The organism is Xenorhabdus thailandensis, from assembly GCF_037996785.1.
Taxonomy (GTDB): Bacteria; Pseudomonadota; Gammaproteobacteria; order Enterobacterales; family Enterobacteriaceae; genus Xenorhabdus; species Xenorhabdus griffiniae.
The window spans coordinates 173,015-230,685 of sequence record NZ_JBBMXF010000013.1 but is presented as its reverse complement, the minus strand read 5'-3'; the positions used below and the strand labels follow the sequence as shown (position 1 = coordinate 230,685).

Below are 57,671 nucleotides of genomic sequence, written 5' to 3'. Positions count from 1 at the left end.
AATCGATGATTGAAAGGAATGAGGGTAATTCGTTTTTGTTGTGGGTAAGGTAAAAAAAATGGCTCCCAATCCAGGGGAGCCATTTAACTCAAATCACAGTATCCAATTATTCGAATGGTTGTGGCTTAGACATAGCAGAAGTTGCAATACTTGTTGCAGAATGTCCACCCGCACCACCTTTACCTTTGAATGGATAAGCAGGGCGTTGCCATTCAGTGATAATCACAGGCTGGGTCATCATGTCCGGTGCTGGCGCCTTCATCATTGGGGAGTAAGCGTGATGATTTTTTTCCACGATAATCGAAGACTCAACAACTGTTTTCTTTTCCGCTTTAACTTCCTCTGCCTTAAGGCACATTTCCGTTGCGACAGTTGGCTGTTCTTCATGATGTTCCTGTTTAACAATCGACGTCATAATGATGGGTTCTACCGTATGGCGCATTTTTTCAGCATCATGTGAAACTAGGATATGTGGTTCTTCATTCCCTAAAATTTCTGACCACTGTTTTTCACCATGATTGATGACAGCTTCCACGTTTGCTGGTTCCGAAACGTTAGGTTTTTCTAATTCCGGTTCTAGTGGTGTGGCAATGGAAACGCTATCAACAACAAGTTTCACCTTGTCATCATGAGTGAGGCTGTCTTGTTGTTCTGCTATTTCGACGTGAGGTACTGTTGTCGTTGGTGCTGATTCTGTGATTGATGGCACCAGAATAACTTTTTCCTGTTGTACAGGTAGTGTTTTTTCTTCAACCGTTTCATTAATCACATCAACAGAAGCAAGGATTTCAGGTTCAGTCATAGTCACAGGTGTAACAGGATAACGAACCCATACTTTGCCTGATGCCAGTTCTGGCGATACGACAGCCATGTTCAATGGTACTGGTGATTGAGACAGATTACGTTCATCACGGTAGCGGCGACGACGCTGACCACTGACACGCAAGTGGCGTGGGGAGCGGCGGGAACGACGCGGCATGATGTTGTCTTGCTGCTCATTATTGGGTTGTGAAACGGCGGCTTGTGGTGCAGAGTTTTGTGAATCTGCATTTTGCGGCATTTCAGGTTGGTTAGCGGCTTCAACATGGGTATCAATAACGGCCGGTATAGACGCTTTTGCCTCTTTATGAGCGTTTTCTGATACAGATTCAGGCATCACAGCGGGTAAGGCCACGATGTTAGTGTCTGGTTTCAGTTCGTCAGTGATCCGTATTTTTTGCTCAAGCTGGCGGCGCTGACGGCGAGGCATGACTGGCTGACGCTCTTCAACTTCTTCTTCGACAATGTCAGGTCGATTGATGGTCTGCTGAGCCTGTTGCTGCCGTTTTTCTTCCTGACGACGACGTTGACGTTCGGCACGTTGTTCACGGCGTTGTTGCTGCTGTGCTTCACGCGCTTCGTTATCCAGCACAGTGCTATCCTGAACATTGTTTTTCTGCTGGGTATTACGCCCTTTACGCTGTTCATCACGTTCACGGTTATTACGTACTTCACTTTCGCGACGTTGATTCTGACGGCGTGGGTTGCGACGTTCTGATGAGCGGCGATTATCATTGCCAGCCGGTTTTTTGCCCTTTTCTTGGGTTTGTTTCTCTTCTTCACCACTGAACATTTTTTTCAGGGCACTTAAGAATCGGCTGAACAAACCTGGTTTTTCTGTTTGTTGCGGGTTATTAGCGACTACTTTTTTCTCTTTTGTTTTTACTTTTGCTGTTGCCGGTGTAGCGGCTTCTGCTGCTGGCAGATCAAAAGTTGAAATGGCCGGTTGCTCTGGACGTTTGCGTTCATGCTGGGCATCGTCTTGAACATTTGTCATTTCCGCTTCATGCAGCTGTGGCAGCAAATAACTTAAAGTTGAAATTTCTTCGCCTTTACGTACACGTAGGACAGAAAAATGTGGCGTTTGCATTTGATCATTTGGAACAATGACAACACCCACACCACCTTGACGATGCTCAATATCGCTGACTGCCCGCCGTTTTTCATTCAGTAAGTAAGAAGCGATCTGTACAGGGACAATGGCATGAACCTGATGTGTGTTTTCTTTCAGTGCTTCTTCTTCGATTAAACGTAGAATTGACAGGGACAGTGATTCATTATCACGAATAGTTCCGGTGCCGCTACAACGCGGGCAGACATGGTGGCTGGATTCACCCAGAGAGGGGCTTAAACGCTGGCGCGACATCTCCAGTAAGCCAAAGCGGGAAATTCGGCCAATTTGAATACGAGCGCGATCTTGTCGCACAGCGTCACGCAGCCGGTTTTCAACTTCACGCTGATGACGCACTGGTGTCATATCAATGAAATCGATAACAATAAGACCACCGAGGTCACGCAGACGCAATTGGCGTGCAATTTCGTCAGCTGCTTCCAGGTTGGTATTAAATGCCGTTTCTTCAATATCACCACCACGAGTTGAACGAGATGAGTTGATATCGATAGCCGTTAAAGCTTCCGTCGTATCAATGACCACAGAGCCGCCGGAAGGTAACCGAACTTCACGCTGGAAGGCCGATTCGATTTGCGATTCTATTTGATAATGGCTAAACAGCGGGACTTCACCACTGTACAGTTTGATTTTACTGGCAAAATCAGGGCGTCCCAGCGCAGTGATATGCTGGCGTGCCAAATCAAGGATTTTAGGGTTGTCAATCAAGATTTCCCCAATATCTGGACGCAGATAATCACGGAATGCGCGCACGATAACATTGCTTTCCTGGTGGATCAGGAAGGGGGCGGGATGACTGTCGGCGGCTTTTTTGATGGCTTCCCAATGTCTCAGGCGGAAGTTCAAGTCACCCTGCAAAGCTTCAGCCGATTTACCTACACCGGCGGTGCGAACGATAAGCCCCATACCCTCTGGAACTTCAAGAGAAGAAAGCGCTTCTTTTAATTCGATGCGATCATCACCCTCAATGCGGCGAGAAATTCCACCTGCCCTTGGATTATTCGGCATCAGGACTAAATAACTGCCAGCCAAACTAATAAAGGTTGTTAAAGCTGCCCCTTTGTTACCTCGTTCTTCTTTATCAACCTGGACGATAACTTCCTGGCCTTCTTTAAGGATATCCTTAATGTTAGGGCGGCCATGGGAGTGATAATTACTTGGAAAATATTCGCGAGCAATTTCTTTTATGGGTAGGAAACCATGACGTTCTGCTCCGTAATCAACAAAAGCAGCTTCCAGGCTAGGTTCAATTCGGGTAATTTTCCCTTTATATATATTTGCCTTTTTCTGCTCGTGTCCAGGGCTTTCAATATCCAAATCATAAAGACGTTGCCCATCAACAAGGGCAACACGCAACTCTTCCTGCTGGGTTGCGTTGATTAACATTCTTTTCATTCTAACTTACTCATTATTTTTTACATGAATATAGAGCTGCGAGTAAAAAAAGAGGCGAGCTACTAGTTACCGATGGCCTCGTGTCTTTTACAAAACCGCCAGCCTCACGGCTATCGTTTGTATAGAGGCGCCTATTTGTCGGCGAGTCTGAATTTCATTTGAACACAGTACTCTTTATTGGGATGCTGTAATAAATAGGTACAGATTTTGCCCAATCCAGTAAGCTGCCACCCGCAGCCCATAAATTATTTGATCGAACATTACGTCTTATGCCATTGCTGCGTTTTTGCTCAATCAAACAGATAACAAACAATTTTAATCTTGCCATTCATAGTTTAGTAAACCGTGGCCAGAAAGCATTATTCCATTGCTATTGGGGTGATAGCAAGGTGACTTTATCGCTTTACGGTTTTTTTATTAGGAAATAGTGATAAGTTGTTAATATTTGGTCTTTACCCTAAATCATTTGGAACAATGAAGTAGGGAAAATGGTTGTTATTTAGACATAGTTAAAAATGAGTGGCGCTCTGTTGGTTGGATTATTAGAATCTTGCCCATGAAAACAGATAATCAAATTGTACAGTTTGTCACGGTTGATGACGAATATGCCGGTCAGCGAGTTGATAACTTTTTGCTGGCCCGTTTAAAGGGTGTACCTAAGAGCCTGATCTATCGGATCTTGCGTAAAGGTGAAGTGCGAGTCAACAAAGGAAGAATCAAGCCTGAATATAAATTGATAGCAGGTGATGTCATCAGGATCCCGCCGATTAGAGTCGCAGAAAAACAAGAAACGCCTGTATCTGTCAAGCTGGATAAGGTTGCTGCTCTGGCGGGATGTATTTTGTATGAAGATGACCATATTTTAGTCATCAACAAACCATCAGGAACTGCAGTGCATGGGGGCAGTGGCCTGAGTTTTGGCGTGATAGAAGGATTACGGGCTTTGCGGCCTGAAGCCCGTTTTCTTGAACTGGTGCATCGGCTTGACCGCGATACATCCGGTATTTTGTTGATTGCGAAAAAACGTTCTGCATTGCGGGCACTGCACGAGCAATTACGCTTGAAACAGATGCAAAAAGACTATTTGGCGCTAGTGCGTGGGCAATGGCAATCCCATTGTAAAGTCGTAGAAGCGCCTTTGTTAAAAAACATCCTGCAAAGTGGGGAAAGGGTGGTGAAAGTCAGTCGAGAAGGCAAACCATCTGAAACACGTTTTAAAGTTGAAGAACGGTATGCGTTTGCGACATTGGTGCGAGCAAGCCCTGTGACAGGGCGAACTCATCAGATCCGAGTGCACACTTTACACGCTGGCCATCCCATTGCGTTTGATGATCGTTATGGTGACAGAACATTTGATGCTCAGCTGGCAGAAACAGGACTTAATCGCTTGTTCTTACATGCTAGCTCATTAAAGTTTACCCATCCATCCACGGGGGAAACGCTGCGTTTCGAAGCTCCAATGGATGATGGGTTGCGGAAATGTTTAAGAATATTGCGGCATAATAATCATTGAGAAAATACCGTCAGTGGGTTTATCCCCTGGCGGATCAGCATTTCTGTCAACGTTATTAATGGTAAGCCGATAAGTGTGTTTGGATCTTTGCCGTCAAGTTTTTCGAATAATGTAATTCCTAAACCTTCGCTTTTAAAACTACCAGCACAATTGAAGGGTTTTTCTTTGTTTAGATAATAAATAATTTCTGTTTCTGTCAGATTTCTGAAATAAACATAGAATAACTCACAACGAGTATCAACCACTTCTGTTTTACTATTGAATAAGGTAATGCCAGTATAAAAAGTGACACATTTTCCACTGGCTTTTTTCAATTGTAAGAAAGCATTCTCAAAATTATGGGGTTTGCCGGTAATTTCGTCATCCAAAACACAAACTTGATCTGAAGCTATAATGAAGTGGCTAGAATACTCCCGCTGTAAAGTGCGAGCTTTTGCCTGTGACAACCGCATTACCAATTGTTTTGGACTTTCGTTTTCCAGCGGGCTTTCATCAATATTGGGAGAAGCACAGGTAAAAGGTAATCCCAGCTTTTCTAGCAATAGGCGGCGATATTCGGAAGTTGACGATAAAACAATCGGAAGCATCTTTTTTTCCATAAAATACGTAGAGAAATATTTGCAGGCATTTTAAACTATACGCCGCTTAATAAGCGAATATTTGACGGAAAGGCGCAGATGTGTGGCCTTTTTCTTTGACTATGTCTCATTACAAAGATAATATGCGCGCCTTATGCAAAAGGTAAAATTACCCCTGACCATCGATGCACTTCGAGCAGCCCAGAAAAGATTGGATTACTACGGTAGTTATTCTGCTGGGCAAGTTTCTCGTCTTGCAGAAACAGTGGTCAGTGTGGATGGTGATGTAGATAGCTCATTATCATTTGAAATTGATAATCAGCGTCTGGCAGTCGTAAAAGGGCATTCTGAAGTGGATGTTACGCTTGCCTGTCAGCGCTGTGGCAGTAATTTCAGTCATCATGTTCACACAACGTATTGTTTTAGCCCGGTCGTCAATGATGAGCAGGCTGAGGCATTACCGGAAGAGTATGAGCCAATAAACGTTAACGAATTTGGCGAAATAGATTTGCTGGCAATGATTGAAGATGAAATAATTCTATCTCTGCCGGTAGTTCCGGTACATGATTCTGAACACTGTGAAGTGTCCGACGCGGACATGGTGTTTGGTACGCTGCCTCCTGAAGCAGAAAAACCAAACCCGTTTGCCGTATTAGCCAGTTTAAAGAAAAGTACTTAAGGAGTAAGGTCAATGGCCGTACAACAGAATAAACCAACTCGTTCTAAGCGTGGTATGCGTCGTTCTCATGACGCACTGACTGCAACACTTGTCTCTGTAGACAAAACTTCTGGTGAAACTCACCTGCGTCATCACGTGACTGCTGATGGCTACTACCGTGGTCGCAAGGTAATCAACAAGTAATTTCAGCTAACCATTAGCAAGTTGATATCTTGGCTAATCTAACCTTAGCGTTAGATGCTATGGGTGGGGACTTTGGTCCTCGCGTTACGGTGCCTGCTGCATTGCAGGCACTGGCATCTAATCCACAACTGAAGCTATTGTTGGTCGGCAATCCCGAAACCATCTCTCCTTTGCTTGCAAATCAAAATGCTGAGCTGCTGAGTCGTTTGCAAATTATTCCTGCGGAACATGCCGTTTCCAATGATGCAAGGCCATCTCAGGCCATCCGTTCCAGTCACGGTACTTCCATGCGTATAGCCTTGGACTTAGTTAAGTCGGGCGAAGCACAGGCTTGTGTCAGTGCGGGAAATACAGGGGCTTTGATGGGATTGGCTAAATTGATGCTGAAATCCATTGAAGGAATTGAACGGCCTGCATTGATGACGGTGATACCTAATCTAAAACAACAGAAGACAGTCGTATTAGATTTAGGCGCTAATATTAATTGTAATAGCGGCATGTTAGTTCAGTTTGCAATTATGGGCGCTGTCATGGCGGAGTATGTTGCTGGTGTGGATAATCCACGTGTTGCGTTACTCAACATCGGGGAAGAGGAATCCAAAGGGCTGGATAATATCCGCGAAGCCGCTATAACCTTGCGTAATATCCCAACGATTAATTATATCGGGTATGTGGAAGGAAATGAGTTACTGACGGGAAAAACAGATGTGCTCGTATGTGACGGCTTCGCAGGTAATGTTACGCTGAAGACGATGGAAGGTGCGATCAGAGTGATCTTATCTCTGGTAAAGTCACCGGATGGTCAGCAAAAAAAATCATCTTGGTTGATGAAACTATTCAAGATGAAGATAGTTAAAAAATGGTTACTAAGACAGGTAACTAAACGGTTCGGCCATCTAAACCCTGACCAGTATAACGGAGCAACGTTATTAGGCTTGCGTGGCATCGTCATAAAAAGTCACGGTGCTGCTAATGAACATGCTTTCAAGGCGGCTATTGATCAAGCTATTCAAGCTACAGAGAAGCAGGTTCCAGACAGAATCGCTGCCCGGCTGGATGCAGTATTACCCAAGAGTGAATAAACATAAATGTATACAAAGATCTTAGGTACGGGCAGTTATTTGCCTGCGCAGGTGCGTACTAACGCAGATTTAGAAAAAATGGTAGAGACGTCTGACGAGTGGATTGTTACTCGGACGGGCATTCGTGAACGCCGTATCGCGGCTGAAGATGAAAATGTTGCCATTTTGGGTTTCAAAGCTGCTGAAAAGGCCATTGAAATGGCGGGCATCGATAAAGCACAAATTGACTTAATCGTTGTTGCCACAACAAGCTCAACGCACGCCTTTCCAAGCGCAGCTTGCCAAATTCAGCAATTGCTGGGCCTTCCAGGTGTTGCGGCTTTTGACGTTGCAGCGGCATGTGCCGGCTTTACTTACGCGTTGAGTGTTGTCGATAAATTTATTAAAACGGGTGCGGCTAAATATGCACTGGTGATCGGTTCTGATATTATTTCAAGAGTTGTCGATCCTAAAGATCGCAGCACAGTGATTCTTTTCGGCGATGCAGCAGGAGCGATGGTCGTCGGGGCTTCAGAGGAACCAGGCATCTTGTCTACTCATCTTCATGCTGATGGCCGTTATGGTGATTTACTGTCATTGCCTCATCAAAGCCGGGTAAAATGTGATACGCCAGAATATGTCACTATGGCTGGTAATGAAGTCTTTAAAGTTGCCGTGCGTGAATTAGCTAATATTGTTGATGAAACTTTAGAAGCTAACAATCTGCCTCACTCGCAGCTTGATTGGTTGGTTCCTCATCAAGCGAATTTGCGTATCATTGCGGCAACAGCCAAGAAATTAGATATGACAATGGATAAGGTGGTTGTGACTTTGGATCGTCATGGCAACACCTCGGCTGCATCTGTTCCGACTGCATTCGATGAGGCTGTCCGTGATGGAAGGATCCAACGTGGCCAACTTATTTTACTTGAAGCATTTGGCGGTGGCTTTACCTGGGGCTCAGCGCTGGTACGTTTTTAATTTAACAGGAAAATAAACATGTCTGATTTTGCAATGGTGTTTCCCGGTCAAGGTTCTCAATCTCTGGGTATGTTGGCTGATTTAGCCGCAGAATTTCCATTGGTTGAGCAAACGTTCGCAGAGGCTTCTGCGGTTTTGGGATATGATTTATGGGCGTTGGTTCAGCAAGGCCCTATAGAAGAACTGAATAAAACCTGGAAAACGCAACCTGCATTGTTGGCAGCTTCAGTAGCGATTTGGCGTGTATGGCAGGAGAAAGGTGGTAAAGCTCCTTCCATAATGGCAGGGCATAGCCTTGGCGAATATTCTGCGCTGGTCTGTGCTGGCGTGATTGATTTCCAGCAAGCTATTAAACTTGTTGAATTGCGTGGGAAGTTGATGCAGGAAGCCGTACCAGAAGGGCAGGGAGCCATGTATGCCATTATTGGTTTAGATAATGAGTCCATTACAAAGGCATGTGAAGAGTCAGCGCAAGGTCAGATTGTTACGCCGGTTAATTTTAATTCACCTGGGCAGGTGGTTATCGCTGGTGAAAAAGAGGCTGTAGAGCGTGCGGGAGCGGCGTGTAAAGCGGCGGGCGCAAAACGAGCGTTGCCATTATCCGTTAGTGTGCCTTCGCACTGTGCACTGATGAAACCCGCAGCCGAACAACTGGCAGTTGCATTGAAAGACGTTGAATTTAACCAGCCACAATTCCCTGTCGTGAATAACGTCGATGTAAAAGTAGAAAAATCTGCTGATGCTCTTCGAGACGCGTTGGTCCGTCAGTTGTATAATCCTGTACGCTGGACAGAATCAGTAGAATATATTGCAGAACTTGGGGTCGAACAATTGCTGGAAATTGGGCCAGGTAAAGTCCTCACTGGGTTAACGAAACGTATTGTTGATACTTTAAGTGCTGTAGCAGTAAATGATGTATCATCACTCACAGTTGCTCTGAACAAATAACTGGGGAAAACATGAGCTTTGATGGAAAAATTGCACTGGTCACTGGCGCGAGCCGTGGTATAGGTCGCGCGATTGCAGAATTATTGGTTGAACGTGGTGCACGTGTTATTGGCACCGCAACCAGTGAGAAGGGAGCTGAAGCAATCAGTGCCTTCCTGGGTGATAAGGGCAAAGGTTTTGTACTAAATGTCACAGATTCAGAATCCATTGAAAATGCACTATCGAATATTCGTGCTGAATTTGGTGAAATAGACATTTTAGTTAATAATGCGGGCATCACTCGTGATAACTTGTTGATGCGCATGAAAGATGATGAGTGGCAAGATATTATTGACACGAATCTTTCTTCGATTTTTCGTCTGTCAAAAGCAGTAATGCGTTCTATGATGAAAAAACGTTATGGACGTATTATTTCCATTGGCTCTGTTGTTGGAACAATGGGAAATGCTGGGCAGGCGAATTACGCGGCAGCGAAAGCAGGAGTTATTGGTTTTAGTAAATCATTGGCTCGTGAAGTCGCTTCCCGTGGCATCACTGTTAACGTTGTTGCACCTGGTTTTATCGAAACGGATATGACCAGAGCGTTGACAGACGAACAACGTGCAGGCATTGCTGCTGGAATACCTGCTAATCGTCTTGGTGATGCAAAGGAAATTGCCAGTGCTGTAGCGTTTCTTGCTTCTGACGAGGCCGCTTACATCACGGGTGAAACATTGCATGTCAATGGTGGCATGTACATGATCTAAAAATGAGCGAACTCACTGTTTTTGATGTATTTTTTATACAAAAAAAGCAGATTGTGGTTCGACCAGCCGGGATTTGGTTGCATCTTTTCCTGTATTTTATAAACTACGAAAACCATCGCAAAAGCGAGTTTTGATAGGAAATTTAATAGTATGAGCACTATCGACGAACGCGTTAAGAAAATCATCGTTGAACAACTGGGTGTTAAAGAGGAAGAAGTTGTGAACACAGCTTCATTTGTTGATGACTTGGGCGCTGATTCTCTTGACACAGTTGAACTGGTAATGGCTCTGGAAGAAGAGTTCGATATCGAGATCCCAGACGAAGAAGCTGAGAAAATCACTACAGTTCAAGCTGCTATTGACTACGTTGAAAACGCAGGTAAATAAGCACACATGCCTAGGCGGTCGTTCGACCGCCTATGTTTTTCGTCCCAAATTTTTTCCCTCCCTGGAGGATAACCGTGTCTAAGCGTCGAGTAGTCGTGACCGGACTAGGCATGTTATCTCCTGTCGGCAATACAGTAGCGTCTTCTTGGAGTGCTGTTTGTGCCGGACAGAGTGGTATCGGCCTTATCGAACATTTTGATACCTCTAACCATGCAACGAAGTTTGCAGGTTTAGTGAAGAATTTTAATCATGAAGATTTCAATATTTCGCGCAAAGAAGCACGGAAGATGGATCTCTTCATCCAGTATGGTATTGCTGCGGGCAAACAAGCTATTGAAGATGCAGGAATCGAAGTAACAGAAGCCAATGCTAGCCGCTTTGGTGCTGCTATTGGTTCTGGTATTGGTGGATTGGGTCTGATCGAAGAAAATCATAGTACACTGTTATCGGCAGGGCCTCGTAAGGTCAGCCCATTCTTTGTACCTTCGACCATCATCAATATGGTGGCGGGCCATTTGAGCATCCTTTATGGTCTTCGTGGTCCGAGCATTTCTATTGCAACTGCCTGTACATCTGGCGTACATAACATCGGTCATGCAGCTCGCATTATTGCCTATAATGATGCTGACATTATGCTGGCGGGCGGTGCAGAAAAAGCGAGTACTGAGTTTGGGGTTGCTGGGTTCGGGGCTGCACGTGCATTGTCAACGCGTAATGACGATCCTCAAGGTGCAAGTCGTCCTTGGGATAAAGATCGTGATGGCTTTGTTCTGGGTGATGGCGCAGGTGTTGTCGTACTGGAAGAGTATGAGCACGCGAAAAAACGCGGTGCGAAAATCTATGCTGAAGTTGTTGGCTTTGGCATGAGCAGTGATGCTTACCATATGACGTCACCTCCTGAAGATGGCGCAGGCGCTGCTTTAGCGATGCAAAATGCCCTGAAAGATGCGGGAATTTCACCAGAGCAAGTGGGTTATATCAATGCTCATGGTACTTCAACGTCAGTTGGTGATATCGCAGAAGCACGCGCAGTGGAGTCTGTTTTTGGTGAAGGTACGAAAGTATTGGTGAGTTCAACCAAATCAATGACAGGCCATTTGTTGGGAGCAGCGGGCGCGATTGAATCTATTTTCACTATTCTTTCTCTGCGTGATCAGATTATTCCTCCAACCATTAACTTGGAGAATCAGGATGAGAATTGTCGTCTGGATTTAGTTCCGGGTAAAGCGCGCAACGTTGAAGGGATGGAATACGCATTGTGTAACTCTTTTGGTTTCGGTGGCACCAATGGGTCATTGATTTTCCGCAAGATCTAAAACCACTTTGTGTTTATAAAAAGCCCCAACACATGTTGGGGCTTTTTTATCAAAAATAAGAAGTTAACATGACGTATTGGATTAATGGTAATCAGTGCGATCATATACCTGTTAATGATCGTGCGGTGCAGTTTGGTGACGGCTGTTTTACCACAATAAGGGTTGAGCAAGGGATACCGGCTTTGCTACCTTTGCACATAAAACGGTTGCAGAAAGGTGTTGAAAAACTCTTTATGCCAGCACCGGATTGGTTCCAACTTGAGAACCATATTAACCAGGTAGTGAAAGGGTGTGATTCTGGTGTGTTGAAAATCATTCTTTCCAGGGGAATGGGAGGCCGTGGCTATGGCTTTGATGACACAATTGAGCCTACACAGATTTTATCTTTGGGTTCATATCCTGAACGATATATTACTCAGCGTCAAAAAGGTGTGTCATTGACTCTTAGCCCCATTTCGATGGGAATTAATCCCTACCTGGCGGGCATTAAGCATTTAAATCGTTTGGAGCAGGTTTTGATCAAACGATTCATTGAACAATCTGGAGCAGACGAAGCGCTGGTACTTGATAGTGATGGCTTATTAGTTGAATGCGGTGCGGCTAATATCTTCTGGCGAAAAGGAAAAAATGTTTATACACCTGATCTCAGCCAGAGTGGAGTGGAAGGGGTCATGCGACGGAAGATCATCGAATTGTTGGCGAAAAGTGATTATAGCTTATCATGTGTTATGCGCTATCCTGAAGCTTTGGCGTATGCAGACGAAGTGATTATCTGTAATTCCTTAATGCCCGTGTTGCCAGTAAGTCAAATTCAAGCGCATAAAAATCAACCGGCGTGGAAATATCAATCAAGAGAGTTGCATGAATATTTATTACCTGAATGTTTAAAACCTTAGCGGATCAGTATTTAGAAGTACAAATAAAGTGATTACCGAATGAAACTAAAAAAGCGCATTTTCATTCTGCCTGGCTTGCTTATTGCAATCGCTGTGATCGTATTTTTTTCTTTTATGAAGAAAATAGGGAACTTTGCTGCTCAAGATATTAATCTTAACCAGGAGCTTATATTTACTGTACCGGCGGGAACGGGTCGTGCTGGACTGCAAGCCTTATTGGCTCAGCATAAATTGATTGAAGATAGTCAATTACTGCCATGGCTATTCCGCTTTAAACCAGAGTTAGCAAAGTTTAAGGCTGGAACTTACCGTTTGCAAAAAGGTATGTCTTTGCAGTCTGTCTTGCAACTGTTTGCCAGTGGCAAAGAAACTCAGTTTACTATTCGTTTTGTTGAAGGTAGTCGCTTTTCTGATTGGGCAAAAATATTGCAGAATGCGCCATACTTAAAACATGACATAGAAAATAAGACACCGAAAGGGCTGCTTGATGCTTTAGGTATGAAAGAAGATGAGTCACTGGAAGGTTGGTTTTATCCTGATACCTATTTGTATACAGCAGGCACGAGTGACCTGGAGTTGCTTAAACGAGCCTATAACAAAATGAAAACAGTCGTTGGGCAGGAATGGGAAAACAGGGAAAAAAACCTACCATATAACAGTGCTTATGAAATGTTGATCATGGCCTCTATCATTGAAAAAGAGACCGCAATTGAATCTGAGCGAACCAAAGTTGCCTCTGTATTTGTGAATCGTCTGCGGTTAAAGATGAAACTGCAAACTGATCCAACCGTCATTTATGGATTGGGAGATAAATATACGGGTACGATTTTTCGCAGCAATCTCAACACATTTACACCATACAATACGTATATGATTGATGGGTTGCCACCCACTCCTATCGCCATGCCAGGTTTGGCTTCAATTAAGGCGGCAGCACATCCTGCCGTCACAGAATATTTGTATTTTGTGGCGAATGGCGATGGAGGGCACACATTCACCACCAATCTGGTAGCACATAATAAGGCAGTAAGCCTTTATCGCCAAAGGTTAAAGCAGGATAAATGAGTAGCAAATTTATTGTAATTGAAGGGCTTGAGGGTGCTGGAAAAACAACAGCAATTCAGACAGTGGTTGAAACCTTGAAGCAGCAGGGTATTTTTGATTTGGTGCTTACCCGTGAACCTGGTGGGACACCGTTAGCAGAAAAACTCCGTGAGCTGATCAAACAAGGGGTTGAAGGAGAATCACTGACAGATAAAGCAGAACTATTAATGTTATATGCTGCCAGAGTTCAACTGGTGGAAAATATTATCAAGCCAGCATTGGCAAAGGGAACCTGGGTCATTGGTGATCGTCATGATCTCTCTTCCCAGGCTTATCAGGGAGGAGGCCGAGGTATCGATCAGCAGTTGATGGCATCACTACGCAATGCTGCATTGGGGGATTTTTCGCCAGATTTAACGCTTTACCTTGATGTACCACCAGAAATGGGCTTACAACGTGCTCTTGAACGCGGTGAATTAGATCGGATTGAAAAGGAGTCCTTAGATTTCTTCCATCGCACCCGTACAAAATATCTCGAACTTATGGCGAAAGATGACAGTATCAAAAAGATTGATGCCACCCAACCACTGGAAAAAGTGCAGGATGATATTCGCCATACCTTACTTGCCTGGTTAAAGAACATTGACTAAAAGCACAGGAAATTCAGACATGAACTGGTATCCGTGGCTCAATCATGCATACCGTCAGTTAGTTGAACTCCACCAACAGGGGCGTGGTCACCATGCTATTTTGCTTCATGCTCATGCCGGAATGGGGGCTGATGCATTATTGTATGGTTTGAGTCGTTGGTTAATGTGTCAGAATAAACAGGGCATTAAAAGCTGTGGCGAATGCCACGGCTGTCATTTGATGTTAGCGGAAACGCATTCTGACTGGCATGTTCTTGCGCCTGAAAAGGGAAAAAATGTTATTGGGGTCGACGCAGTACGTCGGCTCAGTGAGAAGCTCTATGAATATTCTCAGCAAGGGGGTGCCAAAATTGCCTGGATCACATCCGCAGAATCCCTGACTGATGCAGCTTCTAACGCCTTATTGAAAACGTTGGAAGAGCCACCGCAAAACACCTACTTTTTGTTGCAATGTCAAAACCCTATAAATTTGCTGGCAACACTACGTAGCCGCTGTTTTTACTATTTTATTTCAGTGCCTGAACCTTCGATAGGACTTTATTGGCTCCAAAAACAGCTTCCGGCGATCTCCTCTTTAGATGCACAAACAGCATTGAAACTTTCTCAGGGAGCACCATTGGCCGCGGAGCAATTACTCCAGACGGAGAAATGGCAGCAGAGGAATTCACTTTGCCAGGCAATTGAACAGGCGTTGCATAAATGTGATACCCTGTCACTTTTACCCTTACTGAATCGTGATGATGTGCAGCAATCTTTACATTGGTTGATCAGCTTATTATCCGATGCAGTGAAATGGCGGCAGCAGGCGCAGAATTACTGTATTAACCAGGATCAGCAGGCTCTGATTCATTATCTTGCTGCTAGCCAAAGTGTAGAAACATTATTAAAGATAGTTGATGATTGGGTGCATTGTCGTCATCAATTATTATCTGTGGTGGGAGTCAATCGGGAATTGTTGTTAACGGAACAATTACTCAATTGGGAAAGGCAATTTTGTCCTGCACAATAACTTAGTTAGATACGAGCATATTATGTTTTTAGTTGATTCGCATTGTCATCTCGATTGCCTTGATTATGAAACGCTGCACCAAAGTGTAGATGATGTTGTGGCGAAAGCGGCCGAACGGGATGTGAAATATATGCTGGCGGTGGCAACCACGTTGCCTGGTTTTCAGCAAATGAAGGCACTGATTGGTAAACGGGAAAACGTAGCGTATTCCTGCGGCATCCATCCATTGAATTTGGATGAAGGTTACGATTTCGAAGAACTTGCCCGACTGGCTGCGGATGAAGACGTTGTCGCAATGGGGGAAACTGGCCTGGATTATTATTATCAGCAAGAAAATGCTGAACTCCAGAGAACTTCATTTCGTGAACATATTCGCATTGGCCGTGAATTAAATAAGCCAGTGATTGTGCATACCCGTGACGCAAGAGACGATACGTTGATGGTTTTGCGGGAAGAAAAAGTCCAGGATTGTGGTGGCGTGTTGCATTGTTTCACGGAAGATAAAGAAACGGCAAAGGCTCTGCTGGATTTGGGTTTTTATATCTCTTTTTCTGGTATTGTCACTTTCCGCAATGCCGAGCAGATCCGTGAAGCGGCAAGATATGTGCCACTCGATCGCATTCTGGTCGAAACCGATTCACCTTATCTGGCACCGGTTCCCCATCGAGGCAAACAGAATCAGCCAGCTTATGTACGTGATGTTGCTGAATATATGGCAGTATTGAAAGGCGTCAATATTGAAGAATTGGCAGCGGTGACAACCAGAAATTTTTGTGAACTGTTTCATATCAATATTAAAGAAAACTAAGTTAGTCGTGTCACACGGTGTTTTTAGGCCTCACAATAAACAGGAGAAGTAAAATGGCAGAAGAAACTATTTTTAGTAAAATCATCCGTCGAGAAATTCCTTCTGATATTATTTATCAGGATGATTTGGTCACTGCATTTCGCGACATTTCCCCGCAGGCACCAACCCACGTTTTGATCGTACCCAATGTATTGATCCCAACCGTTAATGATGTTACCGCTGATCATGAACTTGCTTTGGGACGTCTGTTTACTGTCGCAGCCAAAATAGCAAAAGAGGAAGGCATTGCAGAAGATGGTTATCGCTTGATCATGAACTGTAATCGCCATTCTGGACAGGAAGTTTTCCATATCCACATGCACTTAGTGGGTGGACGTCCATTGGGGCCGCTGTTAGCAAAATAATAACCTAACTTATGTGTATCGGTACAAAGTAGTGATGTAACTGGAGTAGATTAATGAAAAGAATTCTCTTTGTTATATTATCGGCAATGTTGCTGGCGAGTTGTGTTGTTCCAGAAACACAAAAGCCTGCTCCTGTTACACCGGTGAAGCCAGAGAAAAAACCGGAACCGTCGGTAGGACCATCAGAAAAAGTTCCCCAGCCCCCTAAAATTCAATCTATTAATTGGGATAGCATTGTTCAGCCGTTAGTGGATCAGATGGTTAATGCTGATGGTGTGGAAACGGGAAAATTACTGCTTGTCGATTCTGTCAAGAATAATACGAATGGCTCATTGCGAACCCTGAAAGCTACAGATGCAATTACGAATGTCATCAGCAATAAACACACTTTTCAGGTTGTACCGAAATCCCAAGTCTATTCAGCCAGACAGGCACTAGGGTTATCATCGGAAGATAGCCTGGGGTTGCGTAGTAAGTCCATTGGATTGGCTCGTTATTTAAATGCCGATTATGTTCTCTATTCCGTTGTTTCCAATAATCATGGACAGCGTGATCTGGAGATGCAGTTAATGCTGGTTAAAACTGGCGAAATACTCTGGTCGGGCAGTGGTGACGTTAACTAATGGCGACGCTTTGCTCAGGGTGTTGTGTCAGTTATGGCCTGATATTCCCGCAGGCTCTTGGGAAATTAGGCCATTAACGGGTTTGACACAGGGAAGTTACTCTATTGCTAATACAGTGACAAATGAAGTGCGTCAGATGGTCGGACGCGTACAAACACCGCATAGTGAAATGCTTGGTGTGGACCGCCAACGAGAAAATCGGATTTTGCGGCGGTTATCTTCCATTGGCATTGCGCCTAAAGTCGTGTCTATGCACGGAACCTGGTTATTGCTTGAGTGGCTTATTGGGGCAAAAGTAAAACCCGATACATTGGGCCAGTCAGCTTTACAGCAGCCATTAGCCCAACTGCTTGCTCTTCTTCATAACCATTCTCCATTGGGTTATCCCTTTCAATTAAAAAAACAAATTGCATTCCAATGGCAGCAGATTGACAGAAAACGTTTATCTCCTTGTTGGTTACGCCTGCACAAATTTTTTATAACAAGTAGGATGCCCACCGCACTAAAAATCGCTCCGGCTCATATGGATGTTCACCCTGATAATCTATTAATGACGGAAAAAGGGTTAAAATTGATTGATTGGGAGTACGCTGCGGATGTCGATATTGGCTTTTCGCTGGCTGTACTATTCAAGGGAAATCAATGGGATGAAGTGCAGCAAAAAACTTTTTTAGAGTATTATTGTACCCAGGCATCAGGATATTCAGATATCCACTTATTGCAGCAACAGATTAAGCAATGGGAGCCGTGGGTCAGTTATATGATGTTAATGTGGTATGAAGTGCGTTGGCAGCAGACAAGAGAACAACAATTTTTATCGCTGGCACATCCCTTACGCCAGGCTTTTAACCTGGCGTAGTGAATCTAATAACCAATTTAAAGAGAAGTGAGGAAGGCTATGGGGCCAGTAATGTTAGATGTTGTTGGCTATGAATTGGATAACGAAGAGCGTGAAATTTTACAGCATCCATTAGTGGGTGGCTTAATTTTATTTACCCGCAACTTCCACGATACAGCACAATTACGTGAATTGGTGCGCCAAATTCGCGCAGCTTCCCGCCATCGATTGGTGGTTGCTGTTGATCAGGAAGGCGGACGTGTTCAGCGTTTTCATGAAGGGTTTACGCGTTTACCTGCGGCACAATCTTTTGCTTGTGTACATGACATGCTTATGGGAGCACATCTGGCAAAAGAGTCTGGTTGGTTAATGGCATCAGAAATGATTGCAATGGATATTGATATCAGCTTTGCGCCAGTATTGGATTTAGGGCATAAGTGCATAGCCATTGGTGAACGTTCATTCCATGAAGAACTTGAACCTGCGATGGCAATGGCGGAAAAATTTATTCAAGGAATGCATTCTGCGGGCATGAAATCGACAGGGAAACATTTTCCGGGACATGGTGCCGTGACAGCCGATTCCCATAAAGAAACCCCACGGGATAATCGTCCTATGGATGCCATTAGTTGTCATGATATGGTGATTTTCCGCGATTTTATCCAACGTAATCTGTTGGATGCCATTATGCCTGCTCACGTGATTTATCCGCAGATAGATCACCGTCCTGCAAGTGGTTCACCCTATTGGTTGAAATCCATACTTCGTCAGCAATTAGGATTTACAGGGGTTATTTTTTCTGATGATTTGTCGATGGAAGGCGCCGCAGTGATGGGCGGTTATGCTGAACGGGCTAAAGCCTCATTAGATGCCGGTTGTGACATGATTTTAATGTGCAACAATCGAGAAGGGGCAGTCAGTGTGCTGGATAACTTACCGATCATTGAATCACCTAAAGTCAAACAGTTATACCATCAAGGCAAACAATTTAGTTTGGAAGAGTTACAGCAATCTGAACGTTGGCAAAAGGCTAATCGGGCGTTACAGGGTTTGTGTGAACAATTTTTGTGATTGATGTCTAATTAATCAAAAGAATTTAGTTGTGATTATTTTTGGTATGACCAACTGACCTGCCATGATATTCTGGAGATATTTTCAATATGAAATTTGTTTAGCTTGAAGTTATTTAAGGACGTTATTCAAGGTTTTTACGCAAAGAAACGAACTTAGCGCCTTACATAACATTATGTTGTATTTTCAGTGGGGTATTCATGACAACGCCAAAGACAAGAATTGTCATCATTGGTGGGGGCGCTGGTGGTTTAGAGCTGGCAACGCGTTTGGGACACAAATTAGGGCGTAAGAAAAAAGCCGAAATTACTTTGGTGGATCGCAATAATAGCCATTTATGGAAACCACTATTGCATGAAGTTGCCACGGGTTCTCTGGATGATGGTGTTGATGCATTGAGTTATTTGGCTCATGCAAGCAACCATTATTTCAATTTCCAGCTAGGCACACTCACGAATATTAATCGTGAAGGGAAGAAAATTACTCTGGCTGGGATCCGTAATGAAGATGGTGATTTGTTAGTACCAGAGCGTGAACTGGCTTACGACATTCTTGTTATGGCATTGGGCAGCCAATCTAACGATTTTGGCACGGCAGGTGTGAAGGAAAATTGTATTTTCCTTGATAACCCGCAACAGGCACATCGTTTCCACAATGAAATGTTGAACCTGTTCCTGAAATATTCTGCAAATCACAGTGCAGAAGAAAAAGTGAATATCGCGATTGTTGGTGGTGGTGCGACGGGCGTAGAGCTTTCCGCGGAACTTTATAATGCGGTGAAGCAACTTAACAGCTATGGCTTTGAAAGCCTGAATTCAGATGCACTTAACGTGACGTTGGTTGAGGCAGGGGAGCGTATCCTGCCTGCATTGCCGACACGTATTTCCAGTGCTGCTCATCAAGAGTTGACTAAGCTGGGTGTTAAGGTATTAACCAAGACAATGGTGACCAGTGCGGATGAGCATGGGTTGAATACCAAAGAGGGTGAGCAGATCAAAGCCTCCTTGATGGTTTGGGCTGCGGGAATTAAAGCGCCTGACTTTATGAAAGATATCGGTGGACTGGAAACCAACCGTATCAATCAATTGGTTGTAAAACCCACTTTGCAAACCACACGGGATGATCGTATTTTTGCCATTGGGGATTGTGCATCATGCCCGAAAAAAGAGGGGGGTTTTGTTCCTCCTCGTGCGCAGTCTGCTCACCAGATGGCAAGCCGTTGTTATGACAATATCCTGGCATTGTTGAATGAAAAACCATTGAAAGAGTATGCTTACAAAGATCATGGTTCATTGGTTTCATTATCCAAGTTCAGTACTGTTGGTAGCCTGATGGGGAACTTGATGCGTGGTTCAATGATGGTTGAAGGCCGTATTGCTCGTATGGTTTATATCTCTTTGTATCGTATGCATCAGGTAGCTCTGCATGGGTATATTAAAACAGGTTTGATGATGCTGGTTGGAGGAATTAACCGCGTTATTCGTCCACGCCTGAAGTTGCATTAATTAGCCCAAAAATGGCTCATCTTAAAGTAATTAGTTAAGGTGAGTCATTTACCTATTTATTATATTTATTATTATACATATCATAATTATTCTTCTCTAAAGTTAACCTGGTTATTTACTATAATGAATAAAACTGTATTTGAATAAAATTCAGGCTTCATTTTAATTCATTATTGTTATATACCAATCTAACTTCAAGATGCGTGTGATTTCTCCCCGCGAAGCGGGGAGAAATCAGGTTCCATATCGTGTTGTGAATTGCAACTTGAAGTTTAATGCGTATAGGTGATAATTTTTATAAATAATGAGCCATAATTATATTGATATGTTATACAAGAGTCATTTAATTGACTGAGTTATGTATATCTACCTAATAGATAATCAAATAATTTATCATTAGATTTAATTAATCGTTATAATAGAGCCTATTTTAGTTAGGTTACCTTGGTATTAGAATTTTGCGATAGCCTGTAGGATTAAGGCCCTGATAGGTATATCTTTTGTTTTTTTATTGTATGTGCTTTTTATATGGCAACTTTTATTGTGACAATTTATTATGTACTAACTCTTAATGAAATAGGTATATACGCATTAAACTTCAAGTTGCAACACGATATGAAACCTGATTTCTCTCCCGCTTTGCGGGGAAAAATCACATGCATCTTGAAGTTAGGTTGGTATAGAAGCTGTTTTTTCGTAAAGTCAACACTGAAACTATTCACAATAATAAATAATTACATGGATAAGTCCTAATAATTTGCTGATTTAATGGAATAGGATTTTTCTCAATAATTAACTTGGCGCATTTTTAGCTTATTTAAAATAGTTGTGGAAAATTATTAATATATCAAGGTGCTATGTGGTTAAGCTAACGATAAGACAGTATGTAATGAGTTTTATAATGACTATTATCGCTATTGCCATCATTGGTATAGCCGCAACGTTTTATTTTGAACCTCCACGCCCCAGCGTTGCACATGTATTATCTGCGAAACCTATCCGATCAACAGTTGCTTTTCGTCAATCCTATTGTCATATTGCCATATTTCCCATTCCTTTTACCGTAAAAAATAGTGTGCATAATCATTTGATTAAATATGAATATCGGATTTTAACCCTCATTAATCATTTGAAAATTAATAGAAAATATCCTGCGCTAATCCACTCGGTGTTAAAAAACTGTATAGAGTTTCATTTTAAGAAACCACGTGTTGTTGCTTATGACGTAAATTATGTTATTGGTGAGCAACCAGGAAAAATCAGGATAGAATACAAACCTGATGACACTATTCCTTTAAATGAGAAAGGACAATTGATCCTGAAATCACATCCACAACAATGAGTTTTTCTAACTATTTAGTGGAGAGTAAAAACAGATTGCACTGTTTCTCGGTTAGTTCGCATTAAGGGGTAATTTGGCGAACTGGAAAAATAGTGCAATCGTGACATGACTTTTATCGCTTAAGTGGCTTGATTAGGCATCACTTTTGTGTAAATCGAAATTTTCTAATAATTGCTGGATAAACGATAAACGAGTGGCTCGTTCGGTTAACTCAGTAATAAATTTCAATTTATAAGCGCCATCCAAGCGGTAAATATGGGGCTGCGTTTGTAACAAATTAATGAGATAATTCGGATCGACTTTACTATGATGACCAAACTCAATAAAACCCCCTTTTTCATGTGCTTCAATACGTTTAATACCGAGTTGTCGGGCGATCAGGCGGATAGAAGCAGATTGCAGCAGTTGGCGTCCTGAATCGGGTAGAATACCAAATCGGTCAATAAGTTCGACTTTCAACTCATCCAATTCGGGATTATTTTGTGCGCTGGCAATGCGCTTATAGAAAGATAAGCGTATGTTGACATCTGGAATATAGTCATCAGGTAACAGCACAGGCATACGCAATTCTATCTCAGTCTGGTTATTGGTGAGATCTTCAAGCGAAGGCTCTCGCCCATTTTTCAGGGCATCAACGGCATTTTCCAATAACTCCATATAGAGAGTAAAACCAATGCTGGTCATCTGCCCACTCTGGTCTTCACCCAACAATTCGCCAGCTCCCCTAATTTCCAAATCGTGGGTAGCCAATGCAAAACCAGCCCCCAGATCTTCGAGAGATGCAATAGCCTCCAGCCGTTTTTGTGCATCGTTGGTCATGGCTTTTGGATGCGGTGTCAGCAAATAAGCATAAGCCTGATGGTGGGAGCGCCCGACACGTCCACGTAATTGGTGTAATTGAGCCAGGCCAAAATGATCGGCACGTTCGATGATGATGGTATTGGCGCTGGGAATATCGATGCCCGTTTCGATGATAGTGGTACACACCAGAACGTTAAAGCGTTGGTGATGGAAATCCGTCATAACGCGTTCCAGATCACGCTCACGCATTTGCCCATGCCCTACAACAATTCTGGCTTCGGGAACCAACTCTTCCAGTCGGGCTTTTGCCTTTTCGATGTTTTCAACATCGTTATACAGATAGTAAACTTGTCCACCACGCAAAATTTCACGCAGGATAGATTCACGTACCACCAGGCTATCATATTCACGTACAAACGTTTTTACTGCCAGACGGCGGGCTGGGGGAGTAGCGATAATGGAGAGATCGCGCATACCACTCATTGCCATATTGAGTGTACGAGGGATCGGGGTGGCGGTGAGTGTCAGGACATCAACATTTGCCCGAATAGCTTTGATACGTTCTTTATGACGAACGCCGAAACGATGTTCCTCATCGACGATCAACAAACCGAGATCTTTCCAGCGCAAATCACTTTGCAGCAGTTTATGGGTGCCAATAATGATATCCACTTTACCTTCCGCCGCCATATCAATGACCTGTTGTTGCTCTTTTGCACTACGAAAACGAGACATAACTTCAATGTGCACAGGCCAATTGGCAAAACGATCACGGAAATTATCATAATGCTGTTGTGCTAATAAGGTAGTTGGCACAAGCACTGCGACTTGCTTATTGTTGATGACGGAGAGGAATGCGGCACGCATTGCGACTTCTGTTTTCCCAAACCCGACATCGCCACAGACTAGCCTATCCATAGCAATAGGTTCGCACATATCATCAAGGACTGCATTGATGGCTTGTTCTTGATCTGGCGTTGTGTCAAAGGGAAAACTTTGGCAGAACAGTTGGTACTGTTCGCGATCGTTCTTGAAAGCAAAACCCGGTTTCACGGCTCGTTGTGCGTAAACATCCAGGAGTTCGGCTGCAACGTCACGTACTTTTTCAGCTGCTTTCTGGCGCGCTTTATTCCATGCCTCTCCGCCCAATTTATGCAAGGGCGCACTCTCCTCAGCACCACCCGCATAACGGCTGATGAGATGAAGGGAAGAGACTGGTACATACAATTTGTCTTCTCCGGCATAAGTCAGGATAAGATATTCTGCCTTAATGCCACCCGCTTCTAATGTTATCAGTCCCTGATAGCGGCCAACGCCATGTTCAAGGTGAACAACAGGTTGTCCATGCCGCAATTCAGCGAGATTGCGGATCAATGTATCGGTATTAATTGTGCGCCGGTTATCCTGACGACGACGACTGACACGTTCGCCCAGCATATCACTTTCACAAATCAGGGCGAGATTGTTATCTTCATCAATAAAACCATGCTCTGCGGCACCCACCATCAAATAATGGCCGGGATTATTGGCGTCAGTGAGCTGGTTTATTTTTTCCGGTTGGACTTTAATTCGGGACAACAATTCTTTTATGGATTCTCGGCGCCCTTCACTTTCCACTGAAAACACGATCTTACCGCTGAATTGCTCTATGAAACGGCGTAATTTATCCAATGGCTCTTTTTGCTGTGCGGCAACCGATAAATCAGGCAGAGCCTGATAGGCTAAATTGGTATTCCTTGCTTTTTGGGGAAGGGGGGAATTATCAACTTCAATCCGAGGCCAATTTTTCAATTCCGAGAATAGCGTATTGACAGGCAACCAAAGCTGTTCGGGAGCGAGTAACGGGCGCATGGGATCAACTTTGCGGTTTTCAAAACGTTGTTTCGTATCTTGCCAGAAACGCTCCGCCGCACTGACCAAATTTTGGGTAATCAGCAGGGTATTTTCGGGCAGATATTCAAAGATGGCGGGTAAGGGGTGTTCAAAGAACAAGGGTTGCCAATATTCAATGCCGGCAGGGAGCATTTTTTTACTGACTTGCTGATAAATATGTTCAGCATCACGACGGACTTCGAACTGTTCGCGCCATTGGCTACGAAACAGCTCAATCGCATCCTGGTCGGTTGGAAACTCATGGGCTGGCAATAAATTGATTTTTTCCATTTCGGCCAAGGTGCGCTGACTATCCACATCAAACGTACGCAGGCTGTCTATCTCATCATCAAAAAAATCAATACGATAAGGATACTCACTGCCCATAGGGAAGAGATCAAACAAGGCACCACGTGTAGCAAATTCGCCATGTTCAAGTACCTGTTCAACACTGCGATAACCTGCTTGTTCCAGTTCTGCCCGCAGTTTATCACGTGAAAGACGCTGCCCCTTGTGCATGACCAATGCATGTCCTTTGAGATAATCGTGAGGGCAGACACGTTGCATTAAGGTGTTGACGGGAAGGATTAATGCCCCTTTCGTCATAAATGGTAAGTGATAAAGCGTGGACAGGCGGTTGGAGATAATTTCTTGGTGAGGAGAAAAACTATCGTAGGGCAAAGTTTCCCAATCTGACATCGTATTTATTGGTGCGTCGGTGAACTGTTGAATTTCATCACGCAATCGTAGGGCATTTTGCATATCTTTGGTCACCAGCAGTATTGGCCCTGGGTGACGTTCAATGATTTCAGCACATTCAACGGCACAAGCGGCACCCGTCAAATGGCCTAAGTAGCGGGTATCGCCGCGGCTTTCAGGAAGTTGATAACGATATTTTGCTGACATAAGCGTTTGATGTGTTCTCTAAGATTCAGTCCATTCCCAACACATTTTTGCCCCAGTGGCCTTACAATAAATACGCTGGTAGGTTGAGAGAAAGTAAAAAAAACCACAGAACCGGGATACGGGTGGTTCCATAAAATATTGCTACCCTTTATTATCCCCGAACACTTTGCTTTGGCAACAGGGGCGTAACAGATTTCATGTTTCAATCGGTCTCATTATTTATAGGATTGCGCTATATGCGCGGGCGGGCGGTCGATAAATTTGGCCGTTTTGTTTCATGGTTGTCAGCGATTGGCATTACGCTAGGCGTCACGGCCTTGATTACGGTATTGTCAGTCATGAACGGTTTTGAGCGTTCATTAGAAAGTAGCATCCTGGGCTTTATGCCGCAGGCTATCATTACATCGGAAAAAGGCGCTATCAATCCGGTTGAACATCCGGTTAGTCAGCTGGTGGGATTAAAGGGGGTTAATCGCATCACCTCTATCGTACAAGGAGATGTGGTGCTACAGAGTCACCACAATGTAGGGGTTGGTGTCATGTTAGGTATTAACCAGGACGAATATGCGCCATTGGCAGAACATCTTGTTAATGTCAATCGAAGCCAACTACAACCCGGAGGTTATTTTGTCATTTTGGGAGAAAAATTGGCGGCTAAATTAGGGGTAAAACGGGGCGATAAAATCCGTATTATCGTGCCGAGTGCCAGTCAGTTAACGCCAATGGGCCGAATTCCCAGCCAGCGTTTATTCACGGTAGCGGGTACATTCTTCGCCAATAGTGAAGCCGATGGTACGGAAATGTTAGTTAATCAACAGGATGCGGCCAGATTGTTGCGCTATCCCATAGGTAATATTACCGGCTGGCGTTTGTTTCTCAATGAGCCACTCACCGTAGATGCCTTGAGCCAGCAAACCTTGCCAAAAGGGCTGATATGGAAAGATTGGCGTGAACGCAAAGGGGAATTTTTTCAGGCGGTTCGCATGGAGAAAAACATGATGGGATTATTGCTGAGCCTGATTATAGCTGTTGCTGCTTTTAACATTATTACCTCTCTCTCTCTTTATTGGTGATGGAAAAACAGGGTGAAATCGCTATCTTGCAGACGCAAGGTCTGACCCGACGTCAAGTGATGGCCATCTTTATGATCCAGGGCGCGGGAGCCGGCATTATTGGTGCTGTATTGGGAACAGGGTTGGGAATATTGCTTTCCAGTCAGTTAAATAATCTCATGCCAATTATCGGATTGCTGGCTGAGGGCATTCAGTTACCTGTTGCAATTGATACTACGCAAGTAATGCTGATTGCCATCAGTGCCATGTTGATCTCCTTAATCTCGACGCTGTACCCTTCCTGGCGCGCGGCGACCACCCAACCTGCTGAGGCTTTACGTTATGAGTAAACACCCTTTATTACTGTGTCACCAACTGTGCAAAAAATATCAGGAAGGAAAAATTTCTACAGAAGTATTAAAGAATGTCACTTTTTCCATGCAACAGGGTGAAATAATGGCCATTGTCGGGAGTTCTGGCTCTGGCAAAAGTACCCTCTTGCACTTGCTTGGTGGTTTGGATTCACCTACGTCTGGTGAAGTCCGGTTCAAAGGGCAATCACTCAACCACATGTCTTCGTCCGCGCGGGCAGAATTACGTAACAGTGAAATTGGTTTCATTTATCAGTTTCACCATTTATTGCCTGATTTTACGGCATTGGAAAATGTTGCGATGCCGCTCCTGATTGGCGGACAAAAACGCCATTCTCAACAAAAAGCGCTGGATATGCTGGCGGCGGTTGGGTTGGAGCATCGGGCGCATCATCGGCCATCTGAGCTGTCAGGGGGAGAACGTCAACGTGTTGCCATTGCTAGGGCGTTGGTAAATGAACCGTCATTGGTGTTGGCGGATGAACCAACGGGTAACCTTGATCAACGAAATGCAGACAGTGTGTTTCAGCTTTTGCAAGAATTGAACCAACAGCAAGGTACTGCGTTTCTTGTTGTCACCCATGATCTGAAATTAGCTAAGCAACTGGCACGTCAGGTAGAAATGCGTGATGGGTATTTGCAGGATGAATTAACCCTGGCGGCGGGGGAGATGTAATGGTAAATCTGCCTCTTGCACTATTTACCGCATTACGATTTAGTCGTGGCCGACGTCGTTCAGGCATGGTTTCCCTGATCTCTGTCATTTCAACGCTGGGTATCATGTTGGGTGTGGCGGTGCTGATTATTGGCTTGAGTGCCATGAACGGTTTTGAACGAGAGTTGAACAATCGGATACTTTCCGTTGTGCCACATGGACAAATTTATGCTGTGGAGCAGCCTTTCCAGGATTGGGAAACCGCCCTTAAGCGGGTGAGACAGACACCAGGTATTGCCGGAGCCTCTCCCTATATTGAGTTCACTGGCCTGATGGAGCGCGGTGAAAAACTTCATGCTATACAGGTGCGTGGAGTCGATCTGGATACCGAGATGGATGTGAGTACCTTACCTCAGTTTGTGCGTAACGGGGCATGGAAAACGTTCAGGGCAGGAAAAAATCAGGTGATTTTAGGGCAGGGGGTGGCTAATTCACTGCACGTGAAACAGGGTGATTGGGTGACTGTCATGATCCCCAATAATGATGCGAGCCTGAAACTTTTGCAGCCTAAACGCATCCGTTTACAGGTTGCGGGTATTTTCCAGTTGAGTGGCATGTTAGATCACAGTTTGGCCCTTGTTCCTTTGCCTGATGCCCAGAACTATCTGGATTACGGTAATGCAATCACCGGTATTGCCATTAAAGCCGATAATGTTTTTGCCGCAGAGCAACGTGTGTGGGATGCAGGTAACGCGACAGGAAAGTATGTCTATATCAGCACCTGGACAAAAGATTACGGTTATATGTACAACGATATCCAGATGGTACGTAGCATTATGTACCTGGCGATGGTACTGGTTATTGGTGTTGCTTGCTTTAATATTATTTCAACACTGATTATGGCGGTGAAGGATAAAAGCAGTGACATCGCTATCTTGCGTACTTTGGGAGCAAAGGATAGCCATATCAGGGCAATTTTTTTATGGTATGGATTACTAACAGGCATGATAGGGAGCATAATTGGTGTCGTTGTCGGGATTTTCACATCATTAAATTTGACGGCTATCATTAAAGGGTTAGAAAAGCTGCTTGGACACCAACTCCTTTCAGGAGATATCTATTTTATCGACTTTTTGCCATCAGAATTGCATGTTATGGATGTGCTTTATGTTCTGTTAACGGCATTAGTATTAAGTTTGTTGGCGAGTTGGTATCCTGCTCGTCGGGCCAGTAAACTTGATCCAGCGCGAATTTTGAGTGGACAATAGGATATCGGGGAATCAACGCGTATCTAAGCACGCTATCGTATACAAGGAAATAATCTATGCGGGTTCTTCATCGGCACAGTAAATTTTACCGAACCAAGCGATTACGGCGACAGCGATCACATAGACAAAACTTTTACAGGGATATCCGATTGGCAAATAAAATACAAAAACCTTATGTGGTGATCCTGACAGGAGCAGGAATTTCGGCTGAGTCAGGTATTCAAACATTTCGCTCTGCCGATGGCCTGTGGGAAGAGCATCGTGTCGAAGATGTTGCGACTCCGGAAGGTTTTCAGCGTGATCCTGATCTGGTTCAGGCATTTTATAATGCCCGCCGCAAGCAGCTACAACAACCGGATATTCAGCCTAATGCTGCACATCATGCCCTGGCGGAACTCGAACAGGAGCTTGGTGACCATTTTTTATTGGTGACACAGAATATTGATGATCTGCATGAACGTGCGGGAAGTCGTCGTGTTCTGCATATGCACGGTGAATTACTGAAAGTTCGGTGTTGTCAATCTGGACAAGTCGTTGAGTGGACAAATGATCTCACTATGGAAGATCGTTGCCATTGTTGCCAATTCCCGTCCCCATTACGCCCTCATGTAGTATGGTTTGGGGAAATGCCATTGGGTATGGAGCAGATTTATTCTGCTTTAGCTGATGCAGATATCTTTATCGCTATTGGAACATCGGGCCACGTTTATCCGGCAGCGGGGTTTGTGCATGAGGCTAAATTGTCTGGGGCGCACACTGTTGAGCTGAACCTTGAACCTAGCCAGGTCGAGAATTTGTTTGATGAAAAACATTATGGTTATGCCAGTAAAATAGTTACGCAATATGTTCAATCCTTAATTCAGCAGATGAAGACGGATAAAAGCTGACTTGACGCAATGCCTACGCTATCCATCTTTTTCATAATAAATCCACATGAACTCGGGAGAAGAAGATGGATAGATTATTAGAGCGTTTTTTTAAATATATTGCATTTAATACGCAATCAAAACCATCCGCTAAAACCATTCCCAGTAGTAACGGTCAACTGGATCTTGCCAAGGTATTATATGAGGAGTTGATCCAGCTTGGTTTTGCCGATGTCACTCTCAATGAACGGGGATGTGTGATGGCAACATTGCCAAAAAATGTTGCAACGCCTGTTCCTGTCATTGGTTTTATTGCCCACCTCGATACCTCCCCGGATTTTTCCGGTAAGCATGTTAATCCCCAGATTGTGGAAAATTATCGTGGTGGTGATATTGCGTTAGGGATAGGAGATGACGTGTTATCTCCCGTCATGTTCCCTGTATTACATAGCTTACTGGGGAAAACATTAATTACGACCGATGGCAAAACACTGTTGGGTGCTGATGATAAAGCCGGGATCGCTGAAATCATTACCGCGATGGTGCGCTTGAAACAGAGAAATATTCCACATGGTGATATTCGGATTGCGTTCACGCCAGATGAGGAAATTGGCAGGGGAGCACACTATTTTGATCTAGCGGCTTTCGGCGCAGAATGGGCCTATACCGTTGATGGCGGCGGAGTGGGGGAATTGGAATTTGAAAATTTCAATGCCGCATCCGTGGTCATCAAGATTCTGGGGAATATGGCTCATCCGGGCAGTGCCAAAGGAGTTATGGTTAACGCATTGACATTAGCCATGCGCATTCATCATGCTTTACCGGCTGAAGAAACGCCTGAACAGACCGAAGGTTATGAAGGTTTTTATCATCTGCATAGCATAAAAGGGACTGTTGAGCGTGCCGAGATGCACTATATCATCCGGGATTTTGACAGGGCTAATTTTGCAAAACGTAAAAAAAATCTCATTGCTATTGCGGAAACTATCGGAGAAGGATTACATCCAGACTGCTATATTGAGCTGGCGATTGATGATGATTATTACAACATGCATAGCGAGGTGCTTAAATATCCTCATGTTATTGCCATTGCTAAACAAGCGATGCTCGATTGTCATATTGAACCAATAATCCAGCCGATACGTGGGGGGACTGATGGTGCAGAGTTATCTTATCGTGGCCTCCCTTGCCCGAATATTTTTACGGGCGGATATAATTATCACAGCAAGCACGAATTTATTTCACTGGAAGGCATGGAACAAGCCGTTAATGTGATTATGCGGATTGCTGAATTGACGGTAAGCCATGTCTCGCCCGAATAACCGCCACCTATTTAGTAAACAAGGGGCAACTTATCTTGCCCCTTGGCCTGGATTAATCATTAAAATACCAATAACCGCTATTGACCAAAGCCGTAAGCAGACTGACAAATCGGACGTCGTCGATAGCATCGCCCAGCAGTTCAGCATTCACTTTGTCATATTGGCAAAGGGCGTTAGCAGCCTGGATATGAGGAGTATCCATCAATTCCCCATTGACGAAACATTGATCACCAACCCGCAGGACGCGCAGGCCACTCAAGCGATTTAACGCTTCGCCTTGTTTCAGCAAATCATAAATCTCATCGCTCTCATAAGGCGGTTCAGGTGGTGCCAGATCTAATTCATGGCGCGATTGAGAGATGAATTCGCCAAACCAGTTTTGGAAAGTTTCTGGTTGTTCCAACAATTCACGCATCATGGAACGCAGTGTGTCCAGTTCGTTTTTCTGGATCAGGGCTGGGTTGTCACGAAATGTTAATCCAGGATCGTTGTAGCGATGGCTTCCCAGCTCGTTTGCCAGAATATAGTCAGCAAATCCACTGAATAATTCACGGGCATTAGGGGCACGGAATCCCACTGAATAGTTCAGTGAATCCTCAATAGCATAGCCTTCGTGTGGAAAACCTGGTGGAATGTAGAGTATATCGCCCGGTAACATCTCTTCATCAATAATTGCCTCAAAAGGTTCGACCTGCAACAAATCAGGGTGAGGGCAATGTTGTTTCATGGGAATTTTTTCACCTACCCGCCAACGTCTGCGCCCTTTTCCTTGAATAATAAAAACGTCATATTGGTCAAGATGCGGGCCGACACCACCGCCGGGTACGGAGAACGAGATCATCAAGTCATCCATGCGCCAGTCAGACAGTACACGGAATGGCTTCATCAGTGCAGAAGAAGGGAGATGCCAATGGTCAACGGCTTGTACAAGCAAAGACCAGTTTTTTTCGTCTAAATGGTCGTAGGTTTCAAATGGTCCGTGGGAAACTTCCCAGCGCCCATTTTTCTGACTAACCAAACGGCTATCGATTTCATTTTCCATCGCCAGACCCGCCAGCTCATCGGGGGAAAGAGGATCAATAAACTGATGGAAACCCTGTTTAATCAGCAATGGTCGTTTTTGCCAATGGTTTTGCAAAAACGCCTGCCAGTCCAGATTTAGCTGATAGTCCATGGTGACATCCTGAAGTGAGAAGTGAATTTCACGCTATTATAACGAATAGTCAATGACGATATCAGATTTGGTTGAAATATTTTGGGGTTGTGCTAGATGTTGCCGTCATGAGATTTTCGGCCAAAGAACAGGACAACGAATTTGTACTGCAGTAAGAAAAGACGTGCTATTTTTTGCTTTTCATAGTGCGTCGCTATACCACGCCAGCGTTTAAGAGCCTATTCAGTATGTTTTCTGCGCAGCAACACAACAAGGAATGCCAGATTGATAAACTGAAGGCTGGTATTCAAATATCTTTCGCAGTTTTTCCACAACCGCCGACATTTTTTCAGCCAACCAAAGGAACGCTCGACGACCCACCGTTTGGGGATCACCTTGAAAGTATGAAGTTCACTACGTTTGGCTATTTCGACAGTCGCACCCAGTGTATGATGCACACTGTCCGCAAAAGTTTTTCCGGTATAACCGCCATCGGCTAACATTGGCGATCCCATTTTCACAGGGTGCTGGCATCAATCCCCAGTGAGCGGGCGACCTTAACAACCCGCTGCTGATAAAGAACAACCTGTTGAACCGCTTCCAGCTTAACTTCCGTAGAATACTGGCGTTTCGGTACTGTCTGTTTCATGTGGATTATTACTTCATAGTCATATTAATCAGAATAGCAGGCTTATGAGGTGTTCGAAATCATTCCACTATAATTTTTAGGGGGACAACCGTCACAACGCTATCAATTGCATCCACGAGTCCATTGACGCAGAGGTATTCGACACCACCCTTAGTGTACGGATACAGCCCCGCATAGTACAAATTATCGATAGGATGGAAGGACCAGTAACTGGCATTATACCAAGCCCCATAACCACCTACGTAAGAGTTATGGTTATAGCTCAGGTAGTAACTTTTGTATGAGCCATTTGCGATAACGATATAATTTCCTTTGTAATATGGGACAAGATAGTATTTCGTACTTGGGTTAGCTTCTAGTACCGCCCATCCGGATCCATCAATATTGACATACTGGCGAGATTCAACCACATACATGTATACCGCCTGCGTGTTAGCTGAGATCTCTGATTCGGGAGCAGATTGGGGTTTGTCAAGCGAATGAAGCATGTTGCCGGGCTTAGTATTCTCGAACAGACCTTCGGGGGCATTACGTTTCATGTCAAAATTTCCTTGTAAAATTTTGGTAGATTAAATGTAACGACTCGCAATTAAAAATTATCACTCTTGAATCTAGATGTTGATTTTTTTACTGTCTCGAAAATCTGGTTTGAATTCTTGTAAGGTATAGATAGTATCTCATCATGTTGCCTTCTATGGGATACTTAAAAAAGATAACAAGTTTATGCGGGGGAAGAAGATTTCATTTGCAGTTAGTGTGAGCAGAAAAACCGGATAAATGTGAACACAACTGTTTTAAATGCGAGTACCTATAGGTAGTACAATCCCAAGTAATTCTTATAGAAATATAATTCTAGCGTGGTTTGTTCGCCTGTCATTACGTACACAGTGTCCGGCGTCACTGGCTACCACGCTTCTTGTCGTCGTCGTTAATCACCATCAGGTACTTGAACTTGGAAAATCACAGTGCCCTTAAACCTCCACTCTCCAATTCGATGGGATGACATCCAGTTTATCCGTGGTTATGGCAAGTGGGGGGCATATGCATATGCATAGTCTAAAACTGCTAATGTGTTTTTTGCATTGCAACCGAATACGTATGGAAAAACAGGAACATCAGAGCATTTTCTTTGCATCATGGTAAAATATTTACCCCACTCTGTATTGGTACTGCGCAAGCTGCTGCCAAAAACCGAGCACAACAATGTCATTATTGCCATCGGACTCTCTGATTACAGAATAATTCGGCTGTGTAGTGCTAGCCATCACCTAATCGTGATGCGTGGTGCTCGCATTGTGTTGGCTGCTTTGTGTTGGGGATTATGCTGGGCGCGAAATACGACACTCACTCTGGCGCCACCAAGGGGGCTATCCTCTATGTTGATATCACCATCATATTGTTCGACAATTTCAGATGCTATCGATAAGCCAAGGCCCTGGCCTGATCGTAATGTGTCAGCGCGTAAGCCACGCTGAAAAATCATTTCTCGCTTATCAAGGGGAACCCCTAACCCATCATCATCGACAATAATAGTAACTGAGTTTTCTCCCATTGTGGCGGTGATTTTGACCTGTTTCCGGCAGTATTTACAGGCATTATCCAGAATGTTTCCCATCACTTCCAGAAAATCATTTTTTTCCCCTAGCCATGTCACTTCAGGAGAGACATCTAGCATCATTTTGATGCCTTTATGTTGATATACCTTGGTTAGGGCACTGATTAGGCCATCTAGCAAGATTGGGACGGAAGAAATCTGTCTCAGAAGCAAACTATGGTCGCTGCGTATATTGGCTCTATGCAAATAGTAGCCAATCTGTTGCGATATCCGGTCAATTTGTTCAAGCATAATAGGTTCAGCTTGTTCAATGGTCAGCTTTTGTGGGGGACGCAGAGAGCGCAGGGTTGATTGCAATACTGCTAGCGGTGTTTTCAGGCTATGTGTCAAATCCGAGAGTGTCGTGTGATATTTGGCATAACGTTTACGTTCATTGGATAGCAAATTGTTTAAATTTCTGACCAGCCCTTTTAATTCAGTAGGAGGATTCTCATCTAGTTCTTTCCTTTCCCCATTTTCTAATGAACTGATCTGGGTAATTAAAGATTTTATTGGCCTAAGACTCCAGTCAGCGGCCAGCCAGATTAATGGAATGATTAAAAGTAAGTTAGCAATTAACACATATCCAAACCATTCCCATACTTTTGCTGATTCCTGCACATCTTGTGGAATGGTATCAATGATAACAATAGTCATGGCAGGCAATTTGTCAGTGGCAGGATAAATATTTACAGCAACCGAGTAGGTTAATAATACTTCCTCACTATTTTTTGCCTTTTTTGTATTATCTTGGTTTGGTGTCGCTGTTGGATTATAGAAAAAATCCCCTTTTTCTTTAAAATATGCTTCTAGTGTATATAAGCCATTTTTTTTCAGCCAATCGGGATCGATCATTCTTTCCAATTCAGGCACATTATTCTGGCGCCAAAGAATATTCCCATCATTATCATAGATCAGTGCTAATGAGCGATAATTCATGGAAAAATCCTTGGGAACAAGAATTTCTAGCTTGTTATTTTCCCATCTGGCTAAGGTGAAAAATAGATTACTTTGGCTACGGAGTATGGAATAGCTTGTTTTATCAAAACTAACTAAATATCCGGCGATAGCAACAATGCCATATGATAGTGTCAATGCAAGAATAATCGCAGCCGTAGCCATGAGAAACCGTGTTCTCAAAGAAAAAGGTGTTTCTGAGAACTTAAGCATCATAAGATTTCACATCGAAGCGATACCCTTGACCACGAACAGTGACAATGACCTCTTCTGGCCATTCATTCAATATTTTTTTCCTCAAACGCCCCATTAATACATCAATTGTATGACTTTCACGTAATTCAGCATCTGGATACAATTGGCGCATTAACGTTTCTTTACTGACAACCTTGCCATTATTGCGCATTAAGGTTTCGATAATAATGTATTCAAAAGCAGTTAACTTAATATTGGTTTCATTGATAGAAAACTCCTTTCTTGAAAGATTGATTAAAAATGGTGATATCTCAACTAATTGTGATGCCAAACCACTATTGCGTCGCATTAATGCTTGTATGCGGGCATTAATTTCCTCCAGATGAAAGGGCTTGGTAACATAATCATCTGCGCCCGCATTTAGCACGTTGACTTTTTCTTGCCAGCTCTCACGGGCGGTGAGAACAAGGATAGGTAAATTAATTTGCTCACTGCGCCAGCGCCGTAACATGCTAAGGCCATCTTCTCCCGGTAACCCTAAATCGACGATAGCAATATCAGGGTGACTTTCTTTAAGATAATAATCTGCTTCTTTAGCATTCTCTGCAGCATCAACTTGATGTCCGACATCCCGTAATTGTACGGTTAAGTGATGGCGAAGTAATGCGTTATCTTCAACGATCAATATCCGCATAATGATTCCTTATGCTAATCAGTAATTAATGTTTATCAAATAAATTTAAAATAGCTAAGTAATCAATTTCGTCAATAAAGATTAAATAAAATTATAGGTGTATGATTATGAATAAACTAAGTATAGTAACTATTTGGCTTTTGTTGGTATATTAATGATTGGTGCATTTGAAAACAAATGGTTAGGTTGAAATAGTCAATAAATTTACAATTTATTTAACTTCTATATATAACAATCTAACTTCAAGATGAATGTGATTTCCCTCCGTTTCGCGGGGAGAAATCAGGTTTCATATCGTGTTGTAAATTACAGCTTGAAGTTTAATGCGTATAAGTTCATATACTCAATAACATTCAGATTGTCACGTAGTAGCAGGGAGGCTGTTGGTGTAAAATTGCACATGGGCGGAATAGAATCCGCCCATTGATATGGATAAACACAGATTATTTTAACTGGTCGACCAGTGAAGTCGCGTATCCAATGTAATTTGCTGGCGTCATGGATTTGAGGCGCTCTTTCTCTGCTTCAGGAAGTTCAAGGCCATCAATAAATGCTTTCATACCTTCAGCATCAACACGTTTACCACGCGTTAGTTCTTTTAGTTTTTCATACGGCTTTTCAATGCCATAACGGCGCATAACAGTCTGGATAGGCTCAGCCAATACTTCCCAATTGCCATCCAGTTCATTCAGTAAGTGCTGTTCATTGACTTCCAGCTTATTCAATCCCTTCATCGTGGATTGATAAGCAATCAATGCATATCCCAGACCGACGCCTAGATTACGCAATACTGTTGAATCTGTCAGGTCGCGCTGCCAGCGAGAAACAGGCAGTTTGCTGGCCAGATGTCCCAAGACCGCATTTGCCAGACCCAGGTTACCTTCTGAGTTTTCGAAATCAATTGGATTGACTTTATGTGGCATAGTAGACGAACCAATTTCCCCGGCAATGGTTTTTTGCTTGAAATGGTTCAAGGCAATATAGCCCCAGATATCGCGATCAAAATCGATTAGGATGGTATTAAAACGAGCCACACAATCAAACAGTTCTGCAATGTAATCATGAGGCTCAATCTGGGTGGTATATGGGTTCCACTGAATACCCAAAGAAGTCACAAATGACTCACTAAATTGGTGCCAGTCAACTTGTGGATAGGCTGACAAGTGTGCATTGTAGTTACCAACCGCCCCATTGATTTTGCCTAGCACTTCTACTTGCTCAAGCTGACGGAATTGGCGTTTCATACGGTAGGCCACGTTAGCAAATTCTTTGCCGACAGTGGAAGGGGTGGCGGGTTGACCGTGTGTGCGCGATAGCAGTGGCAGATCGCGATAATCATGTGCCATGCGTGTGATGGTATCGATTATTTGGCGCCATTGGGGCAGCAAAACTTCCTCACGGGCTGTTTTAAGCATCAATGCATGTGACAGGTTATTAATATCTTCTGATGTGCAGGCAAAATGAATAAATTCTGCAACCTGATGCAGGGCAGGGATATGCGCGACTTTTTCTTTCAGAAAATACTCAACAGCCTTAACGTCGTGATTGGTGGTGCGTTCAATTTCTTTAATACGCAGTGCATCCTGCTCATTGAAATTTACAATAATTTCATCAAGGTAAGCGTTTGCGTCGGCGTCAAAAGCAGGAACTTCCTGGATTTCTGTGGTTGCAGCCAGTTTTTGCAGCCAACGTACTTCGACTTGCACACGGAATTTTAGTAAGCCGAACTCACTAAAAATAGCGCGTAGTGCGCTGACTTTATCGCCGTAACGGCCATCAATTGGAGAAACAGCGGTCAGTGAGGATAATTCCATTGGTAGCAACTCCCGGATTTTATTTAACAATGTATGTTTAACAGCTTAGATTTAACAGTTTTTCGCTAACAGTCTTTATCATCTAACAGTTAGCAAGGATCTCTTTTGCCTGTCGGATCAGGCGCTGACGAGAAAACATGATTTGCAGGCGGCTACCGCCAACTTGTTGCCATAAAACGGCACTGCGGATACCGGCCAGTAACACTGATCTGACTTTTGCCTGAATCAATGAATTACGTAATACGTCAGGTGAACCGGTCACCTGAATACGTGGCCCCAGCGGACTAATAACATCGACATAAATTCCAGCCAGGGCGTTGAGCATTCCTTCTGACATCGGTTCAAAATAGGCTTGCTGACGTCCTAATTGTTCAATGCGATTTGCCAATTGATTGACAGCTGATGGGTTTTTATTCAAGCGGCGTTCCAGTGCCACTAAACTCAGCATATAGCGGGTAAGATCGGCAGAAACGCCACTATGTGAACCGTTGAACATACCCAACATAGCGTCAAGGCCAACACGCAGGTTGCCGGCGTTATTGCCGAAGACATCCAGCGTAGAGGTTGGATTCATGTTCAGGACGCTGTTGATCATGATCTCAAAAGCATCCGTATCACACTGGCCTTCATGGGCAAGTTTTTGGACCAGACGGCCTGACTGGCAGATACCTGCCAGAGCCAGTGTAATATCGTAATAATTTTTAGCCACAACTACTCCTGTATACGTTGTTCGATCACGCCACCACCGAGACAAACTTCACCTTGATAAAACACGGCTGATTGACCAGGTGTGACAGCGGCAACAGGGCTATCAAAACGAACCTCAATTTTATCTTCACCCAGAGGGACGACAGTACAGGGAATATCATGCTGACGGTAGCGTGTTTTGACTACACAGCGCATTTCTGTTTGTAGTGATTGACGATCAACCCAATGTAGTTGCTGGGCGATCAAACCGACAGACATCAGGCGAGGATGTTCATGGCCTTGGGCAACAATCAGTATGTTATTGTCGACATCTTTATCAACAACATACCAAGGTTCTTCACTACCCTCTTTCGTTCCCCCAATTCCTAGTCCTTTGCGCTGGCCGAGTGTATGGTACATCAAGCCAGTATGTTGGCCGATGGTTTGTCCATCCACAGTCATAATTGGGCCAGGCTGGGCGGGTAAATAACGCCCAAGGAAATCACGGAACTTACGCTCACCAATAAAGCAGATACCTGTCGAATCTTTTTTCTTTGCGGTAACCAGGCCAATTTCTTCGGCAATGCGGCGTACTTCGGGTTTTTCCAATTCCCCAACTGGAAACAGACTCTTGGCAACTTGCTGGTGGCTTAAGGTATATAAGAAATAGCTTTGATCTTTGTTGTCATCCAGGCCACGGAGCAATTGGCTCATGCCGTTCACATCCCGACGGCGGACATAATGCCCGGTTGCGATATAGTCAGCCCCTAAATCCTCTGCGGCAAACTCTAAAAATGCTTTGAATTTGATTTCTTTATTACAAAGAATGTCTGGGTTTGGGGTTCTGCCGGCTTTATATTCAGCAAGAAAATGTTCGAAGACATTATCCCAATACTCGGCTGCAAAATTGATGGTATGCAATTCTATGCCCAGTTTGTCACAAACGGCCTGAGCATCAGCAAGATCGGTAGCCGCTGAGCAATACTCTTCACTATCGTCTTCTTCCCAGTTTTTCATGAACAGGCCAGCTACCTGGTAGCCCTGCTGTTGCAGAAGGTAGGCGGAAACGGATGAATCAACACCGCCGGACATGCCGACAATGACTTTTTTCTGGCTGTTATCTGACATGGATATATCTCACTGCGGAAAAAAACAAACGCAATACTTTAGCACGTTGGCAACCAAGGTGCACCAAACGTCTTCATTTGGCGAAGGGTGAACCATAATAATCCAGTATCGAGAGTGGATAAGTTCTGTGCTCAAGGTAGCAAAGAAGACTTTCGGCAACCAGAGGAGAACGTAATTGTGAACTGCTAAGGATTTCTTCTGCACTTAACCAATGGCAGCAATGGATATCGTTATCGTGTGGGTGGGTGTCCATGATTTTTTCCATTTCAACCAAGAATAGAAAACGGATAAATGGGGTTTTGTCCGGCGCAACCCATTGGTGCAGTTTTAAAAATGCTTGTGGTTGTGCACGAATTCCGGTTTCTTCCCATAATTCCCGTTCAACGGCTTCCAGTAATGTTTCATCAGCTTCAAGATGGCCTGCTGGTTGATTCCAGAGAGGTTTGCCGTTGATAAACTCTTCAACAACCAAAAACTTATTTTCTGCATGAACAATGCAGGCAACCGTGACGTGTGGACTAAACAAGATTAATTTCTCTCCATTCTCCAGGGGATAATGAGCCTAATTGTATTGAACCCATACTAAAACGGATTAGGCGCAGTGTAGGGTATCCCACATGGGCAGTCATTCTGCGTACCTGCCGATTACGCCCTTCATATAACGTAATTTTAAGCCAACTTACCGGAATACTTTTTCGTTCCCGAATAGGGGGAATTCTCTCCCAAAGCCACTCAGGCTCTTCCACTAATTCAGCGTCGGCGGGTAAGGTTGGGCCATCTTTTAATAAAACACCGTTACGAAGTTGATTCAGAGCCGTTTCATCAGGAATGCCCTCGACTTGAACATAATAAACTTTAGCGGTTTTTTTATTAGGTTGAGTCAATCTAGCCTGTAATTTGCCATCATTGGTTAACACCAGTAAACCTTCACTATCACGATCCAGACGACCCGCGGCATAAATATCAGTAAACGGGATAAAATCTTTTAACGTTGTTCTGCCCATTTCATCGGTGAATTGGGGTAAGACATCATAAGGTTTGTTAAAAATCAATACCCGACGAGGGCCGATTGTTTTTTTTATGGCTCTATTATTTTTTCTTTGGCTGAATCGGTTAAGTTGGCGTTTTTTAAAAGCGATATTTGTCATGATAAGCCATTGTTTAAAATTAGGGGGCGTATTATACCTTAAATCTGTGACCGTTGGCGTTTGCAGAATATTCAAGTAGTATTGACACGTCCCTTACAAAAAATTAACAAGGCATTGCGCTTATTTGAAAGGAGAGGTTAATGGAAAGCAAAGTAGTTGTTCCGGCGGAAGGTAAAAAAATTACTATTGATGCCAAAGGTAAATTAAATGTTCCGAATAACCCTATTATCCCTTATATCGAAGGGGATGGCATTGGTGTTGATGTTACGCCGGTCATGCTAAAAGTTGTTGATGCTGCGGTTCAGAAAGCGTATAGCGGTGAGCGCAAAATTTCCTGGATGGAAATCTACACAGGTGAAAAATCCACGCATGTCTATGGTAAAGATGTTTGGTTGCCAGATGAAACGCTAGATTTAATCCGTGAATACCGTGTTGCTATCAAAGGCCCTCTGACAACACCAGTAGGTGGTGGTATCCGTTCGCTAAACGTCGCATTGCGTCAGCAATTGGATCTGTATGTCTGCCTGCGTCCGGTTCGTTACTACCAAGGTACGCCAAGCCCTGTTAAGCAGCCTGAATTGACCGATATGGTTATTTTCCGCGAAAACGCTGAAGATATTTATGCAGGCATTGAGTGGAAAGCGGGTTCAGCGGAAGCGGACAAAGTGATTAAATTCCTGCAAGATGAAATGGGTGTTAATAAGATCCGTTTCCCTCAACAGTGCGGTATTGGTGTCAAACCTTGCTCAGAAGAAGGCACTAAACGTTTAGTACGTGCCGCGATTGAATATGCCATTGATAATGACCGTGAATCAGTCACTCTGGTTCATAAAGGCAATATCATGAAATTCACTGAAGGTGCTTTCAAAGACTGGGGTTATGAACTAGCTCGCACTGAATTCGGCGGAGAATTGTTGGATGGTGGTCCGTGGGTTAAGATCAAGAATCCTAAAAATGGCAAAGATATCATCATTAAGGATGTGATTGCAGATGCTTTCTTGCAACAGATCCTGCTGCGTCCAGCAGAGTATGATGTCATTGCGTGTATGAACCTGAATGGTGACTACATTTCTGATGCTTTAGCTGCTCAAGTGGGTGGCATCGGTATTGCCCCAGGTGCAAACATTGGCGACGAATGCGCATTGTTCGAAGCAACACACGGTACTGCGCCTAAGTATGCAGGCCAGGATAAAGTCAACCCGGGTTCGGTGATCCTTTCCGCTGAAATGATGTTGCGCCACATGGGATGGTTAGAAGCCGCAGATTTAATCGTTAAGGGAATGGAAGGTGCGATTGCCGCGAAGACCGTGACTTACGATTTTGAACGCCTGATGGAAGGTGCTAAGCTGCTGAAATGTAGTGAATTCGGTGATGCAATTATTACACATATGTAATTAATTGCGTAGCTGAATAGATAACGGGGGCTTAATGGTTCCCGTTTTTTATTATAACGCGTGAAACGGTTATCAAAAAGTTATCAAAACTTACCAAATTTAGAACAACTCAGACGACAACTTTTATCCAATCTTTACCGCGGTCATCATGATATTTATCGGGTTTGTTGTTGTGTTTCAGGTATAGGATAGTTTCAGTACCAGTAAATAAGCTTTGGTGGTTTTTTCATATCTGCCTGAATAGCCCTTAAGAAGCGCTTTTTAATATTTCACCTGTGGCACTTATTGCGTTAATCCAGCTGCATTATTGAATAAATAAGATAACGGGGGATAACGTAATAATAAGCTATACTGATTTATAACTCATCTGATCATGGTGTACTTATGTGGAATAGTCGTCCCCAAAGAGGAAATATGCAGTTATTAGCGAATTTCCTATCGCCAATAGATGCTCACATCGTCTTGGGCAGAATGTTATCAGAAGATATTTATGCAGTAGTGATAGATGAAGACATTGTATGGAATAACTATATGTATTCCCAGGCATTTGGTGGTGTTAAACTGCTTGTCCACCATGTTGATATAGAACGCGCAAAAGTGATACTTGCTGAAATTGAGGATAATAAGTTCTTGTTAGATAAAGGAGAGTCTAATCAAGGCAATGAGAAAAAATTATCGTTTCGATATCATTTTTTTAAATCAATAAATACTTTTTTAGTGATTTTATTGTTTTTAATATTTGGTATAGCATTGCCGTTGAAAAACTGAAATTAAATTCCTTTAGGATGGTTTAATTTAACTAAATAAATTCAAACAAAACACTGGCAATATTCATAAAACTTGAAGTATGATGCAGCACCTGCTAAAAGCAGCTATTCGCTGAACTCATATTAATAACCGAAAAGGAGGAATTCATAATGATGACAATAACAATGACTCTTTTCAGGCCTGCCCATAGCTAATTACTACATCAACATTTTCAGTATTGCCGGCTAGGCCTGACCGTACCCTTATTTTTTCATTGATCATAAGGTTTGATCTATGGGCAATACTTTGCATTCGGCTGTATCGAACGTACAGCTTATCGTATCAGAAAATACTTGGCTGGAAGGTAAGGCTATCCAGCAACTTGAAATAACCGCACAACTCCCTGACATGATGCGTGTCGTTGGTCTGCCGGATCTCCATCCCGGCAGGGGATATCCAGTTGGTGCTGCATTTTTTTCACAGTCACGTTTCTATCCGGCCCTTATCGGTAATGATATTGGTTGTGGTATGGCATTGTGGCGTACAGATTTGACGTTGAGTAAATGGTCATTGGATAAGTTGGAAAAACGGCTTGGCTCCATTGATACCCCTTTGGACGTAGAAGAGTTATCTGACAATATACCTGAACATTTTTGTTATTCACCGGGAACGATTGGGGGTGGTAACCATTTTGCTGAACTACAGCAATTAGATGAAATTTATCAACCCGATATTCTTGAAACTTGGCAACTGAACAAACAGCAACTTTTGTTATTGGTGCATAGTGGTTCGCGTGGCATGGGGCAAATGATCCTTGAACAACATGTTCGTGAGCATGGGCACCACGGGTTGTTAGCATCTAGTCCACAGGCGCAGAATTACCTCCAGCAACATCAACACGCGTTGGATTATGCTTGTATTAACCGTCAGTTAATTGCAGAACGAATGTTAAAACGTTGGCGAGCTAATGGGGAGCGTCTGCTTGATGTCTCACATAATTTGCTTACCCCGTGCACTATCGACGGTATTACGGGTTGGTTGCATCGCAAGGGAGCTACCCCAGCTGATCAAGGAGCAGTGATTATTCCGGGATCTCGTGGAGATTATAGCTATCTGGTTCAACCGTTGAGTCGTGAAGACAGTCTGTTTTCCCTGGCTCACGGAGCCGGACGGAAATGGATGCGCGGGGAATGCAAGGAGCGTTTAAGTGGCCGTTACAATGCCGTTCAACTTTCTCGCACAACATTAGGCAGTCGTGTTATTTGCTTAGATAAGCAATTGATTTACCAAGAAGCCCCAGAAGCTTACAAACCTATCAATGGTGTGATGGATGCTATGTTACAGGCTGGTCTGGTGAAGTTGATAGCACGGCTGAAACCTGTCCTGACGTATAAAACACGGGGAGGCAACGAATGATATTGTTGCAAATTTCCTCAGCGCAGGGGCCGGATGAATGCATGTTAGCTGTCAAAAAAGCATTGGATCGATTGGTTCAAGAAGCCACAGAATTAAACGTTAGTGTGGATATTCTGGAAGAAGAACGCGGGGTGCGTGCGGGTACATTACGTTCTGTGTTAATTGCCATTCAAGGAGAAAATGAATGGCAACTGTTTAAGCGCTGGAACGGTACTATCAAATGGATTTGTGAAAGCCCGTGGCGAAAAGGAGCTGGTCGTAAGAACTGGTTTATTGGTGTGATGCAATTTGAACCTATGCGAGAAGTGATGGAAAGTAACGTTAGGTTTGAAAGGTTGAAGGCTTCTGGGCCAGGTGGTCAGCACGTCAATAAAACAGAATCCGCGGTTAGGGCAATACACATTGCTAGCGGGATCAGTGTTAAAGTGCAATCTGAGCGTAGCCAACACGCGAATCGTCGAATTGCTCGTTTATTGCTGGGAAATAGGCTTCAGCAGCTACAAAATATACAGCATGTACAGATCAAGGCCAAACGACGTTTATTTCATCATCAGATTGAAAGGGGAAATGCAGTGCGGACTTTTGTTGGAATAGAATTCATACCGAAAGGTGAATACATACCCAATAGACACTGTCAGTCATTGTAATTCGAGTAACAACAAATCCAATGAAAATAGAGCGACAACATCAGTAAGTCGCTCTACAGGAATCTATTTTGTACTGTTAGATAAAGCATGTTTTGTTTGAACTTTACATGCTTCAACGGATTTATCCAGTGATTCGTCAAAATGATGAGTGCTTGGGAAGGTTTGTTTATTTTTCCTGACTTCTGTGACAGTTTGTTTGATAGATGTAATAAATTCATCCTTATTACTATGGATCTCTTTAAGATCAAATCCCTTGCGAGTTAATTCATTGAACGCCTTTTGCGCTATCGTGTCGGGTGAATCATGGGTTTTAAATGCTTCTACAGAGGCTTTCCCGAACAAGTTACAATAAGTTTCTGCGATGTTATCTGCATTAGCATGTGCGGCATATGAGAAGAATGGGGTAAGGAAAATTGGCAATAGCAATAAAAGACGTTTCATAATTTCCTCTTGATCGACTATACCATGATAGTGGTGACAACTTTAACAGGAACGACAACATTAACAATAGTACATAATTCAACGTTTGCTCCGAATCTCAGCGGATAATACTTTTAAGTGAGGAGCTGATTATTAAGGTTTTTGTTTAATACATGTTCCTCTTTTACATGTTGCACGGAGTGGCTTGATAGGATCATTGTTTCCATTTATATAGACACGGGTGAGAAGTTTGACATTTTCCTTGGTAATTTTGAGTGCATCGACTTCAAGATAATTTCCAGAACCCGCTGTAAGTTTGGAAACAATAAGTTCTTTGGAACCGTCACCATCAATATCGGCAAATTTGATCCTCGGAGTGCCATTATCTTCAAATACTGAACCGTCACGTTCAAAGATCCCTCCAGTTTCAAAGTCTGTGAGATCTTTATCCTTAAAAATGGCAATGGAATAGCTGCCAATTGATGCATTTTCCAGATCACCTTCGGACAGCACGGCAAATCGTTTATCAGGTAAGTTAATCAATTTTCCCTCTCTTGCGCTAGCAGGTGTTGATAACATTAGAGTAATTAGAGTAGTAATAGCAATAGTTTTTATAATGTGACTTATAAACATAAGCGATGCTCCGTCGTCTACTGTCTTGTTTTAACAAATGCATAGATATGATTTATATCGTAGCACGAATTTGAGAAAACCATATTCCTAACGGACAGGATAGTCCTATTACTTTTTACTATTGAAGATATAGATATTAAGGATGATATAGCTTATTGAAAATATAGTGCTAAATTTTTAAAGTAAAATATTAGATTAACTTATGATTTTTGTATTGGAAAATTGATGATAGAGAGTAAAAAATAATATTTTATAATATAAGTTGTTTTTGTTGTGATAACTGAGTCTTATTCAGGTGGGGTTATAATAAATATTGGTATCAACGGGAGTCATAGCTCCCGTTTTTTATTAACTTCGACATATATTAGTCTCTATGTACTATTTTTTTCTATTTTTTCTACAATCTTATTGTACTCTTTCCAAACAACAGATACTGGTGAGCTCAAACAGCAGATAGAGATTGAACCACCTGTTGCAGGATGATATTCATACTTTGATTTTCCTCTATAAACTCTCTTGGGCAGTATGTTGTCTGCGGGATTCTTTCTTTTTCGCTCTAACATCAATTATAACCTCACTTGTAGATTATCTGATGGCCAGATAGTGTGTTATTAACATATTACTAACCTGTTATTGTTGTTTCCTATTGTAAAAATAACAACTGAAAATTTTAATATGCAATGATGGTATTTTCCAATTATCACAGTATTAAAATTTAATAATCTCATTTTAAGTAAAATATTTCCATATTTTTTCGTAAATATTGGAAATTTCAAGATTAAATTTTGTAATTGTCCTGTTTTTTTTAATAAATTTTGTTATTACTACATTAGTGATATATCAGAACATGATTATCTAAATTTGTTCTATGTATTTTGGTTGGCGTAACATCAGTAACTTCAATTAGCGGATGCTCTTTATATGAGCATCGGAGTGGGCATTAGATTGACGTTGTTTTTTATAGGTTGTATTTTAGTTGCCAACTGGTTTCGTATTTTAAGTCCAATTGTTAATTTATTTATGTTTCTTGCTTATGTATGGGAAGAAAATTATTGCGTATTTTTTACGCTAAAAATGTAATTGAGTGGCTTGAAATAAGAAATGATGCGTTTATGGATATCAAGACAAATGTTCAATATCGCTAAAGTAAATGTAAAAATTTCATTAAAAGTTACCCATTGAAATAAATATTGTGTTACATTCTTTCCGCTTTAATGGCTTGTACCTCTGTGTTTTTCGTATACAGAATCATGTTACTTGTTAATTATAAAAGGAATTAAGCACAATAAAATTTCGCCGAATACGGCACTATGGTCAGCTAATGTTTGCTAATTAGTAAGGGGAAAATATCTTGACGGATCTGATTAACTTCATTAACAACATTCTTTGGGACTATGTACTGATATACCTTCTCCTTGGGGTTGGTCTTTACTTCACACTGCGTTCTGGTTTTATACAACTTCGCCACTTTGGCCACATGTTTTCAGTGCTGAAAAATAGTAATAAGTCGGATAATTCTGGCATTTCATCTTTTCAGGCCTTATGTACCAGTCTTGCCGCTCGTGTTGGAACCGGCAACTTAGCCGGGGTTGCTATTGCAATTACTGCCGGTGGACCAGGGGCTATTTTCTGGATGTGGATAGTGGCATTTATTGGTATGGCGACTGCCTTTGTGGAAAGCACGCTTGCCCAGTTGTACAAGACGAAAGACGATCAAGGAAATTATCGCGGTGGCCCGGCTTACTACATGGAAAAAGGGCTGAAGAAGCGATGGATGGGAATTCTGTTTTCATTCTTCCTTATTATCGCGTTTGGTCTTGTATTTAATGCCGTTCAGGCAAACTCAATTGCGGAAGCGGCTGCCTTTGCCTTTAATATCAAGCCAGTTTACGTCGGTATCCTATTAGTCATTATCAGTGGCATCATTATCTTCGGTGGGTTGCGTTCTATCGCCCGCGTAGCGGAGATCGTTGTCCCATTTATGGCGATTGCTTATTTTATCCTGGCAATTTGGGTTGTAGGCCATAATATTGAGCGTATCCCAGCGGTATTTGCACTGGTTATCAAGAGTGCCTTTGGCATTCAGGAAGCGATAGCGGGAACATTAGGTTATGGTATCTCCCAGGCAATGCTTCAGGGGGTGCAACGCGGATTATTCTCGAATGAAGCGGGGATGGGTTCTGCGCCAAATGCGGCAGCATCGGCGTCTCCATATCCACCTCATCCTGCCTCCCAGGGTTATGTGCAGATGTTGGGGGTATTTATGGATACCATCGTTATCTGTAGTGCAACGGCCATGATCATCCTCTCTTCTGGTGTTCTTAACGAGAACGTTACTGCGATCAGTGGGATTGAATTGACTCAGCGAGCATTGTCATCCGCTGTTGGACATTGGGGAACGATGTTCGTTGCGATTGCTATTTTCTTCTTTGCCTTTACGTCGATTATTGCCAATTACGCTTATGCTGAAAGCAATATGATATTCCTGGAGCGTAACCACACTGCTGGCTTGTTTATTCTGCGGTTGGCTGCGTTGGGTATGGTGATGTTTGGTACATTGGCAGATGTACCTCTGGTTTGGAATATGGCTAACCTATCAATGGCGTGTATGGCTATTGTTAACTTGATTGCTATATTGATGTTGTCAGGCATCGCAATGAAACTGGCGAAAGATTATAACCAGCAGAGAAAATCAGGCAAATTACCGACATTCAATATTAATAGCTACCCAGAGATCCAGCAGCAAGTTGAAAAAGGTATTTGGGATAATGATGCACCGCATAACAGCGGGAAGAGTAATTGCTAATACTGAAATGTCTCTAGGATATCAGTAACAAAAGATGGCTCGTAACAAGTAACTTTATTAGCCAGCTATTCGTTCGTTCCGCGAATAGCTGGCTTTTATTTGTTTTTAAAAACAGTAGATAGGAACACCACATCTTTTTTGTTTTAATCTAATATATAATCATCATAATGTTATCTTTTTCTATAGAATAGCTGACCGATCATGATAAAACGATTAATAATATGCATCTTTATCACGTTGTTGATTGGTTGTTCTTATTCCCCTCAGCAAGAAAGTAGAAATGGTTATATTGTTGACTATTCCTATCCTTATTCGACCAAGCAAGATATTGACTCAATTAGATTTCTTGTCCTTCACTATACTGCGTTAGATGATGAAAGATCTTTACGGGAATTAACGGGAGGTCGTGTTAGTACTCATTACCTTATTCCTTCGCAACCAAGGTATAAGGATAAAAAGCCGATTGTTTTTCAAGTGGTTTCCGAAAAAGAAAGGGCATGGCATGCGGGAAAGAGTGAGTGGAATGGATACCAAAGCTTAAACCGTCATTCTATTGGTATTGAAATTGTTAATTGCGGATTCAAACAAGAGTTTATCAAAAAAGAATGGTGTCCATACCATCCATTACAAATTGATGCAGTCATCAGATTGGCAAAAGATATTGTTCACAGGTATAAAATCCAGGCTGTGAATGTTGTGGGCCATAGTGATATCGCACCACTGAGAAAAGAAGATCCTGGATCTGTTTTTCCGTGGCACGAGCTTTATGAACAGGGGATTGGTGCTTGGCCCGATCGTGCAACTGTGAATAAATATTTGGCGGGTAGGGCACCGGGTATTCCTACGTCAGTGATATCAGTTCAGAAAGCGCTGGCCCTTTATGGTTACAATATCCCTCAAACGGGAGTTTTGGATAGTGTCACTCATAAAACTATTCAAGCATTTCAGATGCATTTCCGCCCGTCAGACGTTAGTGGCATTGCCGATGCAGAAACAGAAGCGATAGCCCTGGCATTGATCGAAAAATACCAATAACGATTTATGCTTAATATATAGAAACAGAGTGATATTTTTCGGAAAGAAAAGTGGATATAAATACGTTGAGGTATGGCGGCCATAGTGAATGGCCGCTAACGATACCAGGTTTTATGATTCGCAGTTGTAGGCTAGATGTAGTGGACGTTTAACTTCAAGTTCAATATCTGTACGTTGGCGAAAATCATAAGGTGTAATGCCATACTCTTTACGGAACATATACGTGAAATGGGATTGAGAACCAAAGCCAAAATCCAGGGCAATATCGAAAATAGGCAAGGAACTATTTTTCAACAGGTAAACAGCGCCAGCCAAGCGTCGTTGACGGATGTACTTTCCAAGAGATATGCCGGTAACTTCCTTGAATATTTTCTGCATGTGCCAAAGTGAATAGCCAGAATAAGCAGCAAGCTCTTCAAGATGAATGACACGGCCAAGATGGTTTTCTATCCATTTACTCAGTGCGCATACGAGTGCTAAGTGGTTATCTTGTGCCATTACAATTTTAAATTGGTTGAAGGTTGAGTTGGGGGCAGTATACACAACTTCTTTTCAAGATGACAAAATCCATTATTAATTAGGAGAAACAGTGATTAGATAAAAAATTTTAATATACTGTCATCACTCTATCATATGATAACTTACTATAATATTTTAGTATAAAGTTGACTACAACGAAATAATTCTAAGGTGATCTCATTGAATACTAAAAAAATCCTTTTAGCTCTGTGCTTGATATTGATATGTCTGTTTTTGTATTTGTTAGCGTTGGACGTACATTGTGAGCAAGGTAATGATGTGTTCGAATTAGGAGTTTGTTCCATCACCCGATACTTACCTTTTTGATATTCAACCCCCCATTATTCTGCCCGCATGTGTGTTAATATGCATCTGCAGTATTCATTCTTTGTAAATGGTGTTTTAATATCCACTTGATACGAATTAACAAACTCAATATTGCGTTAAATTAGTACATAACTCAATCACATATAATATGTTGAAGGGATTATGTTGAGAAAATTTGAACTCGGTAGATTGTGCGCGATTTGAGAAGAGCAGGAGAGTTTCTGACTCTATTCAAGTACAAAGGTTCAAAACAACAAATAAAACAACTTCTAATGAGACGAGTTCTAAGCATCGTAAAAAGAGGATTAGATGGCAGAACAACAAGAACAACAATCTACGCTTAAGCGTGGTTTAAAGAACAGGCATATTCAGCTTATTGCCCTCGGCGGTGCAGTAGGAACGGGGTTATTTTTAGGTATTGCCCAAACCATTAAAATGGCAGGGCCTTCAGTGCTCCTTGGGTATGCACTCGGCGGGTTTATCGCATTTTTAATTATGCGCCAACTGGGTGAAATGGTTGTTGAAGAGCCAGTCGCGGGGTCATTTAGCCACTTTGCTTATAAATATTGGGGAAATTTTGCCGGTTTTTTATCAGGCTGGAATTACTGGGCAATGTTTATATTGGTTGGAATGGCAGAATTAACGGCTGTTGGTATGTATATCCAATATTGGTGGCCGGAAATTCCAACCTGGGTTTCTGCCGCGATATTTTTTGTACTGATTAATCTCGTTAATTTAATTAATGTTCGGTTATATGGTGAAACCGAATTTTGGTTCTCTATCATTAAAGTCAGTGCCATCGTCGGGATGATTATCTTTGGGAGTTATTTACTGATTAGCGGTAATGGTGGCCCACAGGCAAGTATCACCAACTTGTGGCAGCAAGGCGGCTTTATGCCAAATGGGATTTCTGGCTTGATTATGGCGTTGGCTGTGATCATGTTTTCATTTGGTGGTCTGGAAATGGTAGGCATTACCGCAGCAGAAGCAGAAAATCCTGAAAAAAATATCCCAAAAGCCACTAATCAGGTTGTTTATCGCATTTTGCTGTTCTATATCGGTTCATTGGCTATCCTGTTATCGTTGTATCCGTGGGAGAAAGTAGTAGAAGGCGGTAGTCCATTTGTTTTGATTTTTCATGATCTAGATAACTTCTGGGTAGCGAATGTCTTGAATGTGGTGGTACTAACAGCGGCGTTGTCTGTTTATAACAGTGGTGTGTATTGTAATAGCCGGATGCTATATGGTTTGGCTAAACAAGGTAATGCACCTTACGTACTCACAAACGTTAACAAACGCAATGTACCTGTCTTGTCTATTGCCTTATCAGCACTGGCAACATCAATTGGTGTATTGATTAACTATATTATGCCCGGCAAGGCATTTGAGCTGCTAATGGCATTAGTAGTCACAACCCTGGTTATTAACTGGATTATGATTTGTTGTGCTCATTTGAAATTCCGTTCAGCCAAAAATAAAGAAGGAGTTAAGACGAAATTTCAGGCATTTTGGTATCCATTTGGGAACTACCTGTGTTTAGCATTCCTGGCATTCATACTCATCATTATTCTAATGATGCCACCAATTCGTATTTCGGTCATCTTGATGCCGTTTTGGATTGGTGTCTTATGGGTTGGTTATTTGATTGTTCGCTCAAAGAAAAAAGCTAAGAGATAAGTAGATCAGTTGTCAATTCATGCCATATTCTTTCAGCCGGGTATTATGCCCGGCTGATTATTTTTTAGTGCTAACTACATCAAAAACTAGTATAGCCAGCTAAATAATATATACCGTTATTTTATGTCACTAAACATCATTATCTGGTAGATTCCATTTTTAATAAAATATTATTTCTGTGTTTTACCATAATTCAGGAATAAGAGTATTTATACTCCTTTTTGGCAATGTAATTTCATTTTAAACTCTAACTAATTCAGCAGAATTCAGCAAAATGTGATTTATAAAATAAATTGATCGTATAAAAATATGGATGAATGGTAAAACATTCTACAACTATTATAATTGAATAATATTTAACAAATGATAAACAAAAAGTAAGCTGGTTATAGGTAAAAACCCATATTGTATGTTCAAAAATAATAAGTGAAATTAGCCATAATTTTTATAGTTATCTAAAATGAATTTTGCATAATAGGATCATTCTCTGGTATACACCATAATAGATATGGAAAACAGTATTATGTTTTAGTTTTATTAAAAAAATTTCTTTTGGTAAATTTTTCTTTTTACATTGATTTATATGGTTATGTGACTTAAAAGTTATTGAGTAATTTCAAATCGGAATAAAGTTTAAGAATTTTAAATATGTGCGTTGGCTCCAGCAGCTGAAAAAAATGGCTTGCGATTATATAAAGAGTATGTGATAAAACACATGGGTAAACGAAGTACCGTTCTGTTAATAAACGACAGAAACTAATACTGGTTTGTTTATTTTTATGCCAATAGGCTAATAAAGTGATTCAAAGGAAATTTTTGAAATGGCAAAAATCACTGGTACTGTGAAGTGGTTCAACGAGTCTAAAGGTTTTGGTTTTATTACTCCAACTGATGGTAGCAAAGATGTATTTGTACATTTTTCTGCAATTATGAAAGATGGATTTAAAACACTGTCTGAAGGCCAAAAAGTTGAGTTTGAAATTCAGGATGGTCCTAAAGGTCCTGCTGCTGCAAACGTCACAACTTTATAGTAACAAATTTAATTTAGCGGGTATCTGATTACTGGCTAAATATACTTATCGTTAGTTTAGTTTTAATATCTGACGATAATCTATTGCAAATATCACTCTATTAGAGTACTAATAGAGTGATTTTTATTTTGACTCGGGGCGTTCTTTGTTGAACTGAGAAGTACCCGTATTACCTGATCTGGATAATGCCAGCGTAGGGAAGTCATGGTATCTCTTATTCCGATACCGCTTTCTTTAGCTGGTGGTAGGAATCACTATCATGAGAATTAACTCACTGGCTATAGCAGGAACCGATCCTAGCGGTGGTGCTGGTATTCAGGCCGATTTGAAAACCTTTTCTGCGCTCGGCGCTTATGGTACGACAGTTGTTACTGCTTTGGTTGCACAAAATACGTTGGGTGTACAATCAGTTTATGAGCTTGATCCCCCCTTTATTGCCGCTCAGTTAGAATCAGTACTTTCAGATGTTAGGATAGATAGCGCCAAAATTGGTATGTTATCGAATGCAGCCAATATCACTGTAATAGCAAAGTCGTTGCAACGTTATCCTATTCCCTACATTGTACTGGATACTGTTATGGTAGCGAAAAGCGGAGATCCCTTGCTATCACCGGAGGCTATTAGCGCAATGGTAGAGCAATTACTGCCAAATGTCTCTTTGATCACGCCCAATCTGCCGGAAGCGGCAGCCATATTGAAATGTGATCTTGCTGATACCGAAGAGAAAATGTTACAGCAGGGGAGAGCATTGCGTTCAATGGGGTGTCAGGCGGTTTTATTGAAAGGTGGACATTTGGATAATAAGGAAAGTCCAGATTGGCTTTTTACTTCGGAAGGGGAGTGGCGTTTTACCGCTCCCAGAGTAAATACACGGCACACTCATGGGACTGGTTGTACCTTATCTGCGGCACTTGCTGCATTGCGTCCACGTTATTCTGATTGGCAAAGTACGTTGCCGATTGCCAAAAAATATTTACAAAATGCGTTGATACAGGCAGATAGTTTGCAAGTTGGCCATGGCATTGGGCCAGTTCACCATTTTCATCAATGGTGGTGAATCCTTGAATAATGGGGATGCAAAGGTCCCCATCTTGAAAATAGTGAACCTAACTGATTAGGCGATGGTAATTTTCTTATCGAGATAAACATCTTGTACGGAGTGGATTAACTCAACACCCTCTTTCATTGATTTCTTGAATGTTTTGCGACCAAGGATTAATCCCATCCCTCCGGCACGTTTATTAATGACAGCAGTGCGGACAGAATCAGTTAAGTCATTGTTTCCAGAAGCGCCACCCGAATTGATTAACCCAGCACGTCCCATATAACAGTTAGCAATTTGATAACGAACGAGATCTATCGGATGTTCAGTAGTTAAATTACTATAAACGCGTTTATCTGTATGCCCGAACCCAATAGCAGTATAGCCACCATTGGTTTCAGCCATTTTTTGTTTAACGATATCGGCACCGATAGTTGCTGCCAGATGATTCGCTTGGCCGGTTAAATCGGCGCTGGTGTGGTAATCAACCCCATCTTTCTTGAAAGCGGAGTTGCGCAGATAAGCCCATAACACAGTAACCATGCCGAGTTCGTGTGCCCGTTCAAAAGCGGCTGAAATTTCTTCTATTTGGCGGCGTGATTCGGGAGAGCCATAATAGATTGTTGCGCCTACCGCAACTGCACCCATATTGAATGCCTGTTCGACACTAGCATACAAAGTTTGATCATATTGGGCGGGATAGGTCAATGTCTCGTTATGATTGAGTTTAACCAGAAACGGGATCTTATGGGCATAACGGCGAGAGACAGATGCTAAAACACCATAAGTTGAAGCAACACAGTTACAACCTGCCTCAATCGCTAGTTCAACAATATTTTTGGGATCAAAGTAGAGAGGGTTGGTAGCGAAAGAAGCGCTGGCAGAATGTTCAACTCCCTGATCTACTGGCAAAATTGAGAGATAACCAGTACCCGCTAGACGCCCATGATTTAGTAAGGTTTGCATGGAACGAAGAACAGTATTGGGGCGGTTATTTTCGAGCATTACTCTATCAACGAAATCTGTACCTGGAAGATAGAGATTTTCACGTGGAATGGTATTACATTGATGTTCTAATAAACTCTCTGCGTCTTTTCCTAACAAATTAACGATATTAGTCATGATTAACTCCAGTTTGCAAAAGGCGCCACGAATTGTTGTTTATATTTGAACTGATCACAAGGCAAGTAGAAAAGGAAGCAGCAGTGGATCGCTTCAGTTAATACAAATTTTATTAAAATTTAACCGTTTCGCATAACAATAAAGCGAAATAATACTTATCCAGTGTAGTGATAAATATTGAAGTTATTTAGAAATTGGATAATTTGGTTTATTTTTTTCCAAATTTCCTTCATTAAGCTGAGCAAATTCTGATGATATTTATCAAAAGATTGTTTTTTTGATTATTTTAAATACTACTTTAATGGGGGAAGGTTAATAAATGTCCAATTTTAATTTGGATGCATGAATTTGATTATTTTTAAGATAAGGGATTTTATTAATTCTTTGAATTTATTGGTTTTTTATGTAAAAGAAAAGGCCAGCCCAAGGGAGATTGAGCTAGCCAAGGAGGTGGTTCCTAGTCTTCAATAAAACTTTTTTAGTTCTTTATTTTTCATAGTCAATAATACGAGAAATAAATTAGTATTGATGTGATCTATTTCTAAAAATAAAGATCAATTTCTTCAAAATCCTATTTTGAATTATTCTACTTGTCATTCTTGTGGATGTGGTGTTCTGGTATTGCCGCTTTTTAAGTTTCGCACAAGTAGAGCATAATCTAGATTAATTTCTTCAGGAATAGGAAGATAAACGAGATGACCATCACCTGGCGCAATTTCTATGGCCTGGCCTTTCTTATTTATCATAGACTCTAACGTGAAGTTAATATTACCCGATGGCGTCATGAGTTCCAGATGATCCCCGACAAGAAATTTATTTTTCACGGCAACTTCTGCCAATCCATTGACTCGATTGCCAGTAAATTCACCAACAAATTGTTGAGTGTTTGATACGGAATAACCGTATTCGTAAGTTTGGTAAGCATCATGGGTATGACGGCGTAGGAAGCCTTCTGTATAACCACGGTGTGCCAAACCTTCTAATGTGGTCATCAATGTTGGATCGAAGGGTTTTCCTGCCACGGCATCATCTATGGCACGGCGATATACTTGGGCGGTGCGGGCACAATAATAGAAAGATTTGGTACGACCTTCGATTTTCAGTGAGTGAACCCCCATATTGGTTAATTTTTCCACATGTTCAATAGCGCGTAAGTCTTTGGAGTTCATGATATAAGTACCATGCTCATCCTCAAACGCTGACATATATTCGCCAGGGCGCTTGGCTTCTTCCACCATGAAGACTTTATCTGTTGGTGCACCTTGGACGAGTGTTGGTTCAATGTTTTTAACCGGAATAGGATCGTGCATATGGACAATATTACCAACACTATCTTCCTTGCCTTCCTGCACGTTGTATTCCCAGCGACAGGCGTTGGTGCAGGTTCCTTGATTAGGATCGCGCTTGTTGATATAGCCTGATAACAGGCAACGACCAGAATAAGCCATACAAAGTGCGCCATGCACGAAAACTTCAAGCTCCATATCAGGCACTTGCTGACGGATTTCAGCAATTTCTTCCAGCGAAAGTTCACGGGAAAGAATGACTCGCGTCAATCCCATTTGTTTCCAGAATTTGACCGTAGCCCAGTTGACGGCGTTGGCTTGAACCGAAAGATGAATGTCTATTTCAGGAAATGTCTCGCGCACCATCATAATTAAGCCCGGATCAGACATAATCAAAGCATCAGGCCCCATTTCTACGACGGGTTTTAAGTCACGAATAAAAGTTTTCAGTTTTGCGTTATGGGGTGCGATATTGACAACGACATAAAAACGCTTACCTAATTCGTGTGCCT

General features: G+C 42.5%; 52 protein-coding genes, 2 pseudogenes and 1 riboswitch (1 of these 55 cut by a window edge). Of the genes and pseudogenes, 35 read left to right on the top strand and 19 right to left on the bottom strand.

Annotated features, from left to right (window positions below):
• Positions 1-106: 106 nt before the first annotated feature.
• Positions 107-3,343, bottom strand: a complete 3,237-nt coding sequence (rne, locus tag AAC853_RS14560; protein WP_340614958.1) for a ribonuclease E — start codon at positions 3,341-3,343, stop codon at positions 107-109.
• 556 nt (positions 3,344-3,899) lie between these two features.
• On the opposite strand from rne, the gene rluC reads away from it, so the two are divergent.
• Complete coding sequence (gene rluC / locus AAC853_RS14555) at positions 3,900-4,856, top strand: 23S rRNA pseudouridine(955/2504/2580) synthase RluC (protein WP_340614957.1); 957 nt, start codon at positions 3,900-3,902, stop codon at positions 4,854-4,856.
• Here rluC and AAC853_RS14550 read toward each other — a convergent pair.
• The gene (locus AAC853_RS14550) at positions 4,850-5,443 is read right to left on the bottom strand and encodes a Maf family protein (protein ID WP_340614956.1); all 594 of its coding nucleotides are present in this window, start codon (positions 5,441-5,443) and stop codon (positions 4,850-4,852) included. The genes rluC and AAC853_RS14550 overlap by 7 nt on opposite strands.
• A 145-nt stretch (positions 5,444-5,588) precedes the next feature.
• On the opposite strand from AAC853_RS14550, the gene yceD reads away from it, so the two are divergent.
• From yceD to umoD, 19 genes are all read left to right on the top strand, one after another.
• Positions 5,589-6,113 carry a 23S rRNA accumulation protein YceD gene (yceD, locus tag AAC853_RS14545; RefSeq protein ID WP_338885130.1) on the top strand — a complete coding sequence of 175 codons (525 nt, stop codon included), beginning with the start codon at positions 5,589-5,591 and terminating at the stop codon, positions 6,111-6,113.
• Positions 6,114-6,125: 12 nt separating this feature from the next.
• Positions 6,126-6,296: a 50S ribosomal protein L32 gene (gene rpmF, locus AAC853_RS14540; RefSeq protein WP_004253223.1), complete on the top strand. Its 171-nt coding sequence runs from the start codon at positions 6,126-6,128 to the stop codon at positions 6,294-6,296.
• A 29-nt stretch (positions 6,297-6,325) separates the two neighbouring features.
• Positions 6,326-7,378, top strand: a complete 1,053-nt coding sequence (plsX, locus tag AAC853_RS14535) for a phosphate acyltransferase PlsX (RefSeq protein WP_338885131.1) — start codon at positions 6,326-6,328, stop codon at positions 7,376-7,378.
• Between the two features lie 6 nt (positions 7,379-7,384).
• On the top strand, positions 7,385-8,338 hold the full coding sequence (locus AAC853_RS14530; RefSeq protein WP_338885132.1) for a beta-ketoacyl-ACP synthase III: 954 nt from the start codon (positions 7,385-7,387) through the stop codon (positions 8,336-8,338).
• A gap of 18 nt (positions 8,339-8,356) precedes the next feature.
• Positions 8,357-9,286 (top strand): ACP S-malonyltransferase, encoded by a 930-nt coding sequence (fabD, locus tag AAC853_RS14525; protein ID WP_338885133.1) that lies wholly within the window; start codon positions 8,357-8,359, stop codon positions 9,284-9,286.
• Positions 9,287-9,297: 11 nt separating this feature from the next.
• A complete protein-coding gene (gene fabG, locus AAC853_RS14520; protein ID WP_340614955.1) occupies positions 9,298-10,032 on the top strand; it encodes a 3-oxoacyl-ACP reductase FabG in 735 nt (244 codons plus the stop codon).
• A gap of 150 nt (positions 10,033-10,182) precedes the next feature.
• On the top strand, positions 10,183-10,419 hold the full coding sequence (gene acpP, locus AAC853_RS14515) for an acyl carrier protein (protein ID WP_012989255.1): 237 nt from the start codon (positions 10,183-10,185) through the stop codon (positions 10,417-10,419).
• A gap of 74 nt (positions 10,420-10,493) precedes the next feature.
• Complete coding sequence (gene fabF / locus AAC853_RS14510) at positions 10,494-11,735, top strand: beta-ketoacyl-ACP synthase II (protein WP_338885134.1); 1,242 nt, start codon at positions 10,494-10,496, stop codon at positions 11,733-11,735.
• A gap of 68 nt (positions 11,736-11,803) precedes the next feature.
• Positions 11,804-12,631: an aminodeoxychorismate lyase gene (gene pabC, locus AAC853_RS14505; RefSeq protein ID WP_340614954.1), complete on the top strand. Its 828-nt coding sequence runs from the start codon at positions 11,804-11,806 to the stop codon at positions 12,629-12,631.
• Positions 12,632-12,670: 39 nt separating this feature from the next.
• Positions 12,671-13,696 carry an endolytic transglycosylase MltG gene (gene mltG, locus AAC853_RS14500; protein ID WP_340614953.1) on the top strand — a complete coding sequence of 342 codons (1,026 nt, stop codon included), beginning with the start codon at positions 12,671-12,673 and terminating at the stop codon, positions 13,694-13,696.
• On the top strand, positions 13,693-14,325 hold the full coding sequence (gene tmk, locus AAC853_RS14495) for a dTMP kinase (RefSeq protein ID WP_189758237.1): 633 nt from the start codon (positions 13,693-13,695) through the stop codon (positions 14,323-14,325). Before mltG ends, tmk begins: the two co-directional genes overlap by 4 nt.
• 19 nt (positions 14,326-14,344) lie before the next feature.
• Positions 14,345-15,334, top strand: a complete 990-nt coding sequence (holB, locus tag AAC853_RS14490; RefSeq protein WP_340614952.1) for a DNA polymerase III subunit delta' — start codon at positions 14,345-14,347, stop codon at positions 15,332-15,334.
• A gap of 22 nt (positions 15,335-15,356) precedes the next feature.
• A complete protein-coding gene (locus AAC853_RS14485) occupies positions 15,357-16,142 on the top strand; it encodes a metal-dependent hydrolase (protein ID WP_189758239.1) in 786 nt (261 codons plus the stop codon).
• A 53-nt stretch (positions 16,143-16,195) separates the two neighbouring features.
• Positions 16,196-16,546, top strand: coding sequence for a purine nucleoside phosphoramidase (hinT, locus tag AAC853_RS14480; RefSeq protein WP_047767386.1), 351 nt, complete (start codon positions 16,196-16,198; stop codon positions 16,544-16,546).
• Positions 16,547-16,599: 53 nt separating this feature from the next.
• Positions 16,600-17,169 (top strand): penicillin-binding protein activator LpoB, encoded by a 570-nt coding sequence (lpoB, locus tag AAC853_RS14475; protein ID WP_340614951.1) that lies wholly within the window; start codon positions 16,600-16,602, stop codon positions 17,167-17,169.
• Positions 17,156-18,028, top strand: coding sequence for a phosphotransferase (locus tag AAC853_RS14470; RefSeq protein ID WP_340614950.1), 873 nt, complete (start codon positions 17,156-17,158; stop codon positions 18,026-18,028). The genes lpoB and AAC853_RS14470 overlap by 14 nt, the downstream gene beginning before the upstream one ends.
• A 39-nt stretch (positions 18,029-18,067) precedes the next feature.
• Positions 18,068-19,078, top strand: coding sequence for a beta-N-acetylhexosaminidase (gene nagZ / locus AAC853_RS14465; RefSeq protein ID WP_340614949.1), 1,011 nt, complete (start codon positions 18,068-18,070; stop codon positions 19,076-19,078).
• A 200-nt stretch (positions 19,079-19,278) separates the two neighbouring features.
• Positions 19,279-20,583, top strand: coding sequence for an NAD(P)/FAD-dependent oxidoreductase (locus tag AAC853_RS14460; RefSeq protein ID WP_338885142.1), 1,305 nt, complete (start codon positions 19,279-19,281; stop codon positions 20,581-20,583).
• Positions 20,584-21,442: 859 nt separating this feature from the next.
• Positions 21,443-21,925 carry a UmoD family flagellar biogenesis regulator gene (umoD, locus tag AAC853_RS14455; RefSeq protein ID WP_340614948.1) on the top strand — a complete coding sequence of 161 codons (483 nt, stop codon included), beginning with the start codon at positions 21,443-21,445 and terminating at the stop codon, positions 21,923-21,925.
• A 132-nt stretch (positions 21,926-22,057) separates the two neighbouring features.
• On the opposite strand, the gene mfd is transcribed toward umoD, so the two are convergent.
• Positions 22,058-25,504, bottom strand: a complete 3,447-nt coding sequence (gene mfd / locus AAC853_RS14450; protein WP_340614947.1) for a transcription-repair coupling factor — start codon at positions 25,502-25,504, stop codon at positions 22,058-22,060.
• 197 nt (positions 25,505-25,701) lie between these two features.
• On the opposite strand from mfd, the pseudogene lolC reads away from it, so the two are divergent.
• The 5 genes and pseudogenes from lolC (at position 25,702) to pepT (ending at position 31,038) form a co-directional block, all read left to right on the top strand.
• Positions 25,702-26,906, top strand: a pseudogene (gene lolC / locus AAC853_RS14445) (lipoprotein-releasing ABC transporter permease subunit LolC).
• Positions 26,899-27,603 (top strand): lipoprotein-releasing ABC transporter ATP-binding protein LolD, encoded by a 705-nt coding sequence (lolD, locus tag AAC853_RS14440; protein ID WP_189758246.1) that lies wholly within the window; start codon positions 26,899-26,901, stop codon positions 27,601-27,603. Before lolC ends, lolD begins: the two are co-directional and overlap by 8 nt.
• Entirely contained in the window at positions 27,603-28,850 is a 1,248-nt protein-coding gene (gene lolE / locus AAC853_RS14435; protein WP_338885147.1) for a lipoprotein-releasing ABC transporter permease subunit LolE, read from the top strand. The genes lolD and lolE overlap by 1 nt, the downstream gene beginning before the upstream one ends.
• A 56-nt stretch (positions 28,851-28,906) precedes the next feature.
• Entirely contained in the window at positions 28,907-29,737 is an 831-nt protein-coding gene (gene cobB, locus AAC853_RS14430; RefSeq protein WP_340614946.1) for a Sir2 family NAD+-dependent deacetylase, read from the top strand.
• Positions 29,738-29,802: 65 nt separating this feature from the next.
• Positions 29,803-31,038, top strand: coding sequence for a peptidase T (pepT, locus tag AAC853_RS14425; RefSeq protein WP_340614945.1), 1,236 nt, complete (start codon positions 29,803-29,805; stop codon positions 31,036-31,038).
• 52 nt (positions 31,039-31,090) lie between these two features.
• Here the strand turns inward: pepT and AAC853_RS14420 are convergent, their stop codons facing one another.
• The 11 genes and pseudogenes from AAC853_RS14420 to rluE all read right to left on the bottom strand — a co-directional run bounded on the left by AAC853_RS14420 (position 31,091) and on the right by rluE (position 41,057).
• Entirely contained in the window at positions 31,091-32,212 is a 1,122-nt protein-coding gene (locus tag AAC853_RS14420) for a ribosomal protein uL16 3-hydroxylase (RefSeq protein WP_340614944.1), read from the bottom strand.
• Between the two features lie 218 nt (positions 32,213-32,430).
• Positions 32,431-32,694 (bottom strand): annotated as a pseudogene (locus tag AAC853_RS14415) (transposase); the annotation flags it as partial.
• A gap of 14 nt (positions 32,695-32,708) precedes the next feature.
• Positions 32,709-32,840, bottom strand: coding sequence for a transposase (locus AAC853_RS14410; protein ID WP_340614943.1), 132 nt, complete (start codon positions 32,838-32,840; stop codon positions 32,709-32,711).
• A gap of 59 nt (positions 32,841-32,899) precedes the next feature.
• Positions 32,900-33,379: a hypothetical protein gene (locus tag AAC853_RS14405; RefSeq protein WP_340614942.1), complete on the bottom strand. Its 480-nt coding sequence runs from the start codon at positions 33,377-33,379 to the stop codon at positions 32,900-32,902.
• Between the two features lie 725 nt (positions 33,380-34,104).
• Positions 34,105-35,607, bottom strand: a complete 1,503-nt coding sequence (phoQ, locus tag AAC853_RS14400; RefSeq protein WP_422824226.1) for a two-component system sensor histidine kinase PhoQ — start codon at positions 35,605-35,607, stop codon at positions 34,105-34,107.
• The gene (gene phoP, locus AAC853_RS14395; RefSeq protein WP_338885155.1) at positions 35,597-36,280 is read right to left on the bottom strand and encodes a two-component system response regulator PhoP; all 684 of its coding nucleotides are present in this window, start codon (positions 36,278-36,280) and stop codon (positions 35,597-35,599) included. The genes phoQ and phoP overlap by 11 nt, the downstream gene beginning before the upstream one ends.
• A gap of 443 nt (positions 36,281-36,723) precedes the next feature.
• Positions 36,724-38,094, bottom strand: a complete 1,371-nt coding sequence (purB, locus tag AAC853_RS14390; RefSeq protein ID WP_273559980.1) for an adenylosuccinate lyase — start codon at positions 38,092-38,094, stop codon at positions 36,724-36,726.
• An 82-nt stretch (positions 38,095-38,176) separates the two neighbouring features.
• Entirely contained in the window at positions 38,177-38,803 is a 627-nt protein-coding gene (hflD, locus tag AAC853_RS14385; RefSeq protein ID WP_340614941.1) for a high frequency lysogenization protein HflD, read from the bottom strand.
• Between the two features lie 2 nt (positions 38,804-38,805).
• On the bottom strand, positions 38,806-39,909 hold the full coding sequence (gene mnmA, locus AAC853_RS14380; RefSeq protein WP_340614940.1) for a tRNA 2-thiouridine(34) synthase MnmA: 1,104 nt from the start codon (positions 39,907-39,909) through the stop codon (positions 38,806-38,808).
• Positions 39,910-39,982: 73 nt separating this feature from the next.
• A complete protein-coding gene (locus AAC853_RS14375) occupies positions 39,983-40,435 on the bottom strand; it encodes an NUDIX hydrolase (protein ID WP_338885158.1) in 453 nt (150 codons plus the stop codon).
• A complete protein-coding gene (gene rluE / locus AAC853_RS14370; protein WP_340614939.1) occupies positions 40,428-41,057 on the bottom strand; it encodes a 23S rRNA pseudouridine(2457) synthase RluE in 630 nt (209 codons plus the stop codon). Before rluE ends, AAC853_RS14375 begins: the two co-directional genes overlap by 8 nt.
• A 140-nt stretch (positions 41,058-41,197) precedes the next feature.
• Between rluE and icd the strand changes: the two genes are divergently transcribed.
• From icd to prfH, 4 genes are all read left to right on the top strand, one after another.
• Positions 41,198-42,451, top strand: coding sequence for an NADP-dependent isocitrate dehydrogenase (gene icd / locus AAC853_RS14365; protein ID WP_340614938.1), 1,254 nt, complete (start codon positions 41,198-41,200; stop codon positions 42,449-42,451).
• Positions 42,452-42,835: 384 nt separating this feature from the next.
• Positions 42,836-43,219 carry a putative signal transducing protein gene (locus tag AAC853_RS14360; protein ID WP_340614937.1) on the top strand — a complete coding sequence of 128 codons (384 nt, stop codon included), beginning with the start codon at positions 42,836-42,838 and terminating at the stop codon, positions 43,217-43,219.
• 273 nt (positions 43,220-43,492) lie between these two features.
• Positions 43,493-44,614: an RNA ligase RtcB family protein gene (locus AAC853_RS14355; protein WP_340614936.1), complete on the top strand. Its 1,122-nt coding sequence runs from the start codon at positions 43,493-43,495 to the stop codon at positions 44,612-44,614.
• Entirely contained in the window at positions 44,611-45,261 is a 651-nt protein-coding gene (gene prfH / locus AAC853_RS14350) for a peptide chain release factor H (RefSeq protein ID WP_340614935.1), read from the top strand. The genes AAC853_RS14355 and prfH overlap by 4 nt, the downstream gene beginning before the upstream one ends.
• A gap of 63 nt (positions 45,262-45,324) precedes the next feature.
• On the opposite strand, the gene AAC853_RS14345 is transcribed toward prfH, so the two are convergent.
• Together AAC853_RS14345 and AAC853_RS14340 are read right to left on the bottom strand one after the other, a co-directional pair.
• Entirely contained in the window at positions 45,325-45,702 is a 378-nt protein-coding gene (locus AAC853_RS14345) for a hypothetical protein (protein WP_340614934.1), read from the bottom strand.
• Between the two features lie 132 nt (positions 45,703-45,834).
• Complete coding sequence (locus AAC853_RS14340) at positions 45,835-46,314, bottom strand: PliI family lysozyme inhibitor of I-type lysozyme (RefSeq protein WP_422824225.1); 480 nt, start codon at positions 46,312-46,314, stop codon at positions 45,835-45,837.
• 1,351 nt (positions 46,315-47,665) lie between these two features.
• Here AAC853_RS14340 and AAC853_RS14335 point away from each other — a divergent pair.
• Both AAC853_RS14335 and AAC853_RS14330 read left to right on the top strand, forming a co-directional pair.
• The gene (locus AAC853_RS14335) at positions 47,666-49,120 is read left to right on the top strand and encodes an alanine/glycine:cation symporter family protein (protein ID WP_338882634.1); all 1,455 of its coding nucleotides are present in this window, start codon (positions 47,666-47,668) and stop codon (positions 49,118-49,120) included.
• Between the two features lie 204 nt (positions 49,121-49,324).
• Positions 49,325-50,155: an N-acetylmuramoyl-L-alanine amidase gene (locus tag AAC853_RS14330; protein ID WP_340614984.1), complete on the top strand. Its 831-nt coding sequence runs from the start codon at positions 49,325-49,327 to the stop codon at positions 50,153-50,155.
• A gap of 111 nt (positions 50,156-50,266) precedes the next feature.
• Here AAC853_RS14330 and AAC853_RS14325 read toward each other — a convergent pair whose 3' ends face one another.
• On the bottom strand, positions 50,267-50,653 hold the full coding sequence (locus AAC853_RS14325; protein WP_338882633.1) for a helix-turn-helix domain-containing protein: 387 nt from the start codon (positions 50,651-50,653) through the stop codon (positions 50,267-50,269).
• A gap of 192 nt (positions 50,654-50,845) precedes the next feature.
• Between AAC853_RS14325 and mgrB the strand changes: the two genes are divergently transcribed.
• The 4 genes from mgrB to thiD all read left to right on the top strand — a co-directional run bounded on the left by mgrB (position 50,846) and on the right by thiD (position 54,766).
• Positions 50,846-51,001, top strand: a complete 156-nt coding sequence (gene mgrB / locus AAC853_RS14320; protein WP_338805008.1) for a PhoP/PhoQ regulatory lipoprotein MgrB — start codon at positions 50,846-50,848, stop codon at positions 50,999-51,001.
• 309 nt (positions 51,002-51,310) lie between these two features.
• Positions 51,311-52,678 carry an amino acid permease gene (locus AAC853_RS14315; protein ID WP_340614933.1) on the top strand — a complete coding sequence of 456 codons (1,368 nt, stop codon included), beginning with the start codon at positions 51,311-51,313 and terminating at the stop codon, positions 52,676-52,678.
• Between the two features lie 821 nt (positions 52,679-53,499).
• Positions 53,500-53,709, top strand: coding sequence for a transcription antiterminator/RNA stability regulator CspE (gene cspE, locus AAC853_RS14310; protein WP_338882630.1), 210 nt, complete (start codon positions 53,500-53,502; stop codon positions 53,707-53,709).
• A 124-nt stretch (positions 53,710-53,833) separates the two neighbouring features.
• Positions 53,834-53,926: riboswitch (TPP riboswitch) on the top strand.
• 39 nt (positions 53,927-53,965) lie between these two features.
• Positions 53,966-54,766 (top strand): bifunctional hydroxymethylpyrimidine kinase/phosphomethylpyrimidine kinase, encoded by an 801-nt coding sequence (thiD, locus tag AAC853_RS14305; protein ID WP_340614983.1) that lies wholly within the window; start codon positions 53,966-53,968, stop codon positions 54,764-54,766.
• Positions 54,767-54,823: 57 nt separating this feature from the next.
• Here thiD and fbaB read toward each other — a convergent pair whose 3' ends face one another.
• Together fbaB and trhP are read right to left on the bottom strand one after the other, a co-directional pair.
• Positions 54,824-55,873, bottom strand: coding sequence for a class I fructose-bisphosphate aldolase (fbaB, locus tag AAC853_RS14300; protein ID WP_340614932.1), 1,050 nt, complete (start codon positions 55,871-55,873; stop codon positions 54,824-54,826).
• A 593-nt stretch (positions 55,874-56,466) separates the two neighbouring features.
• Positions 56,467-57,671, bottom strand: the 3' portion of a protein-coding gene (gene trhP, locus AAC853_RS14295) for a prephenate-dependent tRNA uridine(34) hydroxylase TrhP (protein ID WP_340614931.1). Its footprint extends 160 nt past the window's final position; 1,205 of the gene's 1,365 nt are visible here — the last part of the coding sequence; its start codon lies beyond the right edge, outside the window; its stop codon occupies positions 56,467-56,469.

What these genes read in the sequence shown, in the direction of transcription:
- rne (WP_340614958.1), bottom strand. Translation starts at nt 3,343, where the DNA reads ATGAAAAGAATGTTAATCAACGCAACCCAGCAGGAAGAGTTGCGTGTT.
- rluC (WP_340614957.1), top strand. Translation starts at nt 3,900, where the DNA reads ATGAAAACAGATAATCAAATTGTACAGTTTGTCACGGTTGATGACGAA.
- AAC853_RS14550 (WP_340614956.1), bottom strand. Translation starts at nt 5,443, where the DNA reads ATGCTTCCGATTGTTTTATCGTCAACTTCCGAATATCGCCGCCTATTG.
- yceD (WP_338885130.1), top strand. Translation starts at nt 5,589, where the DNA reads ATGCAAAAGGTAAAATTACCCCTGACCATCGATGCACTTCGAGCAGCC.
- rpmF (WP_004253223.1), top strand. Translation starts at nt 6,126, where the DNA reads ATGGCCGTACAACAGAATAAACCAACTCGTTCTAAGCGTGGTATGCGT.
- AAC853_RS14530 (WP_338885132.1), top strand. Translation starts at nt 7,385, where the DNA reads ATGTATACAAAGATCTTAGGTACGGGCAGTTATTTGCCTGCGCAGGTG.
- fabD (WP_338885133.1), top strand. Translation starts at nt 8,357, where the DNA reads ATGTCTGATTTTGCAATGGTGTTTCCCGGTCAAGGTTCTCAATCTCTG.
- fabG (WP_340614955.1), top strand. Translation starts at nt 9,298, where the DNA reads ATGAGCTTTGATGGAAAAATTGCACTGGTCACTGGCGCGAGCCGTGGT.
- acpP (WP_012989255.1), top strand. Translation starts at nt 10,183, where the DNA reads ATGAGCACTATCGACGAACGCGTTAAGAAAATCATCGTTGAACAACTG.
- pabC (WP_340614954.1), top strand. Translation starts at nt 11,804, where the DNA reads ATGACGTATTGGATTAATGGTAATCAGTGCGATCATATACCTGTTAAT.
- mltG (WP_340614953.1), top strand. Translation starts at nt 12,671, where the DNA reads ATGAAACTAAAAAAGCGCATTTTCATTCTGCCTGGCTTGCTTATTGCA.
- tmk (WP_189758237.1), top strand. Translation starts at nt 13,693, where the DNA reads ATGAGTAGCAAATTTATTGTAATTGAAGGGCTTGAGGGTGCTGGAAAA.
- holB (WP_340614952.1), top strand. Translation starts at nt 14,345, where the DNA reads ATGAACTGGTATCCGTGGCTCAATCATGCATACCGTCAGTTAGTTGAA.
- AAC853_RS14485 (WP_189758239.1), top strand. Translation starts at nt 15,357, where the DNA reads ATGTTTTTAGTTGATTCGCATTGTCATCTCGATTGCCTTGATTATGAA.
- hinT (WP_047767386.1), top strand. Translation starts at nt 16,196, where the DNA reads ATGGCAGAAGAAACTATTTTTAGTAAAATCATCCGTCGAGAAATTCCT.
- lpoB (WP_340614951.1), top strand. Translation starts at nt 16,600, where the DNA reads ATGAAAAGAATTCTCTTTGTTATATTATCGGCAATGTTGCTGGCGAGT.
- nagZ (WP_340614949.1), top strand. Translation starts at nt 18,068, where the DNA reads ATGGGGCCAGTAATGTTAGATGTTGTTGGCTATGAATTGGATAACGAA.
- AAC853_RS14460 (WP_338885142.1), top strand. Translation starts at nt 19,279, where the DNA reads ATGACAACGCCAAAGACAAGAATTGTCATCATTGGTGGGGGCGCTGGT.
- mfd (WP_340614947.1), bottom strand. Translation starts at nt 25,504, where the DNA reads ATGTCAGCAAAATATCGTTATCAACTTCCTGAAAGCCGCGGCGATACC.
- lolD (WP_189758246.1), top strand. Translation starts at nt 26,899, where the DNA reads ATGAGTAAACACCCTTTATTACTGTGTCACCAACTGTGCAAAAAATAT.
- lolE (WP_338885147.1), top strand. Translation starts at nt 27,603, where the DNA reads ATGGTAAATCTGCCTCTTGCACTATTTACCGCATTACGATTTAGTCGT.
- cobB (WP_340614946.1), top strand. Translation starts at nt 28,907, where the DNA reads ATGCGGGTTCTTCATCGGCACAGTAAATTTTACCGAACCAAGCGATTA.
- pepT (WP_340614945.1), top strand. Translation starts at nt 29,803, where the DNA reads ATGGATAGATTATTAGAGCGTTTTTTTAAATATATTGCATTTAATACG.
- AAC853_RS14420 (WP_340614944.1), bottom strand. Translation starts at nt 32,212, where the DNA reads ATGGACTATCAGCTAAATCTGGACTGGCAGGCGTTTTTGCAAAACCAT.
- AAC853_RS14410 (WP_340614943.1), bottom strand. Translation starts at nt 32,840, where the DNA reads ATGAAACAGACAGTACCGAAACGCCAGTATTCTACGGAAGTTAAGCTG.
- AAC853_RS14405 (WP_340614942.1), bottom strand. Translation starts at nt 33,379, where the DNA reads ATGAAACGTAATGCCCCCGAAGGTCTGTTCGAGAATACTAAGCCCGGC.
- phoQ (WP_422824226.1), bottom strand. Translation starts at nt 35,607, where the DNA reads ATGATGCTTAAGTTCTCAGAAACACCTTTTTCTTTGAGAACACGGTTT.
- phoP (WP_338885155.1), bottom strand. Translation starts at nt 36,280, where the DNA reads ATGCGGATATTGATCGTTGAAGATAACGCATTACTTCGCCATCACTTA.
- purB (WP_273559980.1), bottom strand. Translation starts at nt 38,094, where the DNA reads ATGGAATTATCCTCACTGACCGCTGTTTCTCCAATTGATGGCCGTTAC.
- mnmA (WP_340614940.1), bottom strand. Translation starts at nt 39,909, where the DNA reads ATGTCAGATAACAGCCAGAAAAAAGTCATTGTCGGCATGTCCGGCGGT.
- rluE (WP_340614939.1), bottom strand. Translation starts at nt 41,057, where the DNA reads ATGACAAATATCGCTTTTAAAAAACGCCAACTTAACCGATTCAGCCAA.
- icd (WP_340614938.1), top strand. Translation starts at nt 41,198, where the DNA reads ATGGAAAGCAAAGTAGTTGTTCCGGCGGAAGGTAAAAAAATTACTATT.
- AAC853_RS14360 (WP_340614937.1), top strand. Translation starts at nt 42,836, where the DNA reads ATGTGGAATAGTCGTCCCCAAAGAGGAAATATGCAGTTATTAGCGAAT.
- AAC853_RS14355 (WP_340614936.1), top strand. Translation starts at nt 43,493, where the DNA reads ATGGGCAATACTTTGCATTCGGCTGTATCGAACGTACAGCTTATCGTA.
- prfH (WP_340614935.1), top strand. Translation starts at nt 44,611, where the DNA reads ATGATATTGTTGCAAATTTCCTCAGCGCAGGGGCCGGATGAATGCATG.
- AAC853_RS14345 (WP_340614934.1), bottom strand. Translation starts at nt 45,702, where the DNA reads ATGAAACGTCTTTTATTGCTATTGCCAATTTTCCTTACCCCATTCTTC.
- AAC853_RS14340 (WP_422824225.1), bottom strand. Translation starts at nt 46,314, where the DNA reads ATGTTTATAAGTCACATTATAAAAACTATTGCTATTACTACTCTAATT.
- AAC853_RS14325 (WP_338882633.1), bottom strand. Translation starts at nt 50,653, where the DNA reads ATGGCACAAGATAACCACTTAGCACTCGTATGCGCACTGAGTAAATGG.
- AAC853_RS14315 (WP_340614933.1), top strand. Translation starts at nt 51,311, where the DNA reads ATGGCAGAACAACAAGAACAACAATCTACGCTTAAGCGTGGTTTAAAG.
- cspE (WP_338882630.1), top strand. Translation starts at nt 53,500, where the DNA reads ATGGCAAAAATCACTGGTACTGTGAAGTGGTTCAACGAGTCTAAAGGT.
- fbaB (WP_340614932.1), bottom strand. Translation starts at nt 55,873, where the DNA reads ATGACTAATATCGTTAATTTGTTAGGAAAAGACGCAGAGAGTTTATTA.